We start from the raw sequence: 57,671 nt of genomic DNA, 5'->3' as shown, positions 1-57,671 counted from the left end.
GCCGGGATCATCGGCCAGGTGATCGTCATCAGCGCCCTGTTCGTCGCCTGGAAAGTCGGCATCCACAGTTACGAGCAGGCACTATTGCTGGGCCTGTTCCTCGGCATGGCCGGTGCGTCCTTCGCCGTCGCCCTGCCGCTGGCCTCGCAATGGTATCCGCCGCAGCACCAAGGCAAAGCCATGGGCATCGCCGGTGCCGGTAACTCGGGCACCGTGCTCGCCGCCCTGATCGCCCCGGTACTGGCCGCCATGTTTGGCTGGAGCAACGTGTTCGGCTTCGCCCTGATCCCGCTGATCCTGACCCTGATCGTCTTCGCCTGGTTGGCCAGGAATGCTCCCGAGCGGCCGCAAGCCAAGTCCATGGCCGACTACCTCAAGGCCCTGGGCGACCGCGACAGCTGGTGGTTCATGTTTTTCTACAGCGTGACCTTCGGCGGTTTCATCGGCCTGGCCAGCGCCCTGCCCGGCTACTTCAACGACCAGTACGGCCTGAGCCCGGTGACCGCCGGTTACTACACCGCGGCGTGTGTGTTCGGTGGCAGCCTGATGCGTCCATTGGGTGGCGCGCTGGCGGATCGCTTCGGCGGGATTCGCACCCTGTTGGCGATGTACACCGTGGCCGCGATCTGCATTGCGACCGTGGGCTTCAATCTGCCGAGTTCCTACGCAGCCCTGGCGCTTTTCGTCTGCACTATGCTCGGTTTAGGTGCAGGCAACGGTGCCGTATTCCAGTTGGTGCCGCAGCGTTTTCGTCGGGAGATCGGTGTGATGACCGGTCTGATCGGCATGGCCGGCGGCATTGGCGGTTTCGCACTGGCGGCCGGCATGGGCGCGATCAAGCAAAGCACCGGCAGCTATCAAATGGCCTTGTGGTTGTTCGCCAGCCTCGGCGTACTCGCCTGGTTCGGTCTGCACGGGGTGAAACGTCGCTGGAGAACCACTTGGGGTTCGGCAGCCGTTACCGCGGCTCGCGTGTGAGGGTTGAATGAGCCTGCAACTGAGTTTTGCCGAAGCCAGTGCCATCGGGCCTCGTGAAGAAAACCAGGACGCCCTGCGCCTGGTCACTCCGGCCCCGGCACTGGCGGCGAGCAAAGGTTACCTGTTCGCCATCGCCGATGGCGTCAGCCAATGCGCCGATGGCGGTCTCGCGGCCCGTTCGACCTTGCAGGCCCTGGCACTGGACTACTACGCCACCCCGGAAACCTGGGGTGTCGCCCAGGCACTGGATCGCCTGCTGCTGGCGCAAAACCGCTGGTTGCAGGCCAACGGCGGCGGGCAACCGCTGCTGACCACGGTCAGTGCCTTGGTGATGCGCGGCAGGCGTTTCACTTTGGCGCATGTCGGCGATTGCCGGGTTTACCGCTGGCACGCCGACACGCTGCAACGGGTGAGCGAGGATCACGTCTGGGACCAGCCGGGCATGCAGCATGTGCTCAAGCGGGCCCTGGGACTGGATCAACATCTGGTGCTGGATTTTCTGGACGGCGAACTGCGCCTGAATGAGAGTTTCGTGCTGCTCAGCGACGGCATCTGGGCTGTGCTGGGCGATACCGCCATTGCCGCCATTCTGCGCGACCAACCTGACCTCAACAGTGCCGCGCAGACCTTGGTCAGTGCCGCGCACCTGGCCGGTAGTCAGGACAATGCCAGCGCCCTGCTGGTGCGGGTCGATGCCCTTGGTGAAACCAGCATTGGCGATGCCCTGATTCACCTGCAGCAATGGCCGCTCCCGCCTGTGCTGAAACCGGGCCAGACCTTCGAAGGCTGGCAGGTCGAAGGGATCCTCGGCCAGAGCCAGCAATCGCTGCTCTACCGGGTGCGCGATGCACAACAACAGCCCTGGCTGCTGAAAACCTTGCCCAGCGCGCTGCGTGACGATCACCAGGCCGGGCAGGCCTTGCTGTCGGAGGAATGGTTTCTCAAGCGTGTAGCCGGTCGGCATTTCCCTGAAGTCCATGCCGCCAGTCAGCGTCAGCATTTGTACTACGTGATGCGTGAATATTCCGGGTCGACCCTGGCGGAGCTGCATGAACGCGTCACAACGCTGCCACTGGCGCAATGGCAGGACCTGGCCGAACGCCTGCTGCGGGCTGTCGGCATCCTGCATCGACGGCAGATCCTGCATCGCGATATCAAACCGGAGAACCTGCTGCTGGGGGACGATGGCGAGTTGCGCCTGCTGGATTTCGGCCTCGCCTACTGTCCCGGGCTGTCCGAAGATCAAGCCTTCGCCCTGCCCGGAACGCCCAGTTATATCGCGCCGGAAGCTTTCCGCGGCGATCCGCCGACACCACAACAGGATCTGTATGCCGTCGGCGTGACCTTGTATTACCTGCTCACCGGGCATTATCCCTACGGCGAAATCGAAGCGTTCCAGCGCCCACGGTTCGGGGTGCCGGTCAGCGCCAGTCGCTACCGGCCCGACCTGCCGGAATGGATCGCGCAGAGTCTGGAGCGCGCGGTGGCGGCGGCTCCGGATCAGCGCTTTGAAACGGCGGAAGAATGGTTGTTGCTGCTGGAACAGGGAGAGCGACGCAGTTTGAGCGTACGCCCCAGACCCTTGCTGGAGCGCGAGCCGTTGAAAGTCTGGCGGACGTTGGCGCTGGTGTCGTTGCTGGTGAACCTGGTGTTGCTGTTTTTGTTGTTTCACTGAGTGTTTCACTGCCCCCAAAAGATCAAAAGATCGCAGCCTGCGGCAGCACCTACGGGTGCCCACGATCTCCTGCAGGAGCTGCCGCAGGCTGCGATCCTTTGATTTTTCTGCCTCAAAACCGGGCATCGCGCCTTGAACCGGTGCATGCAAACACCCTCCTCTCACGATGAAAGCCCATAAACCCGGCGCTTGCGAGACTTGGCACAACCACTGCATTACCTTTCCCAACATACATAAAGCCCGGCCTTCAACGTAGAAGGCTGCGCTGCCCGAGAGAACGGGACAAGGACAAAGGCGTCCTCGCTAGTTAGCTAGCGGGACGCCTTTTTTTGTTTGCGCAAAATTTTGTCGAGCAAGGCCTGAATGCCCTGATGAGGCAGGCCCGAGCTCCCCGGAGAACCTGATGAAAAAACTAAAACTGGTGATGATCGGCAACGGCATGGCCGGGGTTCGTACCCTGGAAGAACTGCTCAAGCTGAGTAACGAGCTGTACGACATCACGGTCTTCGGCGCCGAACCCCATACCAACTACAACCGCATCCTGCTGTCGCCCGTACTGGCCGGCGAACAAACGTTCGAAGAGATCGTGCTCAACGATCTGGACTGGTACCTGGAAAACAACATCAAGCTGCTGCTTAACCGCAAAGTGGTGGAGATCGACCGGGTCAAACGCCGGGTCATCGCCGAAGACGGCACAGAGGCCGAATACGACCGCCTGCTGATTGCCACCGGCTCGACCCCGTTCATCCTGCCGATCCCCGGCAATACCTTGGAGGGCGTGATCGGCTACCGCGACATTGCCGACACCCAGGTAATGATCGACACCGCCAAGACCCACAAGCACGCCGTGGTCATCGGCGGCGGCCTGCTGGGCCTTGAAGCCGCCAACGGCCTGATGCTGCGCGGCATGCACGTCACCGTGGTGCACATCGGTGAATGGCTGCTGGAGCGCCAACTGGACAAAACCAGCGGCCAACTCCTGCAAACCGCCCTGGAAGCCCGCGGCCTGCATTTCCGCCTGTGCGAACAGACCCAGGCCCTGCACGACGCCGGCAATGGCCGGGTCGGCTCGGTGCAGTTCAAGAACGGCGACATTATCCCAGCCGACCTGGTGGTGATGGCCGCCGGCATTCGCCCCAACACCGAACTGGCGGAAAAAGCCGGCATCCCTTGCAGCCGCGGGATTCTGGTCAACGACACGATGCAAACCTACGACCCTCGGGTGTACGCCATCGGCGAATGCGCCAGCCACCGCGGCACCGCCTACGGCCTGGTCGCGCCGCTGTTCGAACAAGCCAAGGTGTGCGCCAACCACCTCGCCCAACTGGGCTTCGCCACCTACAAGGGCTCGGTGACGTCGACCAAATTGAAAGTCACGGGTATCGACCTGTTCTCCGCCGGCGACTTCATGGGCGGCGAAGGCACCGAGACCATCACCCTCTCCGACCCGATCGGCGGGGTCTACAAGAAACTGGTGATCAAGGATGACGTGCTGGTCGGCGCCTGTCTGTACGGCGATACGGCAGACGGCGGCTGGTATTTCCGGCAGATCCGTGAGAACCATGCCATCGGCGAGATCCGCGATCATTTGATGTTTGGCGAAAATGCCTTGGGCGATGTAGGACACCAGGGCCAGGACAAAGCCATGAGCATGGCCGACACCGCCGAAGTCTGCGGCTGCAATGGCGTGTGCAAAGGCACCATCGTCAAAGCCATTCAGGAACACGGTCTGTTCAGCGTCGACGACGTGAAGAAACACACCAAGGCCGCCAGCTCCTGCGGCTCCTGCGCCGGCCTCGTCGAACAGATCCTGATCAACACCGTGGGTGGTGCGGCAGACGTCAAACCGAAAAGCGAAAAAGCCATCTGCGGGTGCAGTGACCTCAACCACGGGCAAATCCGCCAGGCCATTCGCGACCAGCACCTGCTGACCATCGCCGGCACCATGAGCTACCTGAACTGGCGCACCCCGAACGGCTGCGCCACCTGCCGCCCGGCGCTCAACTACTACCTGATTTCCACCTGGCCCGGCGAGGCCAAGGACGATCCGCAATCGCGGCTGATCAACGAACGTGCCCACGCCAACATTCAGAAAGACGGCACTTACTCTGTCGTCCCGCGGATGTGGGGCGGTGTGACCAATCCTTCAGAGCTGCGGCGCATTGCCGACGTGGCCGACAAGTACAACGTGCCGATGGTCAAGGTCACCGGCGGCCAGCGCATCGACTTGCTGGGAATCAAAAAGCAAGACCTGCCGGGGGTCTGGAAAGACCTGGACATGCCGTCCGGCCACGCCTACGGCAAATCCATCCGCACCGTGAAAACCTGTGTCGGCAGTGAGTTCTGCCGCTTCGGCACCCAGAATTCCACGCAACTGGGCATCGAGCTCGAACATGACCTGTTCAACATGTGGTCGCCGCACAAAGTGAAACTGGCTGTCTCCGGTTGCCCACGCAACTGCTCGGAAGCGGGGATCAAGGACGTCGGAATTATCGGCGTGGACTCCGGCTGGGAGATGTACATCGGTGGCAACGGCGGGATCAAGACCGAAGTCGCGGAGTTCTTCGTCAAGCTGAAAACCGCCGAAGAAGTGCGCGAATACAACGGCGCTTTCCTACAGCTGTACCGTGAAGAAGCTTTCTACCTCGAGCGCACCGTGCATTACCTGCAACGGGTCGGCATGGAACACATCAAGAAAGCTGTGCTGGAAGACCCGGTACGGCGCAAGGCACTCAACGAACGCCTGCAATTCTCCCTGTCGTTCGAGCAGGACCCGTGGAAGGAACGCCTCGAACAGCCGCTGCTGAAAAAAGAATTCGAGGTCATTCCCGTGAAGAACCTGGAGGTGTCGGTATGAACTGGCTGGATATCTGCGCACTGGAAGAGATCAATGCCCTCGGCTCGCGAATCATCGCCGGCCCGAAAGGCGATATCGCGATTTTTCGTACAAGCGACGATGAGGTTTTCGCCCTCGACGACCGTTGCCCGCACAAGGGCGGGCCGCTGTCCCAGGGTTTGATCTACGGCAAACGGGTGGCCTGCCCGCTGCACAACTGGCAGATCGACCTGGAAACCGGTGAGGCCCAGGCCCCGGATATCGGCTGCGCCCACCATCATTCGGCACGGGTCGAAAATGGCCGGGTGCTGCTGGCCCTGCGGGAAGCAAGCTGATGGACCGCCAAATCACCGCCTCCACCTGCTGCTACTGCGGGGTCGGCTGCGGCGTGCTGATCGAGCACGACGGCGAGCGCATTCTCGGCGTCAGCGGCGATCCGGCGCACCCGGCCAACCTTGGCAAGTTGTGCAGTAAAGGTTCGACCCTGCACCTGACCGGCGACCTGACAGCACGGGCGCTGTACCCGGAACTACGGCTGGGCAAAGGCCTGGCCCGCAGCCGCACCGACTGGGACACGGCCCTCGATCACGCCGCCAGCGTTTTCGCCGAAACCATCGCCGAGCACGGCCCGGACAGCGTCGCGTTCTATATCTCCGGGCAATTGCTGACCGAGGATTACTACGCCTTCAACAAACTGGCGCGGGCGCTGGTGGGCACCAACAACATCGACAGCAATTCACGGCTGTGCATGTCTTCAGCGGTGGTCGGCTACAAGCGCAGCCTCGGCGCCGATGCTCCGCCCTGCAACTACGAAGACCTGGAATTGAGCGACTGCGTGATGATCGTCGGCAGCAACATGGCCTACGCTCACCCGGTACTGTTTCGTCGCCTGGAAGAAGCCAAATCCCGCCGCCCACAGATGAAAGTCATCGTCATCGACCCACGGCGCACCGACACCTGCGATTTGGCGGACCTGCACCTGGCGATTCTGCCCGGTACCGATGTCGCCTTGTTCCATGGCATTTTGCACTTGCTGCTGTGGGAAGACTGGATCGACCGCGACTTCATCAAGGCCCACACAGAAGGCCTGGCCGAGCTGAAAAACCTGGTGCGCGATTACACCCCGACAATGGTTTCGCAACTCTGTGGCATCAGCGTCGAGCAACTGCAGCAATGCGCGGAATGGGTCGGCACGTCACCGAGCTTTCTGTCGCTGTGGTGCATGGGGCTGAATCAGTCCACCGCCGGCAGCGCGAAGAACAGCGCACTGATCAATCTGCACCTGGCCACCGGGCAAATCGGCCGGCCCGGTGCAGGACCTTTCTCGTTGACCGGTCAGCCGAATGCCATGGGCGGCCGGGAAACCGGCAGTTTGTCAAACCTGCTGCCGGGTCATCGCGAAGCGGCCAATGCCGAACACCGGGCGCAAGTGGCCGACTACTGGGGCGTTGATCAACTGCCCGCGAACACCGGGCTAACCGCCATCGAACTGTTCGAGCAGATGCGCAGCGGCAAGATCAAAGCTCTGTGGATCGCCTGCACCAACCCTGCCCAGTCGCTGCCGGACCAGACCGCTGTGCGCGAGGCACTGCAAGCCTGCCCGTTCGTGGTGCTGCAGGAAGCCTTCCACACCACCGAAACCGCCGCGTTCGCCGACCTGTTGCTGCCCGCCGCCAGCTGGGGTGAAAAGGACGGCACAGTTACCAACTCCGAGCGGCGCATTTCCCACGTCCGCCGGGCCATCGGCGCACCCGGTGAAGCACGGCCCGACTGGGCGATCACCGTGGATTTCGCACAGCGTCTGGAAAAACATCTGCGTCCCGAAGCCACCAGCCTGTTTGCCTTTGAAACCCCGGCACAGGTCTTCGACGAATACAAACAACTGACTCGCGGCCGCGACCTCGACCTGTCCGGGATCAGTCATGCGTTGATCGACCAGCTCGGTCCGCAGCAATGGCCCTTCCCCGCCGGTGCCCGCGAAGGCACCGCGCGGTTGTACCTCGACGGAGTTTTCCCCACCGCCAGCGGGCGTGCGCAGTTCGTGACCGACCCGTATCGCGCCGCCAAGGAACAACGCGATGCGCGCTTCCCGCTGACCCTGATCACCGGCCGCCTGCGCGATCAATGGCACGGCATGAGCCGCACCGGCACCGCCGCGCAGCTGTTTGGCCATGTCAGTGAAGCCGTGCTGAGCCTGCATCCGGATGAACTGCGTCGCCATCGCCTGCAACCTGGCGACCTGATCAATCTGAAAAGTCGCCGGGGCGCGGTGATCCTGCCGGTCAGCAGCGACGACAGCGTACGTCCGGGCCAGGCCTTCCTGCCGATGCACTGGGGCGACCGCTTCCTCAAGGGCGGCGTGAACACCCTCACCCTTCCCGCCTTCGATCCGTTGTCGAAGCAACCGGAACTCAAACACAGCGGTGTGCGACTCGAGCCTGTGCACTTGCCCTGGCAGCTTTTCGCCCTGATCGAAGGCGATGTTCAACAGCACCTGGAGACGCTGCGACCACTCTGCGAGGCGTTTTCCTACGCGAGCCTCAGCCTGGCCGGCCGTGAGCGTCCCGCGCTGCTGATACGCGCTGCCAGCGCCACCGCGCCAGAGCCGCAGTTGTTGCGTGATATCGATCAGTGCCTGGGGCTCAACGACGGCCCGGTATTGGCCTACGACGATCCCCGGCGTTCGATCGGTAAACGGGTGCGTATCGAGAACGGCCGGATCACCGCGATTCGCCTGGCCGGTGAAACACTCGCCCAGCACTGGCTGCAAAGCCTGTGGCTCGAAGGTCGCGCCGACGAACAATTGCGCCGTTGGCTGCTGGCACCGTTGAGTGCGCCACCAGGCAACGCCGGCGCCCCGGCATCCGGCAGCAAAACCCTGTGCAACTGCATGAACGTCAGCCAGAACGCGGTCTGTGCCGGCATTGGCCGTGGCCTGGACTTGCAGGGTTTGAAACAAGAATTGGGCTGCGGCACGCAATGCGGCTCCTGCGTCCCGGAAATCAAGCGTTTGCTGGCCGCCACCGCGCAGCCAGTCGCCGTCACCTCGTGAGGAAAACACTATGAGCGCAAAAGTCTGGCTGGTGGGTGCGGGTCCTGGCGATCCGGAATTGCTGACCCTCAAGGCGGTTCGAGCGTTGCGCGAAGCGGACGTGGTGCTGATCGACGATCTGGTCAATGACGCGGTGCTGGAACATTGCCCGAACGCACGAATTATTCCTGTGGGTAAGCGCGGCGGTTGTCGCTCCACGCCTCAAGCCTTCATTCATCGCCTGATGCTGCGTTACACCCGCCACGGTAAATGCGTAGTGCGGCTCAAGGGCGGCGATCCGTGCATCTTCGGGCGTGGCGGTGAAGAGGCGCAGTGGTTGCGTGAGCGTGGCGTCGAGGTTGAGCTGGTCAACGGCATCACCGCCGGTCTTGCCGGCGCGACCCAATGTGATATTCCTCTGACGCTGCGGGGCGTCGCGCGGGGCGTGACACTGGTCACGGCCCATACTCAGGATGACAGCAGCCTGAATTGGCAGGCCCTGGCTCAAGGCGGCACCACGCTGGTGATCTACATGGGCGTGGCGAAACTCAGTGAGATCCGCGAACAACTGCTGGCCGGCGGAATGGCAGCCGATACGCCCGTGGCGATGATCGAAAATGCTTCGCTGCCACATCAACGGGAATGCCGGAGCGACCTGACGGCGATGGAGAAAGATGCCCTTGGTTTCCAGTTGAAAAGCCCGGCGATCCTGGTAATCGGTGCCGTGGCAGCCTGTGCAACGGCATCTTTGTGGGAGCGAGACTTGCCTGCGATGGCGGCCGATCAATCAGCCTGAACCCGACCTATTACTCCCTCTTCACCAAATCGCAGACAAAGAAAAGCCCGGCCTAAGCCGGGCTTTTCTTGAGCTGCGAGCTAATTACTTAGCGTTAGCTTCAACCTTCGCTTCTACGCGACGGTTTACAGCGCGACCAGCTTCAGTGGCGTTGTCAGCAACTGGGCGGGATTCGCCGTAGCCAACAGACTGAACGCGGGACGGCGAAACACCGTACTGGTTGGTCAGAACTTGCTTAACGGCGTTTGCACGACGCTCAGACAGTTTCTGGTTGTAAGCGTCAGGACCGACGGAGTCAGTGTGACCTTCAACAACAGTAGTAGTGGATGGGTACTGCTTCATGAAGTCAGCCAGGTTTTTGATGTCGCCGTAGCTGTTAGGCTTGACTACCGACTTGTTGAAGTCGAATTTCACGTCCAGCTCAACACGAACAACTTCAGCAACTGCTGGGCAGCCATCAGCGTCAACAGTTACGTTGGCTGGGGTGTCCGGGCACTTGTCAACGTTATCGCAAACGCCATCGTTGTCGCTGTCGGAGCAAACTTCAGCCGGTGCTGGAACTGGAGCAGCAGCAGGCTTGGAGCCGCCACCGAAGTTCACACCGATACCGACGCTTGGAGCCCACTCGGTGTCGCCCTGGTCGATGTTGTACTGAGCTTCAACGCCGGCACGGGCGTAGAAGTTCTCGGTGAAGTACAGCTTGGCACCGCCGCCAACGTTGGCGAAAGTGGAGCGGTTACGACCCGAACCGTTCTGGCCAATGCTCTGGTCCGAGAAACCGGCAGAAACGTATGGACGGATCATGTCGCCTGGGTTGTTGAAGTGGTACAGAGCGTCCAGAGCGGTATCAGCGCCCTTTACGTTACGACCATCATCTGCACGTACGTTGTGCACTTCGTCGTAGGCCAGACGCAGTTCCACGTCGTCGGTCAGGAAGTAACCAACCGAACCGCCGAACAGGTTGCCGTTGTTCTTGAAGTTACGATCGCTGTCGTACTGTTCTTTCTTGGCGAAGCCTTCGATTTCAACTGCGCCTTGGCCTTGTGCCAGCGCGCCGAACGAAGTAGCGGCAATAAGAGAACCAATGGCAAAGCCCAAGGTGTTTTTCAGTTTCATCCGTTAAATCCCCATCTGGTGATTGTGAAGCAGTCCCGCAAACCGGGGGACAACTCGGCGGCAAGTCTATCAGAACTTGCCTACACGTAAGAGATATTTGCGCCGAACTAAGTTTCAGCAATGCCTGCAAATTTCTCACGCAATTTGTCTAGAGCGCGTTTGTACCGCATTTTTGTTGCACTCAAACCCATGTGCATGATGTCCGCGATCTCCTGAAATTCCAGCTCTGCGACAAATCGTAGCACCAGAATTTCACGATCAATCGGGTTCACATACACCAGCCAGCGATCAAGTCCACCCTTTTCCTCGGGTTTCGGCGCCTTTTCTTCAGACGCTTCCTCGAGGGGGTCCAGACTCAAAGCGTCCATCAAGCGACGCTTACGCCGTTCCTTCCGATACTGCGTGATGCACTCGTTGTACGTGATGCTGTACAGCCACGTCTTGAACTTCGATTTCCCCTCGAAGTTCTTCAGGCCGTACAGCACCTTCAACATCACTTCCTGACAGACATCATCTGCATCGCGATCGTTCCCAAGATACCGCGCACAAACGTTAAATAATGTTCGCTGGTAACGCCGCATCAGTTCTTCATAGGCGCGGGTTACGTGAAACAGCTCGGTATGCGAGCGCGCGACCAACTCCTCATCAGAGAGCTCGCGGGGGTCGTAGCGCGTGGAGAGCGATTGAGCTTTATTCAAAACAAGTCGGGCCGACAGTCAGGTCAATGTCCGCCGCAGCCCCTCAGGGCATTTTGCGGCGGCATACATTAGCAGGATTTGCCGGGTTAGCGGCTACTCACATGCTGCTCCAGGAGAATCCGATTCGAGAGAGAGACTAGCTCACCCTCGTCGGTCAGCACTGTGGTTTTCACCGTGCCGATCTCTTCGATCTGACCTTCGACCTCGCCAACACGCACTTGTTGCCCAACCTGATACAACTCACGCACATAGATTCCAGCAAGAATCTGGCCGGCAATTTCCCGGCTTCCCAACCCCATGGCCAGCGCAACCGCCAGACCAACGGTAATCAACACGATCACGATCACATGGTTGAGCAGGTCTGTCTTGACCTCCAACTGGCTGATCGCGACCGAAATACTGATGATGATCACCAGGCCCTGGGCAATTCGCCCCAGGCCCGCGGCGTAATCCAGCCCTACGCCTTCTGCCGCGCCCCGCACCAGCCCATTGGCCAGTTGCGCCAGCAAGACCCCCACCAACAGCACCAGCGCGGCGCCAAATACTTTCGGCAAATACAACGCCAGCATGTCCAGCGTAGCCGAAACTCGCTCAAGTCCAAGGGATTCTGCGGCCGACACCAGGAAAATCAGCAGAACGAACCAATAGACGATCTTGCCGATCAGCGTCGAGATAGGCACCTGAAGGCCGGCACGGGACAGCAGTTTAGTCAGCCCGGTACCGCCCATCAGGCGATCGAGGCCCAGTTTGGCGAGCAATTTGGAGAGTAGCGTGTCGAGCAGCTTGGCCACGACAAAACCCAACAGCAGCACAACCAGTGCGCCAAACAGGTTCGGAATGAAGTTTGCAACTTTGGTCCACAACGCAGTCATTGCAGTGACGAGGCTCTGAGTCCAGAGATCAAGTTCCATATTCAATCAGCCTTATCAGCAGTGCGAGCGGTAGGTTTACGCAGACGAGAAACCGGCGAGACATGGGCCGATCCGTTATTCAGGGCAATCATCAACGCGGGCAGCCAACGGCCCAGCAGGCTGAACAGATCACCGGCACCGACCTGGCGGTTGGCGGTTTTAAGCACACGCCCCAGGCAGGCATCGTCGTCACGGCTGGACGGCGATGCCTTGAGCATGTCACGCAAAGACTGTTCAAACGGATCGTGCATACGCACCTCTCGTGATATCTGTCAAAGACGCGGTCAAATTTGGTCGGGTCACATGGCTCATCGTCAGACCCAACGCAAACGTCGGAATAACCACCACTGCCCCAATGCCACCGAGACCATCAACAGGCAAGCAATCAGAAAGCCGTAGGGGCTGGCGGAGAATGGAATACCACCGACGTTGATCCCCAAAAGGCCGGTCAGAAAGCTCATCGGTAAAAAGATCCCGGTAATGATCCCGAAGCGGTACATCGTGCGGTTCATGCGCTCGTTCAGACGCCGGTCTTCGGCCTCCAGGACCAGCCCCACGCGCTCGCGGGTCAATTCCAGCTCCTCGAGATAACGGGTAAGGCTGTTGTTCAATTCGTTCCAGTAGTCGCCATCATCTTCGCAGAACCACGGCAGTTTTATCCGTGTCAGCTGACCGAAAATATCCCGCTGCGGCGCCAGAAAACGCTTCAGTCCGGCGGCCCGGCGGCGGATGTGCAAAATGGCGCCGTGCTCGGGAGTATACCGTTCGTCGGCATCGAGCTTTTCTTCCTCTTCATCGACCACCTCGGAGAGGCAAGCGACCAGATCCTGCACCTTGTTGGTCAGGTATTGCGCCATATAGAGGATCAGTTCGGAAGCGGTTCTCGGCCCTTTGCCTTCGGCCAGTTGCACCAGCAACTCATCGGTGGCGCGCAACGGCCGCAAACGCAAGGAGATCACCCGCTGGGCCGAACCGAAGATCCGTACCGAGACCATGTCTTCCGGCTCGGCACCTGGATTGAGGTTGACCCCGCGCAGAAACAGCAGCAACTCGGAGTCCGGCAGCGGCAAGAGGCGCGGCCGGGTGTTCTCTTCCAGCAACAAGTCGCAACTAAATTCACTCAGACCGCTGAATTTGCGCAGCCATGTCTGGGTTTGCGGGTGACTGCGATCCCAGTGCAGCCACAGGCTTTCATGGGCCTGCAGCTGCAAGTCATCGAGTTCAGTCCGGGCTATCGAACGCGCACCGCCTTTACCGTCCAGCACCAGGGCATGCACCAGCCCCCATTGCGCGTTTTCTTCCTCGAACATCCTCACCCCTTTGTTGGTACGGTGCTTTATTCAGGCATTGCAAGCGGGCTTGGCGAAACGATCACGCCATTGTTGTCCGCGTAGATGTAGTGGCCAGGATGGAACGTCACACCCGCAAAGGTCACAGCGATGTTGAGCTCACCAACACCGCGCCTCTCGGTTTTCATCGGGTGACTGGCCAGGGCCTGGACACCAAGGTCGGTTTGCGCGATGACATCGACGTCGCGGATGCAACCGTAGATAACCAGCCCTTCCCAACCGTTGTTCGCGGCTTTCTCGGCCAGCATGTCGCCCATCAGCGCGCGACGCAGGGAACCGCCACCGTCGACCACCAGCACCTTGCCGTTGCCCTTGAGCTCGACTTGTTCCTTGACCAGCGAGTTATCTTCGAAGCATTTGATGGTCACGATTTCGCCGCCGAAGGAGTCACGGCCACCGAAATTGCTGAACATCGGTTCCAACACCTGCACCAGCTCCGGGTAGGCGTCGCACAGGTCAGGCGTGAGGTAATGGTTCATCGAGAAACTCCTGTAACAAGGAAGACAATCGAGTATGCAGCATACTCGGGCCAGGATTGGGCGGTGTAAATCACTCCGCTCGCACGAACATCACGACCGACTCAGTCACTCAAAGTGACCAGAACCGCTCAACGCGTCACATCTTAGCGGCAAGCCGATCAGAGCGAAATGCCCTCGTTAGAGCATCAGGCTCAAATCGCTGCGGCCAAATCCGGCTTTTCGCCCAATAAAGGCGTCTGTTGATCCACCAGCCAGCGCGCTACCAACGGCCAGACTTCAGTTTGCGCAGCCTTGCTGACCAGCATTTCCACGTGACCGAAATTATCGCCAAAGCCTTGCTCGCGGCCAAGGGTAATGAATTGCTTGTGCTCGGAGCCAACTTGATCGAACAGCTTGCGGCAGGCCCAGGTCGGGTCCTGATGATCGCCCGCGGCGCTAACGGCCAGCACCGGCAATTGCACCTCGGCCAACCCCGCCCACCAGTCTTTGTCGGCATCGCCAAAACGGCCGAACAGCCCGTACCAGCGCATGCTTTCCAGGGCCAGGCCTATCGGCTCGTCCTCCGGGCCGCGCTTGAGCCGTGAACCCGATAGCTGGGAAAACCGCTTGAGGATGAAGCGTCCGCTCCACTCCACCGGTGGAAACTTCAACGGCCAGTAGGTGCGGCTGACCTGCGTACCGAAAAACGCCGCGGAAGCCACGGCGGGCTCGCCCAGGTACTGACCGCCCAATGCCGCGGCCAGGGTAATGCCCCCCAGGGAATGGCCGATCCAGTGCGGGATCTGGCCGCTCTGTTCGCGCACGAACGCACCAATGGCCGGCAAATCGTAACGCGCATAGTCGGCAACGCGGTTCTGGCGATAGTTCTGGTTGCGCTGAGACAGGCCGTGACCGCGCATTTCCGGAATCCACACATCGAATCCCAGACGCGTCAGGTAAGCGCCCAGACCCAAACCTTTGGGAGAGAACCAGAACCGTCGATTGGAAAAGCTGCCGTGCAACAGAATCACCGGCACGCCACGCACCGCCGGCTCATCGGCCAGACCCAGGCGCGTCACAGCCAGTTCGACGGTACCGTCGGGGCTGTTGCCGGGTTTCAAACGATAGACGTCTTCGCTCAGATCGCCGCGCCGCTCGGCGCTGATCAGAGCGACAGGAAATAGGTTGCTGCTACTTTGCATATGCTCTTGCACAAAAAAGGGCGGCATCCAGTTGGAGCCCGCCCAAGTGTCCCATCTCGGCAATGACTGTTCAATTTTGACGGCGGCTTTTGCCGGCATGCTGCGTTGCAGCTCCTCGCCATAGCTAGCTATGACTCGTCGCTGCGCCTTGCCTGCCAACAAAATCCACACGTCAAAATTGAACGCATTGCCGAGATGGGACACAGAATCCTAAAGAGGCCGGTACACACCGGCCTCTTCACTCAACACATCAAGCCGAAGCCTGACCTTCAGCCAGGAAGAACCAGGTTTCCAGTACGGAATCGGGGTTCAGCGAAACGCTTTCGATGCCCTGCTCCATCAGCCATTTGGCCAGATCAGGGTGGTCCGAAGGGCCCTGACCGCAGATGCCGATGTACTTGCCGGCCTTGTTGCACGCGGCAATGGCGTTGCCCAGCAGTTTCTTGACCGCAGGATTTCGCTCGTCAAACAGGTGCGCGATGATCCCGGAGTCACGGTCCAGGCCCAGGGTAAGCTGGGTCAGGTCGTTGGAGCCGATGGAGAAGCCGTCGAAGAACTCGAGGAACTCTTCAGCCAGGATCGCGTTGGACGGCAGTTCGCACATCATGATCACGCGCAGACCGTTGTCGCCACGGGCCAGACCGTTTTCGGCCAACAGATCGACCACCTGGCTCGCTTCACCCAGGGTACGGACGAACGGCACCATGATTTCAACGTTGGTCAGGCCCATCTCGTTACGCACGCGCTTGAGGGCGCGGCATTCGAGCTCGAAGCAGTCACGGAACGATTCGCTGATGTAACGCGAAGCGCCACGGAAGCCCAGCATCGGGTTTTCTTCTTCCGGCTCGTAGAGTTTGCCGCCGATCAGGTTCGCGTATTCGTTGGACTTGAAGTCCGACAGACGCACGATGACCTTTTTCGGCCAGAACGCTGCCGCCAGGGTGCTGATGCCTTCGACCAGCTTGTCGACATAGAAACCCACCGGATCGTTGTAACCGGCAATGCGCTTGTCGACGCTGTCCTTGATTTCCTGCGGCAGGCCGTCGTAGTTCAACAGCGCCTTGGGGTGCACACCGATCATGCGGTTGATGATGAATTCCAGACGGGCCAGGCCCACACCGGCATTCGGCAGTTGCGCGAAGTCGAAGGCGCGGTCCGGGTTGCCGACGTTCATCATGATCTTGAACGGCAGATCCGGCATGGCATCCACGGAGTTTTTCTTGATGTCGAAGCCCAGTTCGCCTTCGAAGATGTAACCGGTGTCGCCTTCAGCGCAGGAAACGGTCACGCCCTGGCCGTCTTTCAACAGCTGGGTGGCGTTGCCGCAGCCAACCACGGCCGGAATGCCCAGCTCGCGAGCGATGATCGCCGCGTGGCAGGTGCGGCCGCCACGGTTGGTGACGATGGCGCTGGCGCGCTTCATGACCGGTTCCCAGTCCGGGTCGGTCATGTCGGAAACCAGAACATCGCCCGGCTGGACTTTGTCCATCTCGGACACGTCCTTGATGATCCGCACCTTGCCGGCGCCGATGCGCTGGCCGATGGCGCGACCTTCCACCAGCACGGTGCCGGTTTCTTTCAACAGGTAACGTTCCATGACGTTGGCCTGGGTACGGCTTTTCACGGTTTCCGGACGGGCCTGCACGATGTAGAGCTTGCCGTCGTCGCCGTCTTTGGCCCATTCGATGTCCATCGGGCACTTGTAGTGCTTCTCGATGATCATCGCCTGCTTGGCCAGCTCGCTGACTTCGGCGTCGGTCAGGCAGAAACGCGCACGATCGGCCTTGTCCACGTCGACGGTCTTGACCGATTTACCGGCCTTGGCTTCGTCGCCGTAGATCATCTTGATGGCTTTGCTGCCCAGGTTGCGACGCAGGATGGCCGGGCGGCCGGCTTCCAGCGTGCCTTTGTGGACGTAGAACTCATCCGGGTTCACCGCGCCTTGTACGACGGTTTCACCCAGGCCGTAGGCGCCGGTGATGAACACCACGTCACGGAAGCCCGATTCGGTATCGAGGGTGAACATCACCCCGGCGGTGCCGGTTTCGGAGCGGACCATGCGCTGCACGCCAGCCGACAGGGCCACCAGCTTGTGGTCGAAGCCCTGGTGGACGCGGTAGGAAATGGCGCGATCGTTGAACAGTGAAGCGAACACCTCTTTGGCGGCGCGAATGACGTTTTCGACACCACGGATGTTCAGGAAGGTTTCCTGCTGGCCGGCGAAGGAAGCGTCCGGCAGGTCTTCGGCGGTAGCGGAAGAGCGCACGGCCACCGCCATGTCAGGGTTGCCGGCCGACAGCGTGGCGAACGCGGTGCGGATCTCGGCGTTGAGCTTCTCGGGGAACTCGGCTTCCATGATCCATTGACGGATCTGGGCGCCGGTCTTGGCCAAGGCGTTTACATCATCGACGTCCAGGGCGTCGAGGGCGGCGTGGATCTGATCGTTCAGGCCGCTCAGTTCCAGAAAATCACGATAAGCCTGAGCTGTCGTGGCAAAGCCACCTGGCACCGATACACCGGCGCCTGCAAGGTTACTGATCATCTCGCCCAGGGATGCGTTCTTGCCCCCCACATGCTCTACATCATGGACGCCGAGCTTATCGAGGGAAACTACGTACTCTACCAAGGTGATCTCTCCACTAACTGTGTTGGAAAAGCTCAGAAGCCGGCGACTCGGGGGAGCCTTTGCCGGCTGTATGGCCTGGACCTGGAAAATAAGTGAGAATGCGGGCCATCGGTGGCCGACAAATCGCGCCTACTATATCCAAGAATCGTCACTAGCTTAAGGCCCAAGGTGCAAATGAAACGATCTGCTTTCTTTATCTCCGATGGCACCGGCATTACCGCCGAAACCCTCGGCCAAAGCCTGCTGGCGCAGTTCGAAAACATTACCTTCAGCAAAATCATACGACCGTATATCGACGACGTAGATAAAGCGCGGGCCATGGTACAACAAATCAACAAAGCCGCCGAAAACGATGGTTTTCGTCCGATTATTTTCGACACCATTGTCAATCAGGACATTCGTGAGATTCTCGCAACGTCGAATGGTTTCATGATCGACATTTTCTCGACCTTCCTGGCGCCCCTCGAACAGGAACTGAGCGAGCATTCGTCCTACACCGTCGGCAAATCCCACTCCATCGGCCACAACTCCAATTACATGGAGCGCATCGAGGCGGTGAACTTCGCCCTCGACAATGACGATGGCGCCCGCACGCACTATTACGACAAAGCTGACCTGATACTAGTAGGCGTGTCGCGATGCGGCAAAACACCGACGTGTTTGTACATGGCCATGCAATTCGGCATCCGCGCAGCCAACTATCCGCTGACCGAAGACGACATGGAGCGCCTGCAACTGCCGACGGCCCTGCGCGCCCATCATCACAAGCTGTTCGGCCTGACCATCGACCCGGACCGCCTCACCGCAATCCGTAACGAACGCAAACCCAACAGCCGTTATTCGAGCTACGCGCAGTGTGAATTCGAAGTGCGCGAGGTGGAGAATCTGTTTCGTCGCGAGAACATTCCCCACATCAACTCCACACATTTCTCGGTGGAAGAGATCTCGGCGAAGATTCTGGTGGAGAAAGGTGTGGAGCGGCGGTTCAAGTAATTTTTTAGCGCCTGTCAGGCCGCCTTCGCGAGCAAGCCCGCTCCCACATTAGATCGCGTCCGCCTGGACAACTCGGTCTAATGTGGGAGCGGGCTTGCTCGCGAAGAACGATAACTCGGTCTCCTAGATCACAAACAAATCCACAAACCGGTTCACAGGCGTCGCCTCCAGCGCAGCCTGGTCTTTGCACAGCGCAAAGATTTCGGCACTCCGCTGCGCCGTAAATCGCGTCGCCAGATTGACCTTGAACTTCTCTTCCAACAACGGAATTCCGTCGGCACGGCGACGGCGATGGCCGATCGGGTATTCCACCACCACGTTTTCGGTGCTGGAACCATCCTTGAAGAACACCTGCAGCCCATTGGCGATGGAGCGCTTGTCCGGCTCCAGGTATTCGCGAGTGAAACGCGGGTCTTCAACGATGACCATTTTGTCGCGCAGCACATCGATAATCGGATGCACGGCGTGGAAGTCGTCTTCGTACTGCTCGGCCACCAGATTGCCGAACACCAGGGGCACGGCGGTCATGTACTGGAGGCAGTGATCGCGGTCCGCGGCGTTGGCCAGCGGGCCGACCTTGGAGATGATGCGGATCGCTGATTCGTGGGTGGTGATAACGATCCTGTCGATTTCATGCAGGCGATTCCTGACCAATGGATGCAGGGTGACGGCTGCCTCGCAGGCCGTTTGCGCGTGGAACTCGGCGGGAAAGCTGATCTTGAACAGCACGTTTTCCATCACATAGCTGCCGAACGGCCGGGAAAAACTGAAAGCGCGTTTGCCTTCAGGCTTGAGCCCCAGGTCGTTGTTGGTGTGGCTGAACAGCACGTCGTAGAACCCCCATTGCTTGGCGGTCAGTACGCCGGGGATGCCCATCTCACCACGCATCGCAATGTCCGCCAGACGCACGCCACGGCTGGACGCATCCCCTGCAGCCCAGGATTTACGCGACCCGGCGTTCGGCGCATGCCGGTACGTGCGCAACGCCTGGCCGTCGGCAAAGGCATGGGACAAGGCCGACAGCAGTTGCTCGCGATTGGCGCCCATGAGCTTGGCGGTGACGGCCGTCGAGGCGACTTTCACCAGAATCACATGATCGAGGCCGACGCGGTTGAACGAGTTTTCCAGGGCAATCACACCTTGAATCTCGTGGGCCATGATCATGGCTTCCAGCACCGCGCGAACGGTCAGCGGCGCCTCGCCATTGGCCAGGTGTTTTTGCGACAGGTGGTCGGCCACCGCGAGAATACCGCCGAGGTTATCGGACGGATGGCCCCATTCAGCGGCGAGCCAGGTGTCGTTGTAATCGAGCCATCGAACGATGCACCCAATGTCCCAAGCAGCCTTGACCGGGTCGAGACGATAACTCGTACCCGGCACGCGCGCACCGAAGGGAACGACAGTACCTTCGACGATGGGGCCCAGGTGTTTGGTGCATTCAGGAAAACGCAGGGCCAGCAAGCCACAGCCGAGGGTGTCCATCAGGCAGTTGCGGGCGGTATCGAGCGCCTCTGGAGACAGGATTTTGAAATTGAGGACGTAGTCGGCGATGTCCTGCAGGACCGTGTCGTAGTCGGGGCGGGTGTTCAGGTCGACGTTGGCGCTCATGTTCGATTCACTCTTGAAGTGGTTCGTTGATGGGACCTCGGTTCAGGATTACTCCGTGCTGCTTTCTTATTGTAGGAACAGGATTAAAAGTGGGAGCGGGCTTGCTCGCGAAGAGGGAGTGTCAGTCGACATCAACATTGCCTGACATCCCGCTTTCGCGAGCAAGCCCGCCCCCACATCGGCTCAGTGCCGGGGTTAGAAACAATCCCCCGGCACACGGACGTAACCTTCCATCAACACCCGTGCACTGCGGCTCATGATGGCCTTTTTCACCGTCCATTCACCGTTGACCTGAGTGGCCTCGGCGCCCACGCGCAAGGTGCCGGAGGGATGACCGAAGCGCACGGCATTACGCTCTATGCCGCCCGCCGCCAGGTTCACCAGCGTGCCGGAAATCGCCGCCGCCGTGCCGATGGCCACCGCCGCCGTGCCCATCATGGCGTGGTGCAGCTTGCCCATGGACAGCGCGCGCACCAGCAGGTCGACGTCGGTGGCTGCGATCTTCTTGCCGCTGGACGCAATGTAATCCGCAGGTGGGGCAACGAACGCGACCTTCGGCGTGTGCTGGCGCCTGGCGGCTTCATCCGGGTGTTGAATCAACCCCATGCGCAGCGCGCCGTAAGCACGGATGGTTTCAAACATCGCCAAAGCCTCCAGGTCACTGTTGATCGCGCCCTGCAGCTCGGTGCCGGTGTAGCCGATGTCTTCGGCGTTGATGAAAATGGTCGGGATGCCAGCGTTGATCAGGGTTGCCTTTAGCGTGCCGACACCCGGCACCTCGAGGTCGTCCACCAGGTTACCGGTGGGGAACATCGAACCACCGCCCCCCTCCTCTTCCGCCGCCGGGTCCATGAATTCGAGCTGCACTTCAGCCGCCGGAAAGGTCACGCCGTCGAGTTCGAAATCGCCGGTTTCCTGGACCTCGCCATTGGTGATCGGCACATGAGCGATGATGGTCTTGCCAATGTTGGCCTGCCACACGCGTACCACTGCTACACCGTTGTACGGAATGCGACTGGCATCCACCAGGCCGTTGCTGACGGCGAACGAACCGACCGCCGCCGACAGGTTGCCGCAGTTGCCGCTCCAGTCGACGAAAGGCTTGTCGATGGCGACCTGGCCGAACAGGTAATCGACGTCGTGATCGGCCTTGATGCTTTTCGACAGGATCACGGTTTTGCTGGTGCTGGATGTCGCGCCGCCCATGCCGTCAATCTGCTTTTCATACGGATCGGGGCTGCCGATCACTCGCAGCAATAACGCATCCCGAGCCGGCCCCGGAATTTGTGCCGCTTCGGGCAAGTCTTGCAGGCTGAAGAACACGCCTTTGCTGGTGCCGCCACGCATGTAGGTGGCGGGGATCTTGATTTGAGGTGTGTGAACCATATTGATCCTTCTCGGCCCGCGCGGGAGCTGACCCCACCGCGCGGCCCATCGTGTTAAACGGCAACCGCCGATTCGAGGAAGTCCTGAGCGAAACGCTGCAACACGCCGCCAGCCTCGTAGATCGACACTTCTTCGGCGGTGTCGAGGCGGCAGGTCACCGGCACTTCGACGCGTTCGCCGTTCTTGCGGTTGATCACCAGCGTCAGCGTCGCACGGGGGGTGCGGTCGCCAATCACGTCGTAGGTTTCGCTGCCGTCGATGGCCAGAGTGTGGCGATCAGTGCCCGGCTGGAATTCCAGCGGCAACACGCCCATGCCCACCAGGTTGGTGCGGTGAATGCGCTCGAAACCTTCGGCGGCAATCGCTTCCACTCCCGCCAGACGCACGCCTTTGGCCGCCCAGTCCCGGGACGAACCCTGGCCGTAGTCGGCGCCTGCGATGATGATCAGCGGTTGCTTGCGCTCCATGTAGGTTTCGATGGCTTCCCACATGCGCATCACTTTGCCTTCCGGCTCGACCCGCGCCAGCGAACCCTGCTTGACCTTGCCGTTTTCCTGGACCATTTCATTGAACAGTTTCGGGTTGGCAAAGGTTGCGCGCTGCGCGGTCAAATGGTCACCGCGGTGCGTGGCGTAGGAGTTGAAGTCCTCTTCCGGCAGGCCCATTTTCGCCAGGTACTCACCCGCTGCGCTGTCGAGCATGATGGCGTTGGAAGGCGACAGGTGATCGGTGGTGATGTTGTCCGGCAGCACCGCCAGCGGGCGCATGCCCTTGAGCGGACGCGCCCCGGCCAGCGCGCCTTCCCAGTACGGCGGACGGCGGATGTAGGTGCTCATCTCGCGCCAGTCGTACAACGGCGTGACTTTCGGGCCGGTGTCTTCGTGGATGGCGAACATCGGGATGTACACCTGGCGGAACTGCTCCGGTTTGACCGAGGCCTTGACCACCGCGTCGATCTCTTCGTCGCTCGGCCAGATGTCTTTCAGGCGGACTTCCTTGCCGTCGACCACGCCAAGCACATCTTTCTCGATGTCGAAACGGATGGTGCCGGCGATGGCATAGGCGACCACCAGCGGCGGCGAGGCGAGGAACGCCTGCTTGGCATACGGGTGAATCCGCCCGTCGAAGTTACGGTTGCCAGAGAGTACAGCGGTGGCATACAGGTCGCGGTCGATGATCTCTTGCTGGATCACCGGGTCCAGCGCGCCGGACATGCCATTGCAGGTGGTGCAGGCGAAGGCCACGACGCCAAAGCCGAGTTGCTCCAGCTCTTTGGTCAGGCCGGCTTCATCCAGATACAGCGCCACGGTTTTCGAACCCGGCGCCAAGGACGACTTGACCCATGGCTTGCGGGTCAGCCCGAGTTTGTTGGCGTTACGCGCCAGCAGGCCGGCGGCGATGACGTTACGCGGGTTGCTGGTGTTGGTGCAGCTGGTGATGGCGGCGATGATCACCGCGCCATCGGGCATTTGCCCCGGTACATCATCCCATTGGCCGGAGATGCCTTTGGCGGCCAGATCCGAGGTCGCGACACGCGCATGCGGATTGCTCGGGCCGGCCATGTTGCGCACCACCGAGGACAGGTCGAAGCTCAGCCCGCGCTCGTATTGCGCGTCTTTGAGGCTGTCGGCCCACAGGCCGGTCTGTTTGGCGTAGTTCTCGACCAACTGCACTTGCTCGTCTTCACGGCCGGTGAGTTTCAGGTAGTCGATAGTTTGCTGGTCGATGTAGAACATCGCCGCCGTGGCGCCGTATTCCGGGGCCATGTTGGAAATGGTCGCGCGGTCGCCGAGGGTCAGGTTTGATGCGCCTTCGCCGAAGAACTCCAGCCACGCGCCGACGACTTTCTGTTTGCGCAGGTATTCGGTCAGCGCCAGCACCATGTCGGTGGCGGTGATGCCCGGTTGCAGCTTGCCGGTGAGTTCGACGCCAACGCTTTCCGGCAGACGCATCCACGAGGCGCGCCCGAGCATCACGCTTTCCGCTTCCAGACCACCAACGCCAATGGCGATCACGCCCAGCGCATCAACGTGCGGGGTATGACTGTCGGTGCCGACGCAGGTATCGGGGAAAGCCACGCCGTCGCGCACCTGGATCACCGGCGACATTTTCTCCAGGTTGATCTGGTGCATGATCCCGTTGCCCGGCGGGATCACATCAACGTTCTTGAACGCCTTTTTGGTCCAGTTGATGAAGTGAAAACGGTCTTCGTTGCGACGATCTTCAATGGCGCGGTTCTTCTCGAACGCCTCGGGATCGAAACCGCCACGCTCGACGGCCAGGGAGTGGTCGACGATCAGTTGCGTCGGCACCACCGGGTTCACTTGCGCCGGGTCGCCGCCCTGCAGGGCGATGGCATCGCGCAGGCCGGCGAGGTCCACCAGGGCGGTCTGGCCGAGAATGTCATGACACACCACGCGGGCCGGGAACCAGGGGAAGTCGAGGTCGCGTTTGCGCTCGATCAGTTGCTTCAGAGAGTCGGTGAGCGTGGCCGGGTCGCAGCGACGCACGAGGTTCTCCGCCAGCACGCGGGAGGTGTACGGCAGGGTGTCGTAGCTGCCGGGCTGGATCGCCTCGACCGCCGCGCGGACGTCGAAAAAATCCAGAGAGCTGCCGGGCAGTTTTTTGCGGAATTCAGTGTTCATCGTCAGGACTCGGGTCACGGTGATTTCAAGAGGTGAGCACTGCACCGGCACTGAAGTGGACTCGCTCCCACATTGGCTCCCGGTTTAACCAGTTATCCGTGCAGCAGCTTCACCATTCAGCGTTGTTCGATTGGCACGAACTTGCGCTGTTCGACGCCGACGTACTCGGCGCTCGGGCGGATGATGCGGTTGTTGGCACGTTGCTCGAACACGTGGGCCGCCCAGCCGGTCAGGCGCGAGCAGACGAAGATCGGTGTGAACAACTTGGTCGGGATGCCCATGAAGTGGTACGTCGAGGCGTGGTAGAAGTCAGCGTTCGGGAACAGTTTCTTCTGTTCCCACATGGTTGCGTCGATGGCTTCTGAAACCGGGAACAACACCGTGTCGCCCACTTCGTCGGCGAGTTTTTTCGACCAGCCCTTGATCACCTCATTGCGCGGATCGTTGTCCTTATAGATCGCGTGGCCGAAGCCCATGATCTTCTCCTTGCGTGCCAGCATGCCGAGGGTGCCCTCGACCGCCTCTTCCGGCGAGCTGAAGCGCTCGATCATTTCCATCGCCGCTTCGTTGGCCCCGCCGTGCAGCGGGCCGCGCAGGGAACCGATGGCAGCCGTGATGCAGGAATACAAATCCGACAGCGTCGAGGCACACACCCGGGCGGTGAAGGTCGAGGCGTTGAATTCGTGCTCCGCGTAGAGGATCAGCGAAACGTTCATCACCTTGACGTGCAATTCGCTCGGCTTCTTGTCGTGCAACAGGTGCAGGAAATGGCCGCCGATGCAGGCTTCGTCGGTCACGCAATTGATGCGTTTGCCGTCGTGGCTGAAGCGATACCAGTAGCACATGATCGCCGGGAACGCGGCCAGCAGGCGGTCGGTTTTGTCGTGCTGCTCGGAGAAATCTTTCTCCGGCTCGATGTTGCCCAAAAACGAGCAACCGGTGCGCATCACGTCCATCGGATGGGCGTCGGCGGGGATGCGCTCCAGCACTTCCTTCAACGTCTGCGGCAGGTCGCGCAACTTGCTCAGCTTCTGGGTGTAGGCCGCGAGCTGTGCCTTGGTCGGCAGTTCGCCGTACAGCAGCAGGTAAGCCACTTCTTCGAACTGTGCGTCAGCCGCCAGTTCGCGCACGTCGTAGCCGCGATAGGTCAGGCCGGCACCCGACTGGCCCACGGTGGACAGTGCGGTTTGCCCGGCCACCTGGCCACGGAGCCCGGCGCCACTGAGTACTTTTGCTTCGGCCATTGCTGTCTCCAGTTTTTGAATTTGTTAGGGAATCTGCAACTTCTATACGGTTATCTTATTTTCGTAGCAGCTGCCGAGCCTGCGAGGCTGCGTTCGGCTGCGCAGCAGTCGTAAACCCTGCATACGCGATGTATCTGAAAGACCGAATTGCCTGGCTTGGCGAGCCCTTCGGTCTCGAACGCTGCCTCGCAGGCTCGGCAGCTGCTACAGGGCTTTCATTACTTCTTCGCCGCGAACAACGCATCGAGCTTCTGCTCGAAGGTGTGGTAATCGATTCGATCGTAAAGCTCCATGCGTGTCTGCATGGTGTCGATGACGTTCTGTTGCGTGCCGTCGCGGCGGATCGCGGTGTAGACGTTTTCCGCAGCCTTGTTCATCGCGCGGAACGCCGACAGCGGGTACAACACCAACGACACGTCGGCGCCGGCGAGCTGCTCGGTGGTGTACAGCGGCGTCGCGCCGAATTCGGTGATGTTGGCCAGAATCGGCGCTTTCACGCGGCTGGCGAACAGTTTGTACATCTCAAGCTCAGTGATGGCCTCCGGAAAGATCATGTCGGCACCGGCCTCGATGCACGCGGCGGCGCGATCCAGTGCAGACTCCAGACCTTCCACCGCCAGGGCATCGGTGCGGGCCATGATCACGAAGCTGTCGTCGGTGCGGGCATCGACGGCCGCCTTGATGCGGTCGACCATTTCCTGCTGCGAGACGATCTCTTTATTAGGGCGGTGACCGCAGCGCTTGGCGCCGACCTGGTCTTCGATGTGAATCGCCGCCGCGCCGAACTTGATCATCGACTTGACGGTACGGGCGACGTTGAACGCCGAGGAACCGAAACCGGTGTCCACGTCCACCAGCAGCGGCAGGTCGCAGACGTCGGTGATGCGGCGCACATCGGTCAGCACGTCATCCAGGCCGGTAATGCCCAGGTCCGGCACGCCGAGGGAGCCGGCAGCCACCCCGCCCCCCGACAGGTAAATAGCCTTGAAACCGGCGCGCTTGGCCAGCAGTGCATGGTTGGCATTGATCGTGCCGACCACTTGCAGCGGATGCTCGCTGGCGACCGCATCGCGGAAACGCTGGCCTGGAGTGCTCTTGTTGGAACTCATGACTCACCTCGTTCAGTGGCTGTCGGGTTAGCGCCGTCCTGGTAGTGACGGGCGATGTTGCGTTTGGAGGCGCCTATGTGACGGCGCATCAACAACTCGGCCAACTCACCGTCACGGTCGGCGATGGCATCGAGAATTCGGTGGTGCTCGGCAAACGCCTGGCGGGGCCGATTGGGCGTGGTGGAAAACTGGATGCGGTACATGCGCACCAGTTGGTACAGCTCGCCGCAGAGCATCTGGGTCAGGGTGCGGTTGCCGCTGCCCTGAATGATCCGGTAATGAAAGTCGAAATCGCCTTCCTGCTGGTAGTAGCCGACACCCGCCTGAAACGCTGCATCGCGCTCGTGGGTTTCCAGCACCCGGCGCAGCTCGTCGATTTCTTCGACGGTCATGCGCTCGGCCGCCAGACGGCAGGCCATGCCTTCCAGGGATTCGCGGATTTCGTAGAGTTCCAGCAATTCGGCGTGGCTCAGCGACACCACCCGCGCCCCGACGTGCGGCACGCGAACCAGCAGGCGCTGGCCTTCCAGGCGGTGGATCGCCTCGCGCAACGGCCCGCGGCTGATACCGTAGGTGCGCGCCAGCTCCGGCTCGGAGATCTTGCTGCCCGGGGCGATCTCGCCCTTGACGATAGCCGCCTGAATGCGTCGGAAGACATTTTCGGAAAGTGTTTCCGAGTCGTCCTGAACCGTGACCGGGGGATCGAGTTGATCCAGCATATTGTCGACACCTTTAAAAGCAATGCCGCAAAAACTAGCGAATAAGGCCAGTTACGTCAAAGGATAAATAGACATTGTCGACAATCGTCTAATAACCGCTTGCACCATAACGAAGCAGCGCCTCCAGTTACAGCCGTCCGTGAACGCTGGCGCCATAAACCCACCGTGCTAGAATGCCGCCCGCATTTGCTTGTCATCTGCATTGCCTGTCATGAAAAAAGGATAGGCATACGAGGGAGCTTGTGCAGCAATGCCAGGGCCTTGAATTGAAGAACGGACCGCTGCGCATCAGGATTTATGAGACTCAAGCTCTTCACCACACTCCTTTGTCTTCTTGGCTTGTCAGGTTTCGCCGGGGCAGGGGAAAAGACTGTATACGGCCTCAATGAGTACGCTTCGCTGGACGGCATCAATCTGCAAGTCGCCGCCAAACTCGACACCGGGGCGAAAACCGCCTCGCTGAGCGCCCGCGACATCAAACGTTTCAAACGCAATGGCGAATCCTGGGTGCGTTTCTATCTGGCCATCGACGCCGCGCATTCGCACCCGATCGAACGACCGCTGGCCCGTGTCAGCAAGATCAAGCGCCGGGCCGGTGACTACGACCCGGAAGAAGGCAAGAAGTACACCGCCCGTCCGGTCATCGAGCTGGATATCTGCATGGGTTCGGCCTTACGCAGTATCGAAGTGAACTTGACCGACCGCAGTGCCTTCCAATACCCGCTCCTGATCGGCTCCGAGGCGCTCAAGCGTTTCGATGCGCTGGTCGATCCAAGTCTTAAATACGCTGCTGGCAAACCTGCCTGCGCCACCGACGCACATACCGCAGAGTAATTCCAATGCGCTCTCTTACCCTCCATCTGAAATTGCTCATCGCCATCCTGGTGGTGCTGGGCATTTCAGTTACGGCCTATCAGATTTTCGTGCTCGGCATTCCGGTGACTGAAGACGCCACCGACGACTTGTGGAACATCGACGCCAAGGTCGAGTTCGTCGCCAACGCCAAAGACCCGATCAAGATCCAGATGTTCGTGCCGCCTCTGAGCCGCGACTATGTGAGCCTCAACGAGAGTTTCATTTCCAATAACTATGGCGTGGCGGTGAACCGTGTCGATGGCAACCGCAAGGTCACCTGGTCGGCGCGTCGGGCCAAGGGCAACCAGACCCTTTATTACCGCCTGGTGCTGACCAAGCGCTACAGCGGCGAAAAATCCAAGGTCAAAGGGGCGACCTTCCGCGACAGCATCGCCGTCGAAGGGCCGGAAAAAATCGCCGCCGAAGCCCTGCTCGCGCCGATCCGCCAGCATTCGGCCGACGTCGAAACCTTCATCGGCGAAGCCATCAAGCGTGTCAACAATCTCAACGACGACAACGTGAAACTGCTGCTGGCCGGCGACCCGTCCACCGCGAACAAAGCCAAAATCGTCGAACTGGTACTGTCCATCGCCCACGTCCCGGTGGAAAAGGTCCACACCATCCGCCTGGTGGCCGATCAGCCGCAAATGCCTGAACTCTGGCTGCGCAGCTTCAACGGTACCGACTGGCTGTACTTCAACCCGGAAACCGGCGAACAGGGCCTGCCCACCGACCGCTTGCTGTGGTGGACCGGCGATGAAAACCTGATCACCGTCGATGGCGGCAAGAAAGCCAACGTCACTTTCAGCCTGAACAACAGCGAAATGAACGCCATTCGCCTGGCCAAGCTCACCGACGAAAACTCCGACGCCAACTTCCTCGATTACTCGCTGTACGGCCTGCCGCTGCAAACCCAGCAGACCTTCATGATCATGGTGATGATCCCGATCGGCGTGCTGGTGATCCTGATCCTGCGCAACCTGATCGGCATCCAGACACTCGGCACCTTTACCCCGGTGCTGATCGCCCTCGCCTTCCGGGAAACCCAGCTCGGCTTCGGCATCGTGCTGTTTACCATCATCACGGCGCTGGGGCTGTCGCTGCGTTCCTACCTCGAGCACTTGAAACTGCAAATGCTGCCGAGGCTATCGGTGGTGCTGACCTTCGTGGTGGTGCTGATCGCCGCGATCAGCCTGTTCAGCCACAAACTCGGCCTGGAACGCGGATTGTCGGTAGCACTGTTCCCGATGGTGATTCTGACCATGACCATCGAACGCCTGTCGATCACCTGGGAAGAGCGCGGTGGCGGCCATGCCATGAAAGTGGCGATCGGCACGCTGTTCGCCGCCTCCCTGGCGCACCTGATCATGAGCGTGCCGGAGCTGGTGTACTTCGTGTTCACCTTCCCGGCGGTCCTGCTGATCCTGGTGGGGTTCATGCTGGCCATGGGTCGCTATCGCGGCTACCGCCTGACCGAACTGGTGCGTTTCAAGGCTTTCCTGAAGGAGGCTGACGCCTGATGTTCGGCCTCTGGAAGACCTGGAAAGCCCTGGAGGCCCGGGGCATCATGGGGATCAATCGGCGTAACGCCGACTACGTGCTCAAGTACAACAAGCGCAGCCTGTACCCGATCGTCGATGACAAGATCATCACCAAGGAACGCGCCATCGCCGCCGGCATCCACGTGCCGGAACTGTACGGCGTGATCTCCACCGAGAAGGAAATCGATAACCTCAAGGAGATCATCGGCGGGCGCACCGACTTCGTGATCAAACCGGCCCAGGGTGCCGGCGGCGACGGCATCATTGTGGTTGCCGACCGGTTCGAGGGGCGCTATCGCACAGTGTCCGGCAAGATCATCGACCATGAGGAACTCGAGCACCATATTTCGAGCATCCTCACCGGCCTGTATTCCCTGGGCGGTCACCGCGACCGTGCGCTGATCGAATACCGCGTGACCCCGGACCAGATATTCAAAAGCATCAGCTACGAAGGCGTGCCGGACATCCGCATCATCGTGCTGATGGGCTATCCGGTGATGGCCATGTTGCGCCTGCCGACGCGCCAGTCCGGCGGCAAGGCCAACCTGCACCAGGGCGCCATTGGCGTCGGTGTCGACCTGGCCACCGGCCTGACATTGCGCGGCACCTGGCTGAACAACATCATCAACAAACACCCGGACACCACCAACGCGGTAGACGGTGTGCAACTGCCCTACTGGGACGGCTTCATGAAACTGGCCGCCGGCTGTTATGAGCTGTGCGGGCTGGGTTACATCGGCGTCGACATGGTGCTCGACCAGGAAAAAGGACCGCTGATTCTCGAGCTCAACGCCCGGCCTGGGTTGAACATTCAGATCGCCAACGATTGCGGGCTGACGTCCCGTACCCACGCGGTCGAGGCGCGACTCGAAGAGTTGAAGGCCCGCGGGATCACTGAAACGGCGCAGGAGCGTGTGGAGTTCGTTCAGGAATTATTCGGGCATATTCCAGCGGTCGAGGGCTGATCCAGGACTGCGGCGACCCATTCGCGGGCAAGCCCGCTCCCACAGGATTCGCGCAGTCCTTGTGGGAACGGGCTTGCCCGCGAAGGCTGACACCAAATCACCACACCTCTCAACCTTGCCGCCAATCTGCCAATCCCCGACATGCCTCTAGGAGCAAATCCTGCAGAGGACTACAATCGCTCCCCCGCCTCGATGGCTGATCTACCCCGCCCATGTTGACCTGTTCCGTACACCCGCTGCCCTATCGCGCCAACCCCGCCGAGTACTTCGCGGCGATTCGTCATGCCCCCGGTGCCGTGCTGCTCGACAGCGGCCGGCCGAGCGCCGAGCGTGGGCGTTTTGACCTGCTCAGCGCCTGGCCGCTGGAGCAATTGGCGGTGTTGCCGGATGAAAGCGGCAGCCATTTCCTGCAACGCCTTCGCGACCATCTGACACGTCTCGGTAACGCAGCCCTGCCTGCGTCCTGCGACCTGCCCTTCGCTGGCGGCCTGATCGGCTACCTGAGCTATGACTTCGGCCGGCATCTGGAAAACCTGCCGAGCCAGGCGCAGGACGACCTGCAATTGCCCGACGCACGTTTCGGGCTCTACGACTGGGCACTGATCAGCGATCACCACCAGGCCACCAGCCAACTGGTGTTCCACCCGGCGTTGATCGACAGCGAACGACAGCGGCTGATCGAACTGTTCACGCAACCCGTCCCTCAGCAGATCGAGCCTTTCAAACTGGACGGCCCGATGAACGCCGACCTGAGCGCCGACGACTATCGGCAAGCCTTCGAGCGCATTCAGCAATACATCCAGGCTGGCGACTGCTATCAGGTCAACTTCGCCCAGCGCTTTCGCGCCCAATGCCAGGGCGATCCGTGGGCGGCCTATTGCGCGCTGCGGGCGGCGTGCCCGACACCGTTTTCCGGCTTCCAGAACCTGCCCGACGGCGGCGCCGTGCTTAGTCTGTCGCCGGAGCGCTTCGTCAAAGTCAGCGAACGCCACGTCGAAACCCGCCCGATCAAAGGCACCCGCCCCCGCGGCCTGACTGCCGTCGAAGATGCGGCGAACGCCGCCGAACTGCTGGCCAGTCCCAAGGATCGCGCGGAAAACCTGATGATCGTCGACTTGCTGCGCAACGATCTGGGTCGTACCTGCCGCATTGGTTCGGTACGTGTGCCGGAGTTGTTCAGCCTGGAAAGCTATCCGAACGTGCATCACCTGGTGAGCAGCGTTACCGGCGAACTGGCGGATGACAAGGATGCGCTGGATCTGATCGCCGGCAGCTTCCCCGGCGGCTCGATTACCGGCGCGCCAAAGATTCGCGCGATGCAGATCATCGACGAACTGGAGCCGACCCGTCGCGGGTTGTATTGCGGTTCATTGCTGTATCTGGACGTACGCGGGGAGATGGACAGTTCCATCGCCATTCGCAGCTTGCTGGTCAAGGACGGGCAGGTGTGCTGCTGGGGGGGTGGCGGAATCGTCGCGGATTCGGATTGGCAGGCGGAATATCAGGAATCGATCACCAAGGTGAAGGTGTTGCTCGATACGTTGCAGGGCCTTTAAAAGCTTCGCGGGCAAGCCCGCCCCCACAGGTCATGTGTCGAACCACACAAATCCTGTGGGAGCGGGCTTGCCCGCGATGGGGCCATCCCGGACGACTACAAACTCAACGCCCGATTCGAAGCCTTGATGAACTCCTGTTTCAACTCGGCAAAGCTGTGCACCGCCGGGAACTGCGGGAACTCACGAATCACATTGTCCGGCGCATGGAACAGGATCCCGGCATCCGCCTCGCCCAGCATCGTGGTGTCGTTGTAGGAATCGCCCGCGGCGATCACCCGGTAGTAAAGGCTCTTGAGCGCCAATACCGACTGACGCTTGGGATCTTTCTGACGCAACTGATAACCCGTCACTCGACCGGCATCGTCAGTAATCAGACGATGGCAAAGTAACGTCGGGAAGCCCAGTTGACGCATCAGCGGCTGGGAAAATTCGTAAAAGGTGTCCGACAGAATCACCACCTGAAAGCGCTCCCGCAGCCAGTCGACAAATTCGCTGGCGCCTTCCAGAGGCTTGAGCGTGGCGATCACTTCCTGGATATCGGAGAGCTTCAGGCCATGCTCGTCGAGAATTCGCAGGCGCTGTTTCATCAACACGTCGTAGTCGGGAATGTCCCGAGTGGTGGCCCTGAGGGACTCGATCCCGGTTTTTTCGGCAAAGGCGATCCAGATTTCCGGGACCAGCACACCTTCAAGATCCAGACAGGCAATTTCCACAAGACACTCCCATTGGTATTGTTTATGAGTCTAGCGAGCAAAAGCACTGCCGAACTCTAGCGACTCGCCCCCCTCTGTGCAACGCAGAGGACGCGCCAGCCGCCGCAGGATTTTGTTACCATCGACGCATATAGAGCGCCCAGCGCCACCGACCTGTAGGAAGCCGCCCTGATGAGCCCATCGTTCGATGTCGTGGAACTCGCCACGACCTATGCCAACAAATCCGCCCAGGACATCCTGAAACTCGCGTTCGCCGAGTTCGGCGACGACCTGTGGATATCTTTCAGCGGCGCCGAAGATGTGGTGCTGGTGGACATGGCCTGGAAGCTGAACAAGAACGTCAAAGTGTTCAGCCTCGACACCGGCCGCTTGCATCCCGAGACCTACCGCTTCATCGAGCAGGTGCGCGAGCACTACAAGATCGATATCGAAGTGGTATCGCCGGACTACAGCAAACTCGAACCTTTCGTGAAGGAAAAAGGCCTGTTCAGCTTCTACAAGGACGGCCATGGCGAGTGCTGCGGCATTCGCAAGATCGAGCCGCTGCGTCGCAAGCTGTCTGGCGTGACCGCCTGGGCCACCGGCCAGCGTCGGGACCAGAGCCCGGGCACTCGCAGCGCGGTCGCGGTGCTGGAAATCGACACCGCGTTCTCCACCCCGGAACGTACCCTGTACAAATTCAACCCGCTGGCGCAGATGACCAGCGAAGAGATCTGGGGTTACATCCGCATGCTGGAGCTTCCATACAACAGCCTGCATGAGCGCGGGTTCATCAGCATTGGTTGCGAACCTTGCACCCGGCCGGTGCTGCCGAACCAGCATGAGCGCGAAGGTCGTTGGTGGTGGGAAGAAGCCACGCAGAAAGAATGTGGGTTGCATGCGGGCAATATCATCAGCAAATCCAAGGCGTAATCTCACGCCCGATGCAAGCCCTCGCGGGAACGGGCTTGCTCGCGAAAGCGGACTGTCAGTCAATATCAGCATTGAATGTGACGGCCTCTTCGCGAGCAAGCCCGCTCCCACGCTGACGTGAGTCAGCTCGAATAAATGTGTACACAGAAATGTCACCATAAGTGCCATATCTGTGTGCACTTTTAGTTTTAGCGCCCCAAAAAGTTACATTCCCCGGCCCTGATTTTCTCAGTCGATCACTCGCACAAAACCCCACCCAAAATAAATACCTGTTCAATCGGTCAATTTATATTGTCTTTTTTTCAACTAGTTATCTTCAATCAATAACAAAACGAAATTAGCGCTAAATTTTATAGATCACCGACTGGCACACATCTGGCTTAAGTGAACACATGTTTTGTATACAATAAATACAAAAACATACACACACTTTAGATCCGCAAGCCTGAAGCGCCCTATCCCGTACAGGCTGCAGATGCCCCGTAACCAATGATGCTCTCCCGCCCGCGACGAAGATTTGTCGAGCCCACGCTCATGCACAGTCATCGCGGCAATGAGCTTCAGGAGCCTGCCGGAATGCGTACTAGCCTCCCCAATAACAATATTGTGCTGGATCTGCCCTCCTCCCTTTCCACCTCTGTGATTCACGATCAAACGTTTCAACCACCCGTGGTGCTCAGCCCCCGCTTGCACAATAAGGATCTTGCGCCGACCAAGGCCGAAGGTCGGCGCTGGGGTCGTTACAGCATCTTTGCCCTGTGGACAAACGATGTGCACAACATTGCCAACTACTCTTTCGCCATTGGCTTGTACGCGTTGGGCCTGGGCGGCTGGCAGATTCTGTTGTCCCTGGGGATCGGTGCAGCGATGGTGTATTGCTTCATGAACCTTTCCGGTTACATGGGCCAGAAAACCGGTGTGCCGTTTCCGGTGATCAGCCGCATCAGTTTCGGCATCCACGGGGCGCAGATTCCCGCATTGATTCGCGCCGTTATCGCCATTGCCTGGTTCGGGATTCAGACGTACCTGGCGTCAGTGGTCTTTCGCGTATTGCTGACGGCGGTGCATCCCGGATTCGCCGATTACGACCACAACTCAATCCTCGGGCTATCGAGCCTGGGTTGGGTGTGTTTCGTGGCGATCTGGTTCGTGCAGTTGGCGATCCTGGCCTATGGCATGGAAATGGTGCGGCGCTACGAGGCGTTTGCCGGCCCGGTGATTTTGCTGACCGTCGCCACCCTTGCCGGGTGGATGTACTTCCAGGCCAACGCCACCATCGCCTGGTCGATTCGCGAACCGCTGAGTGGCGGTGAGATGTGGCGCAATATCTTTGCCGGCGGCGCCTTGTGGCTGTCGATCTACGGCACGCTGATCCTCAATTTCTGCGACTTCGCCCGCTCCTCCCCCTGCCGCAAGACCATCCGGGTCGGAAATTTCTGGGGCCTGCCCGTCAACATTCTGGTATTTGCCGCAATCACGGTCCTGCTGTGCGGCGCGCAATTTCAGATCAATGGCCGGATCATCGAAAGCCCGACCGAGATCATCGCGTCGATTCCCAACACCTTCTTTCTGGTGCTCGGTTGCCTGGCGTTCCTGATTGTCACCGTGGCGGTGAACATCATGGCCAACTTCGTCGCCCCGGCCTTTGTCCTGAGCAACCTGGCGCCCAAATACCTGACCTTCCGCCGCGCCGGGCTGATCAGCGCGACCATCGCGGTGCTGATCCTGCCGTGGAACCTCTACAACAGCCCGCTGGTGATCGTGTATTTCCTGTCCGGCCTCGGCGCCCTGCTCGGCCCGTTGTACGGGGTGATCATGGTCGACTACTGGCAGGTACGGAAAGGTCGGATCAACGTACCGCAGTTGTACAGCGAAGATCCCGATGGCGATTATTACTACAGCCACGGAGTCAATTTGCGCGCCGTGGCGGCGTTCATTCCGGCAGCCTTGATCGCCATTGTCCTGGCCCTGGTGCCAGGTTTCGACAGTGTCTCGCCATTCTCCTGGCTGATTGGCGCCGGGATTGCAGGGATGCTCTACCTGATCATCGCCAAACGTCAGCCTTACTACGCCGATGTCAGCGGCGAAGCCATCGCGGTCGATAATGTCAGCCATTAATCCCCTGGCGGCCCGGCAACGCCGGGCCGCAGAACCACTCGCTATAAAAGGACCTCCCATGCGAATTCTCGTGGTCAACGTCAACACCACCGAATCCATTACCCAGACCATCGCACGTCAAGCGCAATCCGTGGCCGCACCCGGCACGGAAATCATCGGCTTGACCCCGCATTTCGGCGCCGACTCCATTGAAGGCAATTTCGAAAGCTACCTGGCCGCCATCGCCGTGATGGACCGGGTCATGTCCTACGATCAGCCCTTCGATGCGGTGATCCAGGCCGGTTATGGCGAGCACGGTCGCGAAGGTTTGCAAGAGTTGCTCAACGTTCCAGTGGTGGACATCACCGATGCCGGCGCCAGCACCGCGATGTTCCTCGGCCATGCCTACTCGGTGGTCACTACCCTGGACCGCACCGTGCCGCTGATCGAGGATCGCCTCAAATTGTCCGGGCTCTGGGATCGTTGTGCATCGGTGCGGGCCAGTGGGTTGGCGGTGCTGGAGCTGGAGTCCGATCCAGAGCGTGCGCTGGAGGCGATTGTCCGCCAGGCGGAACTGGCGGTGAGCGAGGACAAGGCCGAGGTGATTTGCCTGGGTTGTGGCGGCATGGCCGGGCTGGATGAACAGATTCGTCGGCGCACCGGCGTACCGGTGGTGGATGGCGTGACGGCGGCGGTGACCATTGCCGAATCGCTGGTACGGTTGGGGTTGTCGACGTCGAAAGTGCGGACGTATGCGACGCCTCGGCCGAAGAACATTATGGGTTGGCCGGGGCGGTTTGGGCGCTAGACCGCGTTATCGTTCATCGCGGGCATGCCCGCTTCCACAGGTTCTGCGTCGTTCACATCACCCTGGCACAACACAAAACCCTGTGGGAGCGTGGCTTGCCCGCGAAGGCCACACCTCGGTCCCAAGCCGAGCTCAAACTGCACTAAATCTCTGCCCCAACCCCTGTTCGGCAAACTGCTCAATGATGAAATCGACAAACGCCCGGGTCTTGCCCGGCAGCAGTTTGTGCTCGGCGTAATAGATGGAGATGTTGCCATCGTCGACGTACCAGTCGGGCAACACCCGCTGCAAGGTCCCGGCGTCCAGATAGCCCACGGCGAATGGCATGCTCACCAACGCAATGCCTAAACCCTGAGTGGCGATTGCGCAGGCGGCTTCCGAATCGCTCATGGTCATCCGCGCCTTGAGCGTCAGCGGGTTGTGTTGCCGGTTGCGACTGGTCAACTGCCAGGAACGCACGCGCCCTGTCTGCGGCGACCGTATCAAGATGCCGTCGTGGTGCTGGAGGTCATCGGGCTCGATGATCGCCTCGTGTCCCGCCAGGTACTCGGCTGAAGCCACCAACACTCGATGGGCGGGCGTCAGCTTGCGCGCCACTACGCCCTGAGGCAGTTCGAATCCACCGCCAATCGCCGCATCGAAACCCTGGCCGATCAGGTCGACCTGACGGTTGTCGAAATGCCAGTCGGGATTGATCGCCGGAAAGCGCCGCAAAAACTCTCCGAGCAATGGCACGATGTACAAACGCCCGAACACCGTGCCCATGCTGACCTTCAGCGTTCCCGCCGGACGTCCTTCGGCGCTGGCCAGGTTGGCCACGGCATTCTGGATCGTGTGCAGGCTGGCGCTGACTTCGCCGAGAAACAGCTGGCCGGCCTCGGTCAGCGTCAGGCTACGCGTACTGCGCTGGAACAGCCGCACACCCAGTCGCGCCTCCAGCTTGGCGACGCTCTTGCCCACCGCCGCCGGTGTCAGACTCAAGCGCCGCGCGGCTTCGGCGAAGCTACCGACCTCGGCGCTGCGCACGAAGCATTCGATACTGCTGAAGGTTTCCATAGGCGCCACTATAAACTTCTGGTTTACACAGACTATAGCAATCACGGTCTACCCCGAGGGTAATGCGAAGCCGATACTCGACTCCAACAACAAGGCAGCCCGCCTTGCACTTCTGGAGATCGACATGACCACTCAACACCTCAGCGGCAAAGTAGCTCTGATTCAAGGCGGTTCACGGGGCATCGGTGCCGCCATCGTCAAACGCCTGGCCGCCGAAGGCGCAGCCGTTGCCTTCACCTATGTCAGCTCTACCGCCAAAGCCGAAGACCTGCAAAACAGCATCATCTCCGCCGGCGGCAAAGCCCTGGCCATCAAGGCCGATAGCGCCGATGCCGTTGCCATTCGCGGTGCCGTCAACGCCACCGTCGAAGCCTTCGGTCGCCTGGACATCCTGGTCAACAACGCAGGTGTCCTGGCCATCGCACCGCTGGAAGACTTCAAACTCGAAGACTTCGACCAGACCTTGGCCATCAACGTACGCAGTGTGTTCATCGCCACCCAGGAAGCCGCCCGCCACATGACCGAAGGCGGTCGCATCATCAACATCGGCAGCACCAATGCCGAGCGCATGCCCTTCGCCGGTGGTGGCCCGTATGCCATGAGCAAATCGGCGCTGGTCGGCCTGACCAAAGGCCTGGCTCGCGACCTCGGCCCACGGGGCATCACCATCAACAACGTGCAACCGGGCCCGGTCGACACCGACATGAACCCGGCCGATAGTGACTTCGCCGAAAGCCTGATCCCGCTGATGGCCGTGGGTCGTTACGGCAAAGCGGAAGAAATCGCCAGCTTCGTCGCCTACCTTGTCGGTCCCGAAGCCGGCTACATCACCGGTGCCAGCCTGACCATCGACGGTGGTTTCGGCGCCTGATATATCGCTCGATTGAAACAAAAACGCCGGCACTCGATTGCCGGCGTTTTTTTGTGTCTGGGATTATCGAATGGTCAGGCCCATTCAAGCGCCGGCAAGCCACATGCGCTGGGCTTGAATGCCTTCAACGTACGAAGAATGCCATCGGCGTGTGCGTATTTTTCGTCGGCCATCGCCGCATCCGGTACCGCAATCGCCGTCATCCCCGCCGCTTTGGCTGCAGTGACGCCGAACGGTGAATCCTCGAACACCAGACAATCCCGGGGCGCGATACCCAGGCGCCGTGCCGCTGTCAGGAAAATATCCGGCGCCGGTTTCGCCGCGCCCACTTCCGGGTCGTCAGCCGTGACGATGAAGTCGAACAGCGCGAACCAGTCGCGGTGCAAGGTGGTTTTCTGGCCGAACGACTGACGCGAAGAACTGGTGCCCACCGCGATAGGAATGTTGTTGGCTTTCAAGTGCCGAACCAGCTCCTCTGCGCCGGGCATCGCCAGTGCTGTCGGAAAACGCTCGCGCATCAGCGGCTCGCGGATCACCAGAAACTCTTCGGCGGTGATCGGCAGGTCCAGCGCCTCGACTACATAGCGCGCCAGATCACCCGCGCCACGGCCAATGATGTTCTGTTTGACGCTCCAGTCGAAGGTGCGCCCATAACGCTCGGCAATGATGGACGTGACTTCGGTGTATATGCCCTCGGTGTCCAGCAGCAAACCGTCCATATCGAAAATCACGGCCTTGATCGGACCGAACTCATCCAAGGGTGCACTCATCGCATCTGATCCGTTTTCTCATGACATCCCCGGGCGACTCAGGCACAGCCGGATCCGTGATGAATTAAAGGGTTCAGCAGCATAGCCAGCGCGGCCGGTCGGGAGCAACGGGCAATGCCCGGCGGATACAAAAAACCTGTGTCGAGGCGCCCGCGATGATTTAGCGATTTCCCCTACACCAAACACCTCCTTTCCCGACTTCTTTCCTTGCAGATCCCACGCAAAGTCTCTCGCTCCAAATTGATCAGCGCGAGGGAGTGCGAATGTTCGAACCTGACAAGGTCCTGGCCTTGAACAATGCCATCGGCTTGCTGGTGGTCGCCGCCATGAACCCCGAACAGCCGGACATCGAAGCGCTGCTCGGTGATTTCCGACTCTGCCTCAACGACTACGAGGCCTGGGCGGAAAAGTTCTGGACCGGTGGGGCGCTGAACGTCGAGCAAGTGTTCAAGGTCGGTAACGAAGTCCGGCTCAGCGCGCCGAAAGAGTCCACCGCCCCTGTCAGTTCGACACTCGCCATGTGCCCGGCCAGCGGTCCGTTGACCCTGGTGCATATGTTTGAAGCCGCCCGTTTCGTGCCCATTGGCGATACGCCTGTAATGCTCGAGCCGGTTATCTCGCAGCGTAATGGTGAACTCACATTCGGCGAGCCCGTCCACAAAACCATCGGCCCCAGCGGCATCCTCGAAATCCCCGAATGCTGGCGCGGCCAGCGCTATCGCATCACCTTCTTCCCCGATGTTTCCACTGAACACGTCAAAGCACTCTACGCCTCCTATCAAGGCGTGATCGGCGAGCTGGAAGGCTGGTTGCGCAACGAATGGAAAAGCGAATTCCAGGCGTTGTGGGCAGAGTTTTCCGAAGCAGGGTTCACCCGGCGCTACGGCCTGTTGCAGCAGGCCGACTGGCGCGCCTTCGAACATTCGCTGCACGGATTATGGGATGACGTGAAACAGGTCTACGCGCTGATGGCGGACCTGCAAGGCAACAGCGAAAAACTCCTTGAGTACCTGACCCAAGGCGAGCTTGAGACGCTGCTGAACGCTTCGGCTGACACCATCGCCAACGTGCTGCTGATGTTGAGCGATGAGCCATTGATGTTCATCCATCTCGCAGCCTTCAGCAGTTGGCTGAGAATGTTGCCGCCGCAGTACATCGCCGAAGTCGTGGCACAAATTCGTACGGAAATACTGATCAGCTTCCTGCTGATGTGCCTCACCGGTCCTACGGGGCTGAAGCTCGGCATGAGCGCCAGAGTTCTGGACAAAATCAAGTCCCAAAGGGCTCGGCAGTGGTTGGCGGCGGCCAGTTTGCGACTGGCTGAACTGACAGCCAACTCCAACCTGACAGCCCACGCTGGCGCGCTCAAACCGCTCATGGTCAACGCGCGCAATGCACCGCTGAAACCTGCACCGACGGTTCCGCTAAAAATCAGTCCCGGCGACGCACCCGTTGTGCGGGTGGACAATCCGGTCGCCATTGCTCGCGACAAGTCCACAGCCATGACCCGGCTAGGCCGTCACGAACCTCACGACGACGTACCGAATCAAGCGAAAAACCCCAACGGCGACAGCGCCACGTGCGTGCCGTCTACCTGCAAAAACGGCTGCCCGGTGTCGATGGTCACCGGCGAAGAACTGCTGACCCTCACCGACGGCTCGCTGGACGGCCTCCTGCCGTTCGACTTCACCCGCCTCTATCGCACCAGCGCCGCCGAGATCGACTGCGGCCTCGGTTTTGGCTGGAGTCATTCGCTCGCCCATCGACTGGAGATCGAGGGTGATCAGGTCATCTGGATCGACCACGAAAACCGCCGTACCCCCTTCCCGCTGCCCAGTGCCCAACGCCCGGCGATCCATAACAGCCTCTCGCGCGCGGCGATTTATCTGGGCAATGCACCCGAAGAACTGATCCTCGCCCAGGCTGGCGACGACACGCGTTTCTACCACTTTCACAATGGCTGTCTGACGGCGATCAGCGATGCCTACGACAACCGCCTGCGCATCACCCGCGACCGCCAGGAGCGCATCCAGCGCCTCGATAATGGTGCCGGGCGTTCATTGTTGTTTTGCTACGAGCGCAGGCACCTTGTGGCCGTCGAATACCAGTCGTTTCACTCCGGCGATGTCCCGGGTGAAGCCTGGCGTACAGAGCAGACACTGGTTTCCTATCGCTACGACGCCCGCCAACGCTTGATCGCGGCGACCAATGCCGCCGGGGAAAGCGAGCGCTACGACTACGACGACCACCACGTAATTTTGCAGCGGCAACTGGCCGGCGGCGCGAGTTTCTACTGGGAATGGCAACGGTCCGGCAAGGCGGCCAGATGTATTCGCCACTGGGCGTCGTTTTCACAGATGGACACGCGCTATGTCTGGGATGACCAGGGCAGCGTCACGGTCCAGAACATCGACGGCAGCGAAGAAGTTTACGTCCACGACGACCGGGCGCGACTGGTGCGCCGGGTCGGGCTGGATGGCGGCGAACAGCTCAAGGCCTACGACGAGCAGGGCCGGTTGGTGGCCGAGCAGGATCCGCTCGGAGCCGTCACCGAATACCGCTACGACGACGTCGGTCGGCTGGTGGCGCTGATTCCACCGGAAGACGAGCCGACGGCCTACGAGTATCGCCACGGTTTCCTGCATGCGCGCTATCGCGGCCAAGCGGTGTGGAAATACCAGCGCAATGCTCAGGGTGACGTCACCGAGGCGACCGATCCGAACGGTCAGGTCACCCATTACCACTACGACCCTCAGGGCCGGCTGTTGTCGGTCCGCTACCCGGACACCAGTCGGCATGTCTTTGTCTGGAATGCCTTGGGGCAGTTGCTTGAGGAAACACTGCCGGACGGCGGGCAACGACGTTTTTCCTACGATGCGCTGGGGCGGCAGATTACCCGTCAGGACGAACACGGTGCAGTCACCCAGTACCAATGGGATGCCGTCGGCCGACTGATCCAGACGACGTTGCCTACCGGGGCCACCCGCGGGTTCAGTTACAACGCCTACGGCAAGATAACCGCTGAACGGGATGAACTGGGCCGCGTCACCCGCTACGAATACGCCGACGACCTGCACCTGGTCAGCCGCCGGATCAACCCCGACGGCACCCAGCTCCAGTACCGCTACGACAACGCGCAGCTGCTGCTCACGGAAATCGAGAACGAATCCGGCGAAAAATATCGGCTGGACTACACGCCCAACGGCTTGATCCGACAGGAAACCGGTTTCGACGGCCGGCGTACCGCGTATGCCTACGACCTCAACGGCCACCTGCTGGAGAAAACCGAGTTCGGCGACGACGGCTCGCAGCTGGTCACGGGCTATCAACGGGATTCGGCCGGACGCCTGTTGGTCAAGACCCTGCCCGACAGGACTCAGGTCGCGTACCGCTACGACTCGCTGGGCCGACTGACCAGCGTCGACGACGGCCACGATCATCCGCTGGAATTCGAATACGACCAACAGGACCGCCTGATCACCGAACACCAGGGCTGGGGCACCTTGCGTTATGGCTACGACGCCTGCGGCCAGCTCAACCGCCTACGCCTGCCGGACGGCAGCAAACTCGATTATCACCACGCCAAGGGCGGCGCGCTGACGGCCATTGACCTTAACGGCGCACGCCTCACCAGCCACCAATTTGCCTTCGGCCGCGAACAGCAGCGTCAACAGGGTCTGTTGCTCAGTGAATATGCCTACGACGAACAGGGTCGCCTGAAGGCCCACGCCGTCGGCCAACACCAATATCCGCTGTATCGCCGCGACTATGCCTACAGCCTCAATGGCAATCTCGACCACATCGCCGACACCCGCCATGGCCAACGTAGCTACCAGTACGACGCGTTGAATCGGCTGATCCGCGTGCGCCACTCTCGCGACCAGCCACCGGAAAGCTTCGCCCACGACCCGGCCGGCAACCTGCTGATGCAGGACCGCCCGGGCCCGGCCACCGTCAAAGGCAACCGCCTGTTGATGCATGGCGACTGCCACTTCGACTACGACGCCTTCGGCAACCTGATCCGCGAACGCCGTGGCACCGCGCAGAAACTGGTCACCGAGTACCGTTATGACTGCCAGCACCGGTTGGTCGGTGTCACCACCCCGGACGGTCGTTGCTCAACTTATCGCTATGACGCTTTCGGCCGTCGCATTGCCAAAACCGTCGACGGCAAAACCACCGAGTTTTTCTGGCAGGGCGACAACCTTGTCGCTGAAAGCAGCCGCGAGCATTACCGCAGCTACGTCTACGAGCCGGGCAGCTTCCGCCCGCTGGCCATGCTCGACGGAAAAGGCCCGCGCAAGGCCTGCCCGTTTTATTACCAACTCGACCACCTCGGCACCCCGCAAGAACTCACCGACTACAGCGGCGACATCATCTGGGCCGCCCGATACACCGCCTATGGCCGCCTCACCCGCCTCAACCGCGACACCCATCAGGTGCTCGATCAGCCGTTGCGATTTCAAGGGCAGTATTTCGACGCGGAAACCGGCCTGCATTACAACCGGCATCGCTACTACAATCCGGATGTCGGGCGGTATTTGACCCCGGATCCGAGCAAGTTGGCGGGCGGGTTAAACGGGTATCAGTACACGCGCAATCCGGCGGGTTGGGTTGATCCGTTGGGGTTGAGTGAATGCCCTGGGGGGGATGGGTGTAAGAAGCCGTCGTTTGGGGATGAGGATCCGACGGGGAAGGTGGGGGTTGATCAGGGAGATGCTGAACTTCCCTCACATACGGAGGAAAAGTATTTATATCGTGGAGATAGTCGCCATCCAGATGAAGTCTTTTACCAGGGCTTTAAAACCAAGGGCGATAGCAATAATTTGCTGCTTCACTCACTGGACAGCAATAATCCGCCGAGCAATTTTGTTAGCACTTCTCCAAAAAGAGAAGTTGGTATTGATTTCGCGACAAAATTCAATACGAGAAGTGGTTTTTTGTACACAATGCGAATGATTCCAGGTAGAGACTTAATAAAGGAACTGGGTAAAAAATATAAATTTAGCAATGAAAGGGAGATAGCAATTCAAGGTGGAATCAAAAGAGAAGATATTCTCGGTGTTACGCCTATTGGTGCTGACGGTCGCCCCACTAGCTACACCACCTTAAATCCGAACAGGAAATAGAAAGTGGACTGCGTAGAAATTGTGATAATCAAAAACGGTAGGCGCCAGATCGCGAAGCTTTTCTGCGACTCGGAAGCGCTGACTATTAATTTCATGATGGAGGATGGATATAGCAAAACCTATGCAGGTGGAGATTTTTACGAGTGCCTTGGCAATATCAGAAAAGAGCACTGCAGTGTAATTTTTCTGTGCAAAGGAGCAAAAATAAACGTACACCCTTCCAGCATGTCCTCACAGATGTCGCTCGGAGTAAAAGCATATGAACTCACACTAGGTAAGTATGCAACAAGGAATGATCTGGTAAATATTTTTGACTATGAAGAAAACAATCTTACAAACGATCCAGAGGTTCAGAGAGACTTCTTTATGCGCTGGTTTGAATCAGAGATTGAAGAGGATTAACGAGTCAAAAAAAGAGATCAGTGCTAAACACCGAAGCCCAGCTCGACGCTGGGCTCAGTTGAACAGTAAAGAGTCTGACTTAGCCGCCCGAACTACCGGTTTTACCTGCACCGCCTCCACTCCCCCCAGAACCACCTGATTCTCCAGACCCATTTCCAGAACCACTCCCCATCGAACCTCCCCCACTCACCGACCCGCTTCCCTCCCCCGGGTTGATGCTACTCCCTTTCGCACCACCGCCATTTCCACTACCAATGCTGTCCGCTGGCAGCACCTTTCCATCCGAGGTACCCGCATTCATTTCCGAATAAGGCGGCATCCCGCCCTTGTCGACCGGCGCATCGCGACCGGTAGATTCAGCAAGCGCCGTCATTGAACTGATCGACAATAAGCCGACCATCGTCAGCACCTTCCATTTTGACCTGATCATGGTGCGTCTCCTTTAAAGAGTGCGTTACCTGATCTCTGGCAGTGATCGCTTTTAAAAGGTGTCGCTCAATCGACAATCTGCGATGAACCACCGCACAGGTTTCAGCTCGGTTCGCCCGAAGCGTCATCACCGGCAATGTCCGGGTCGTCCGGATCGGCTTCCACATCACCGCGCTTTACATCATCGTCCGGCACTTGCTCCACAGCGGTATCGTCATCGTCGGGTGGGCGCTGATCGCGACTCAGGGGGTTCGTGGGCGAAGGCAGCGGGTATTCGGGGGTATCGTCGATATCGGAGTCTTTCGGATCAGCTTTCATAACGCACCTCTCAATGGACCTGAAAAGCAGATCCTGATATTTCGAGGACAACTCAATAGACGCGGTTCGATCAGAAGGACGATTGGTCGTCCCGCCCCCGAAGCCCGATCACTCGTCGTCTTCCTCGTCATACTCATCATTCTCCAGGTTGCCCACGTCGCCTGCGTCATCGGCATCGTTGAGCGGTACCGTGGCGTCGTCCATCAGAGAACCCGGATCTTCGTTGCCGGGATCGTTGATCGGGCCTTCTTCTTCCTTGTCTTCGGTATCTGGAGTCATGGCATGTCTCACAACGTTCAGGGTGTATATAAAGTTCGAGACGTCCTACGGCGAAACGTTCCAGAGTCCTAACGACAGAAACGAAAAACCCGGCGCTGGGCCGGGTTTTTACTGTCACTCGATCACGAGTTAGCGATGCTTGTACTTATTTTTATGCTTGTGTTTGTAATAGCCGCCACCGGAATGCGAACCGCCGCGGTCATCACCCATGCTGCTGCCCACCGCGCCACCGGCTGCGCCGCCCACACCTGCGCCAATGGCCGAACCAGTGGAGCCGCCCAGGCTGTTGCCGATCACCGAACCGCCCGCCGCGCCGAGACCACCGCCAACGGCCGCTTCTGTGCGGCTACCCTTGCGTGCACCGACCGCACTGCCTGCCGCACCGCCGACGCCTGCGCCCACCGCAGCCCCGGTGCTGCCGCCCAACTGCCCGCCGACTACGTTGCCCAATACACCGCCAAGACCACCGCCGACTGCAGCGTCGCCGTTGCCGGCCGCCATTGCGCCCTGAGCGACCAAAAGCCCTAAAAACACCGTGGACAATGTCAAACGCATGATATGCACCTCTAATTTCCGCCTTGGAGAAAAGAACATGCCGCGGATGGCTTCAGCCTGGCATCTGCATCTGTTGTACAGCAAACCAAATACCGACTGTATGAGATTTGAGTCATATGCCGGAGAAACGTTCCAAAACGAAAAAGCCCGGCAGGTAAGCCGGGCTTTTTCAGCGGATCATTAAGGATCAGTGACCCTTTTTGGACAGGTTGCTGCCCACGCCACCGCCCAATGCACCGCCCAAGCCTGCGCCGATGGTGGAGCCGTTCTTGCCGCCCAGGCTGTTACCGATTATCGAACCGCCCGCCGCGCCAACACCGCCGCCAATGGCCGCTTTGGTGCGGCTGCCTTTACGTGCGGCAACAGCGCTGCCGGCTGCACCCGCTACACCAGCACCAATCGCCGCACCCGTGCTGCCGCCCATTTTCTGGCCGACCACATTACCCAACGCGCCACCCAGACCACCACCGAGCGCGGCCGTGCCATCACCGGCAGCCATCGCACCTTGAGCGACCAAAAGGCCCAGAACCAGAGCAGGCAGTGTCAAACGCATAACAAGAACCTCAAAAAAAGGGGAACCGAAAGGCCGGAGATTGAATGCTGTAGCGAAGGTAAAGTCCAGACGCAAAACCGGAACAACCTCGCCATTGGCGACGGTTGGACAGCATTTATGCAAAAGGTTTTATAACAGGCAAAAAAAAGCCCGCTGGGGAGACGGGCCAGGGTACTGCTTTCTAACGGATGAGCTGAGACTACGTAGGCCGGTGTGAAAAGTTTGTGAAAAAAAACACCAACGCCTGCAAAGTTGTAGGACGTTTCTTGGCATGGCCGTCGAACGACGCTTTCACCCCTTCAGAAACAAGAAACCCCGCTCTGAGTTGGCGGGGTTTGTGCTGTTTACTATTTACTTCCTGGAGGGCGCCCCCAGCTTGGGCATAAATTTCGATTTCGGTCCCCGGGTTCGAGGCACTGCAGATTTGATTTTATTGATTTTGATACGGTCTTCGCCGAAGCTCGGCACATAGTCCGTCTGACCACACTGCACGCAATTATTGATCGGAAACTCTGCCCCGTCGTCTTCGATATACGGCTCAGCCATATCTTCGCTCCTCTCAAAACGGGTCGATACCGGCAAGCCCTTTTTGCCTGGAAATATCGACCACCCTGGTTTTTGAGACTAGCCGGTCATTCCCAGACTTGTGATTCAGATCGTTACATGCCCGACGAATGGCCAGTACTGCCCGGCCTACCTCAGCTTGACCGCCGTCCCGGTGACAAACACCACCACCATCCCACCCTTGCCGGCCGGCATGCTGATCTCATAATCGAGCCCCACCACCGCATCCGCCTGAAGCGCCCGCGCCCGCTCCTTGATCTCGTCGGTCGCCTGAATCCGCGCATCCTTCAACGCCCGCTCCAACGTCTGAGAACGCCCACCAAAAAAATCCCGCATCCCGGCGAACATGTCGCGGATCACGTTAACGCCCTGCACCGACTCGGCGCTGACAATGTCCAGGTAAGCGGTGATTTGCCGGCCTTCGATGGTGTGGGTAGTGGTGGTGATCATGGGATGTCCTTGTTCAGAGCTGTCATCAATGGCTGAAACAACGAAACTGACGCGAGGGTTTGGGCACCCAGGTCGATTCCGCTCGAGGAGTTTGGCAGTCTAATGCATGAAATCCAGACGCCAGAAACCACAAAACCCCTGACTTCTCTCGAAATCAGGGGTTTTATGTATATCGAATTTGGCGGTGAAGGAGAGATTCGAACTCTCGATACAGTTTCCTGTATACACACTTTCCAGGCGTGCTCCTTAAGCCACTCGGACACTTCACCGTATCTCGTCAAACTTATTCAGTCTGTCGAGGCGCGCTAATGTAGTCGAAAGCTTTTCTGATGGCAAATATTTTTTTCAGAATTTTCATGCGCTTAACGCGATTAGTGCTTTGGGCGCGTTCAAGGGCATGGCAAACCTGCCAATCTCCGGCTTCGCCTCCCCTTCTATATAGAGGCTAATGCGCGGTGGGCGGGGCGGGCGGTGCCTGGCGGGCGGGAAAAGGGTGACTGGCGGGTCAGTCACGGCGCTTTACCTGGCCTACAGCGGTGGGTAACGTCTGCCTTACTTTATTAGAAGGATTGGCGTCATGAGTGAGTTGATTTCCTACCATCTCGAAGACGGTATCGCGACCCTGACCTTGAGCAATGGCAAGGTCAATGCCATCTCTCCGGACGTGATTGTGGCGTTTAACGCTGCGCTGGATCGGGCGGTAGCGGATCGGGCGGTGGTGATCATTACCGGTCAGCCGGGGATTCTGTCGGGTGGTTATGACTTGAAGGTGATGACGGCCGGCCCTAACGAGGCCATGGCGTTGGTGGCTGCCGGATCGACCCTGGCTCGTCGCCTGCTGTCGCACCCCTTCCCGGTGGTCGTGGCGTGTCCTGGGCATGCGGTGGCCAAGGGTGCGTTTATTCTGTTGTCGGTTGACTACCGCATCGGTGTCGATGGCCCGTTCAGCATTGGCCTGAACGAAGTGCAGATCGGCATGACCATGCACCACGCCGGTATCGAACTGGCCCGCGATCGTCTGCGCAAGTCGGCGTTTCATCGCGCGGTGATCAACGCCGAGATGTTCAACCCGCAGAGTGCCGTGGATGCCGGTTTCCTCGACATGGTGGTGTCGGCCGAAGAGCTCCAAGGCGCGGCGCTGGCGGCGGCTCGTCAGTTGAAGAAGCTCAACATGATCGCCCACAAAAACACCAAGTTGAAAACGCGCAAGGCGCTGCTGGAGACGCTGGACAACGCGATCATCCTGGATCAGGAGCACATGGGTTAAGCCCAAATGCGCTGCACCGAAAAGCCCGACCGTCGTGTCGGGCTTTTTCTTGGGCGTCTGGTTTAAAACCTTACAACCGCTCTAGGCCGCATCTGACTCACAAGTCGGAAACATGCGCTCAAACATCGGCTATCTCCCACCTCTATAGCGGCAATTGCCGAAAACAGTGCACATCCGTACACTGCGCCACCTTTTGTCCCGGTGGGCCCTTTAAATGCTGTTTGTGTTTCGTATGTTATTGATGGGCTTGCACTTTATTCTGGCCGGCGTGCTTGGAGTGATCCTCGGTCTATGCCGGCCGTTTAATCCGGACAACAGCCGTTTATGCGCGCGTCTGTATGCGTGGCCCGCGATGTGTATTTTACGTTTACGGGTGAAGGCCGATGTCGGGCCGTTGATGGATAAACCCGACAGCTGCGTGATCATCGCCAACCACCAGTCCAACTACGATCTGTTTGTGTTCGGCAACGTGGTGCCCCGTCGCACCGTGTGCATCGGCAAGAAGAGCCTGAAGTGGGTGCCGTTGTTCGGGCAGTTGTTCTGGCTGGCCGGCAATGTGTTGATCGATCGCGGCAATGCGCACAAGGCACGCCAGTCGATGCTGACCACCACTCACACCTTGCAAAATGAAGATACCTCGATCTGGGTCTTCCCCGAAGGCACCCGCAATCTCGGTGAAGAGCTGCTGCCGTTCAAGAAAGGCGCATTCCAGATGGCGATTGCCGCCGGCGTGCCAATCGTGCCGGTGTGTGTCAGCAGTTACGTCAAACACATGCGATTGAACCGCTGGCGCAGTGGGAAGATTCTGATCCGTTCGCTGCCGGCGATTCCTACGGCCGGATTGAGTCTGGATGACATGCCGATGTTGATCGCCCAGTGCCGCGAGCAGATGCGCGAGTGCATCGACTCGATGGATCGGCAGCTGCAAGCCGCCTGATGGAAACCCGCCCTGTGCGGGTTTTCTTTTGCCCGCGAACTCTGCAGATTTTGCTGACTCTCAAGCAGTAGACAAGGTTAAGCTGAATCCTGCCTGGCACCGCCAGTCTTTACCAATAGAAAGCGACCAATAAGAAGTGAATCACCATCATGGGTAGAGTCGTTGCTGCTGCGGTTTACAGCGCTGGTAAGAAAGTCACCAATATCACGCTTGACGAAGGTGCGGCCTGGGCGGCCAAGCCTGGCCACTTTGTGTGGATCGGCCTCGAAGAGCCCAATGCGCAGGAGCTGTTCAACCTGCAACGCCAGTTCAACCTGCACGAACTGGCCATCGAAGACGCCCTGGAAAAACACAGTCGACCGAAGCTGGAAACGTTCGGCGATGCGCTGTTCATCGTCACGTATTCGCCGATCCGCAGCGAAGGCAAACTGCAGTTCATCGAGACGCATATCTTCGCCGGCAAGGGCTACATCATTACCGCACGTAACGGTCATTCGGCGTCCTACGCCCATGTCCGACAGCGCTGTGAGGCACGGCCGCTGTTGCTGGAGCATGGGGAAGATTTCGTACTCTATGCCATCCTCGATTTCGTGATTGAAAACTACCAGCCGATGGGCGAAGCGATCCATGCCGAGATCGATGAGCTGGAACGCAACGTCATGTGCAGCTCCCTGAATGAACGCGACATCCAGAAACTCCATAGTCTGCGTCGCGATGTGTTGCGCTTGCGCCGGTTTGCGGCACCGATGGTGGAGATCGGTGAAGAACTCCAAAAACTGAGCTTTCCGTTCATCGACAAGAATATGCGTCCGTATTTCCGCGACGTGCAGATTCATGTCACGCGGCAGATGGAAGACCTGACGACCCTGGCGGACATTGCCAGCCAGACCATCGAGGTCGGGGTGTTGCTGGAAGCGTCACGCCAGAGCGTGGTGCAGCGCAAGTTTGCGGCATGGGCGGCGATTCTGGCGTTTCCGACGGCGATCGCGGGGATTTACGGGATGAACTTCCAGGACATGCCAGAGTTGACTTGGCATTACGGGTATTTCGCGGTGTTGGGGTTTATTACCGTTGGGTGCGTCGGTTTGTGGGCGAGCTTCAAGCGGTCGGGGTGGTTGTAGAGCCGCTAGTTTCAGTGAGAGCCGGTTGCCCCCATTCGCGAGCAAGCCCGCTCCCACAGGGAATCTCAGTGTGTCACCCATCGTGCGCACACCGAGGATCTACTGTGGGAGCGGGCTTGCTCGTGAAGCTTTTAGCTTTTAACTTCAACCGGTCCAGCATCAGGCTTGTGCGCCACAAACCGCATCATCCACTCTGCGACGGTAGTGCCGTGATGCTCGTGTTCAAGACTCGCCATACCTTTGGAATAAATCTGCTCGCCCAGCGCTTCCTGACGAATATCCAGCAACGCCCGTGAGTAATCGTGAATGAACTCCGGATGCCCCTGGAAGCACAGCACCTGATCGTTGATGTGGTACGCGGCGAACGGGCAGAAATCGCTCGAGGCAATCACCGTAGCGTTTTCCGGGAGCGCGGTGACCTGATCCTGGTGACTGATCAGCAGCGTCAGCTCTTCCCTCACCGGGCTCATCCACGGCGCCTTGGCCGCGAGTTTGTATTTGTGGGTGCCGACGCCCCAGCCCTGGGTCGCCCGCTCGCTCTTGCCGCCCAATAGCAGCGCCAACAGTTGGTGACCGAAGCACACGCCCAGCAGTTTGTCGCCACGCTCGTAGCGCTTGAGCAGATACGTCTTGAGGGTTTGAATCCATGGGTCGGTGCCGAAGGAATCGGCCTTGCTGCCGGTGACCAGATACGCATCGAAGGTCAGCTCATCGCTGGGATAATCGCCCTGCATCACGTTGTACACGGTGAATTCGGCCGCGATGGGTTGCTGCGAGAACAGACGCTGGAACATCTGCCCGTAACCCTGATATTGATCGACCAGTTCCGGACGCAGGATGTCGGTTTCCAGAATGCAGATGCGTAACGACATAAAAAATACCTGACACGTGATGGGAATAATGCACACCCCAGAGCCTGCCTTGAAACACGGTGGCAAGGCAAGCCCTGGTAAGCGTCATCGGTCCCTTAGAACGTCCCCTTAGAACAGCGCGTCCTTGGCGGCTTTCTCCAGCAACAGTGCGGGCGGTGTGAAGCGCTCGCCGTATTGCTCGGCCAGGTACTGGGCGCGGGCGACGAAGTCTTTCACGCCGTACTGGTTGATGAATTGCAGCGCACCGCCGGTCCAGGCCGCGAAGCCGATGCCGAAGATCGAGCCGACGTTGGCATCCGCCGTCGAGGTCAGCACGCCCTCCTCCACACAACGCACGGTTTCGATGGCCTGGATGAACAGCAAGCGATCGCGCACGTCCTTCGGCGAAATCTGCCCGTCGGCTTTCTCGAAGCGGGTTTTCAGTTCCGGCCACAAATGTTTTTGGCCGGCGGCCGGGTAATCGTAGAAACCACCTCCAGCGGCCTTGCCAGGACGCTTGAATTCCTTGAGCAGCAAGTCAATCACGGCGAACGCCGGGTGCTCAATCAGCGGTTTCCCTTCCGCTTGCAGGTCTTTGGCGGTTTGCTGGCGGATATGGCTCATGAGGCTGAGGGAAACTTCGTCGGAAATCGCCAGCGGCCCGACGGGCATGCCGGCCTTGCGCGCTTCGGTCTCGATCATCGGCGCGCTCACCCCTTCGCCGAGCATGGCGATGCCTTCGTTGGTGAAGGTGCCGAACACCCGCGAGGTAAAGAAGCCGCGACTGTCGTTGACCACAATCGGCGTTTTCTTGATTTGCAGGACGAAATCGAAACCGCGAGCCAGGGTTTCGTCGCTGGTATGGACGCCTTTGATGATTTCCACCAACGGCATTTTCTCCACGGGACTGAAGAAATGCAGGCCGATGAATTTGCCCTGGTCTGGCACGGCGGTGGCCAGGCCACTGATTGGCAACGTCGAGGTGTTAGAGGCGATCACCGCATCCGGGCCGACAACGGCTTGTGCCGCCGATGAGACCCTGGCCTTCAGTTCGCGATCTTCAAACACCGCTTCAATGATCAAATCGCAACCGGCCAGATCCGCATCATTTTCAGTGGTATGGATCCGCGCCAGAATCGCTTCGCGCTGTTCCCGGCTCAACTGACCCCGAGCAACCTTCTTGTCCAGCAGCGCCGCCGAGTGAGCCTTGCCCTTCTCTGCCGCGGCGAGGTTGATGTCTTTGAGCACCACATCGATACCGGCCGAGGCGCTGACAAACGCGATGCCCGCGCCCATCATCCCGGCGCCGAGCACGCCGACTTTCTTCGTCACGTAAGGCGCTATGCCCTGAGGTCGCGAGCCGCCGGCATTGATCTCATTGAGCTGGAACCAGAAGGTGCCAATGAGGTTTTTCGACACCTGGCCCGTAGTCAGTTCGGTGAAGTAACGGGTTTCGATCAGGTGCGCGGTGTCGAAATCCACCTGAGCGCCCTCCACTGCGGCGCAGAGGATTTTCTCCGGCGCGGGCAGGCAGCCCTGGGTTTTACTACGCAGGATCGAGGGCGTGATGGCCAGCATCTGCATGACTTTCGGATCCGACGGCGTGCCGCCGGGAATCTGATAACCCTTCATGTCCCAGCGCTGCACAGCGATCGGATGAGCAGCGATCCATGCCCGCGCCTTGGCCATCAGCTCATCGTGATCGACGGCCAACTCATCGATCAACCGCGCTTGCAGCGCCTGTTGTGGGCGGATTTTCTTGCCTTCCAGCAGATACGGCAGAGCTTTTTCGATGCCCACCATGCGCACCATGCGCACCACCCCGCCACCGCCCGGCAACAGGCCGAGGGTGACTTCCGGCAGGCCAAGCAGCACCGACGGATTGTCCAGCGCCACACGGTGATGACACGCCAGACAGATTTCCCAACCGCCACCGAGCGCCGCGCCGTTAATGGCAGCGACCACCGGTTTGCCGAGGGTTTCCAGGGTGCGCAACTGGCCCTTGAGGGTCAGCACCGTGTCGTAAAAGGCTTTGGCTTCGGGTTTGCCGACCTTGATCAGTTCATTGAGGTCGCCACCGGCGAAGAAGGTTTTCTTGGCCGAGGTGATGATCACGCCGGCGATGGCGTCCTTGTCGGCGACCAGGCGCTCGACGCAGATGGCCATGGCCTCGCGGTAGACCGCGTTCATGGTGTTGGCGCTCTGGCCCGGCATGTCGATGGTCAGGACGACGATCCGGTCCTGGCCCTTTTCGTAACGAATGGCTTGGGTCATGGCAATTTTCCTTGAGTCGGATTTTCTTAAAGGCAGGCTCAGAGGCGTTCGATGATGGTGGCAATGCCCATGCCGCCGCCGACACACAATGTCGCCAGGCCATAGCGCAGGCGCCGGGTTTCCAGTTCATCGAGCAGCGTGCCGAGAATCGCGCAACCGGTGGCGCCGAGCGGGTGGCCCATGGCGATGGAGCCGCCGTTGACGTTGACCTTGTCCGGGTCGATGGCCATGTCCTTGATGAACTTCAACACGACCGAGGCGAACGCTTCATTGACTTCGAACAGGTCGATGTCTTCGACCCGCAGCCCGGCCTTGGCCAGCGCCTTGCGGGTGGCCGGCGCCGGGCCGGTGAGCATGATGGTCGGGTCGGTGCTGGTGACCGCCGTGGCGACGACCTGCGCCCGTGGCTGCAAACCCAGTGCCCGGCCCTTCGCTTCGGAGCCGATCAGCATCAGCGCCGCGCCATCGACGATCCCGGAACTGTTGCCCGGCGTGTGAACATGGTTGATCCGCTCGACCTGGCTGTACACCCGCAATGCCGTGGCGTCGAAGCCCATTTGCCCGATCATCTCGAAACTCGGCTTGAGCTTGCCCAGGCCTTCCATGGTCGAATCGGCGCGAATGAACTCATCATGATCGAGCAGGATGATGCCGTTCTGGTCCTGCACCGGCACCAGCGACTTGTTGAAGGAACCATTCGCCCGCGCCCGCGCCGCCTTCTGCTGGGAGTGCAACGCGAAGGCATCGACGTCCTGACGACTGAAACCTTCGATTGTCGCGATCAGGTCGGCGCCCACGCCCTGGGGTGTGAAATGGCTGTGCAAGTTGGTTTCCGGGTCCAGCGCCCAGGCCCCGCCGTCGCTGCCCATGGCCACGCGGGACATCGACTCGACGCCACCGACCACCACCAGGTCTTCGAAGCCGGAACGCACTTTCATCGCGCCCAGGTTCACTGCTTCCAGCCCCGACGCGCAGAAGCGATTGAGTTGCACACCCGCCACGCTGACGTCCCAGTCGGCCACTTGTGTGGCGGTCTTGGCGATGTCGGCGCCCTGATCACCGATAGGCGTCACGCAGCCAAGCACCACGTCGTCGACCTGACTGGTGTCCAGGGAGGTGCGCTGCTGCAACGCCGTCAGCAGCCCGGCCACCAGGTTCACTGGCTTGACGCTGTGCAAGGCGCCATTGGCCTTGCCTTTGCCACGGGGCGTGCGTAACGCGTCGAATATCAAAGCTTGGGTCATGGCGTTCTCGAACCTGAGGGTGATCTCTATACCCTCACCTTATGCCGAGCAGCCGTGGATTCAATGACCACAGCGCTCATTGACGTTGACGGTCACGCTCAGACGAACGGTAGTCAGCTATCGGATTAATCGATTCGTGTCACCAAGCTGTCTAGCCAACGGGCGCCCAAGAAGCTGGCCATAGGCCTCATGTCTTTTTAGCAGCGATCAGCGCTAAGTCCATACGAAATGGATCTAAGCCAAGCGTGACGCGGGCCCTAATGTAAACCTGTACGAAGTTGTCGTCGGGTTTTGCCGAGGCTCTCGTCCTACAGGAAGTGCAGCGCTCTGCCGTCATGGAGATATGCAGGCAGGCAACCAGGAAATAACAAAAAAGGCGGTCAAGCCATGTTCAAACATTCGAAAGTACGTCAAGCCGGGCTCATTCTATTTGCTACTACGCTGTTGTTGATTTTGCCGAACCTGACCAAGGTGCTTGGCTGATCGAGCAGCGGGGGTTTTCATTTCGCCTGATAAAAATGTGACTGGCTCGCTATCCGGGCCGGCGTGGCTGTGCCAACCTTTGCGGCACTTCCACGACATGGACGACGATCACTTGAAAGCGCTCATTCTGTTTGGGGCCTTGCTGCTCAGCACGCCTCTGTCCGCCGCGCAGCTGAATCTTGAGTTGGGCGCGAGCCCTCGCACCTGGCAGACCGAGGAATTGCTCAAGCATCCTCAGGCTCAGACCATCACGATCACCAACGACGTTTCCTACAAGCGGGACATGAGCTATCGCGCCGTGCCGATGGCGGCGTTGTTGACCGGCATCAAGCCTGACGATCACCTGCAAGCAGTAGCTTTGGACGGTTTTGCCGCCGAACTGGCCGCCGCGCCGCTGCTCAAGACCCAGGGCGCGCGGGCCTGGCTGGCGATTGAAGACCCGGCCAAGCCGTGGCCGCCGCTGTCCGAGGGCAAGCCCAGTGCCGGGCCGTTCTATCTGGTCTGGACCGATCCACAGGCGGGCAATATCAGCCCCGAGCAATGGCCATTCGAAGTGGCGAGCATCAAGCGCATGGCCCCGGTGGCCGAACGCTTCCCTGCCCTGTTACCCGACCCTGCACTGAAGTCGGACCATCCGGTGAACAAGGGCTTCGCGCTGTTTCAGAAGAACTGCCTGGCTTGCCATCGACTCAATGGCGCGGGGGACGCGCAGTTCGGGCCGGACCTGAATATTCCGTTCAACCCGACCGAGTATTTCGGCGCGGACTTCCTCAAGCGTTACATCCGTGACCCGCAGAGCTTGCGCCAGTGGCCGCAGGCGAAGATGCCCGCGTTCTCGACGACGGTGTTGCCGGAGGGGGACCTGGAGTTGTTGGTGGGGTATTTGAAGCATATGGCTGGGCGCAAAGTGAAGCCGGAATGACAACACCCCTCCCTGTGGGAGCGGGCTTGCCCGCGATAGCGTTACTCCAGACATAAATGCGGTGACTGGAAGGCCGCCATCGCGGGCAAGCCCGCTCCCACAGGGACTACTTACTGCTGTTGGACGGTAATCACCGGTGTCGGCGAGACCAACACCTTCGCATGCATCTGCTCACCCCCACCGCCCCGACGCATACCACGCACCGGGCAGGCGTCGAGGTAATCCAGGCCCACGGCCAGCTTCAGATGACGTTCAGGCCGGGCCAGTTCGTTGGTCACGTCGAAGCTGTACCAGGCGTCATCCAGCCAGGCTTCAGCCCAGGCGTGACTGGCCAGGTGCTCGCTATTATCGCTGTACAAATACCCCGAC

Annotated in this window: 49 protein-coding genes and 1 tRNA gene (2 of these 50 cut by a window edge); 21 read left to right on the top strand and 29 right to left on the bottom strand. The window is 59.8% G+C overall.

Annotated elements, in window-relative coordinates; genetic code table 11:
• The 6 genes from PSH64_RS09090 to cobA form a co-directional block, all read left to right on the top strand.
• On the top strand, nt 1–978 hold the 3' portion of the coding sequence (locus tag PSH64_RS09090) for a NarK/NasA family nitrate transporter (protein ID WP_105339610.1). Its footprint begins 234 nt before the window's first position; 978 of the gene's 1,212 nt are visible here — the last part of the coding sequence; the start codon falls outside the window, past its left edge; its stop codon occupies nt 976–978.
• 7 nt (nt 979–985) lie between these two features.
• Entirely contained in the window at nt 986–2,653 is a 1,668-nt protein-coding gene (locus PSH64_RS09085) for a bifunctional protein-serine/threonine kinase/phosphatase (RefSeq protein WP_305480488.1), read from the top strand.
• 403 nt (nt 2,654–3,056) lie between these two features.
• Nucleotides 3,057–5,510: a nitrite reductase large subunit NirB gene (gene nirB, locus PSH64_RS09080; protein ID WP_305480487.1), complete on the top strand. Its 2,454-nt coding sequence runs from the start codon at nt 3,057–3,059 to the stop codon at nt 5,508–5,510.
• Complete coding sequence (nirD, locus tag PSH64_RS09075) at nt 5,507–5,824, top strand: nitrite reductase small subunit NirD (protein WP_008146292.1); 318 nt, start codon at nt 5,507–5,509, stop codon at nt 5,822–5,824. Before nirB ends, nirD begins: the two co-directional genes overlap by 4 nt.
• Complete coding sequence (locus tag PSH64_RS09070) at nt 5,824–8,541, top strand: nitrate reductase (protein WP_305480486.1); 2,718 nt, start codon at nt 5,824–5,826, stop codon at nt 8,539–8,541. The genes nirD and PSH64_RS09070 overlap by 1 nt, the downstream gene beginning before the upstream one ends.
• A gap of 10 nt (nt 8,542–8,551) precedes the next feature.
• Nucleotides 8,552–9,316, top strand: coding sequence for a uroporphyrinogen-III C-methyltransferase (cobA, locus tag PSH64_RS09065; RefSeq protein ID WP_105339614.1), 765 nt, complete (start codon nt 8,552–8,554; stop codon nt 9,314–9,316).
• A gap of 84 nt (nt 9,317–9,400) precedes the next feature.
• Here cobA and PSH64_RS09060 read toward each other — a convergent pair whose 3' ends face one another.
• The 8 genes from PSH64_RS09060 to ppsA form a co-directional block, all read right to left on the bottom strand.
• On the bottom strand, nt 9,401–10,432 hold the full coding sequence (locus PSH64_RS09060; protein ID WP_105339615.1) for an OmpA family protein: 1,032 nt from the start codon (nt 10,430–10,432) through the stop codon (nt 9,401–9,403).
• Between the two features lie 107 nt (nt 10,433–10,539).
• Nucleotides 10,540–11,130, bottom strand: a complete 591-nt coding sequence (sigX, locus tag PSH64_RS09055; RefSeq protein ID WP_017337463.1) for an RNA polymerase sigma factor SigX — start codon at nt 11,128–11,130, stop codon at nt 10,540–10,542.
• Nucleotides 11,131–11,216: 86 nt separating this feature from the next.
• On the bottom strand, nt 11,217–12,041 hold the full coding sequence (locus PSH64_RS09050; protein ID WP_007902078.1) for a mechanosensitive ion channel domain-containing protein: 825 nt from the start codon (nt 12,039–12,041) through the stop codon (nt 11,217–11,219).
• 2 nt (nt 12,042–12,043) lie between these two features.
• Entirely contained in the window at nt 12,044–12,292 is a 249-nt protein-coding gene (locus PSH64_RS09045) for a hypothetical protein (protein ID WP_008006975.1), read from the bottom strand.
• Between the two features lie 63 nt (nt 12,293–12,355).
• Complete coding sequence (locus PSH64_RS09040) at nt 12,356–13,351, bottom strand: zinc transporter ZntB (protein ID WP_105339616.1); 996 nt, start codon at nt 13,349–13,351, stop codon at nt 12,356–12,358.
• Between the two features lie 26 nt (nt 13,352–13,377).
• Nucleotides 13,378–13,869 carry a ribonuclease E activity regulator RraA gene (rraA, locus tag PSH64_RS09035; protein WP_305480485.1) on the bottom strand — a complete coding sequence of 164 codons (492 nt, stop codon included), beginning with the start codon at nt 13,867–13,869 and terminating at the stop codon, nt 13,378–13,380.
• Nucleotides 13,870–14,060: 191 nt separating this feature from the next.
• The gene (locus tag PSH64_RS09030; RefSeq protein WP_305480484.1) at nt 14,061–15,050 is read right to left on the bottom strand and encodes an alpha/beta fold hydrolase; all 990 of its coding nucleotides are present in this window, start codon (nt 15,048–15,050) and stop codon (nt 14,061–14,063) included.
• Between the two features lie 250 nt (nt 15,051–15,300).
• The gene (gene ppsA, locus PSH64_RS09025; protein WP_305480483.1) at nt 15,301–17,676 is read right to left on the bottom strand and encodes a phosphoenolpyruvate synthase; all 2,376 of its coding nucleotides are present in this window, start codon (nt 17,674–17,676) and stop codon (nt 15,301–15,303) included.
• Nucleotides 17,677–17,850: 174 nt separating this feature from the next.
• On the opposite strand from ppsA, the gene PSH64_RS09020 reads away from it, so the two are divergent.
• Entirely contained in the window at nt 17,851–18,669 is an 819-nt protein-coding gene (locus PSH64_RS09020) for a pyruvate, water dikinase regulatory protein (RefSeq protein ID WP_105339619.1), read from the top strand.
• A 123-nt stretch (nt 18,670–18,792) separates the two neighbouring features.
• Here PSH64_RS09020 and prpD read toward each other — a convergent pair whose 3' ends face one another.
• The 6 genes from prpD to PSH64_RS08990 form a co-directional block, all read right to left on the bottom strand.
• On the bottom strand, nt 18,793–20,277 hold the full coding sequence (prpD, locus tag PSH64_RS09015) for a 2-methylcitrate dehydratase (protein ID WP_305480482.1): 1,485 nt from the start codon (nt 20,275–20,277) through the stop codon (nt 18,793–18,795).
• A 195-nt stretch (nt 20,278–20,472) separates the two neighbouring features.
• Nucleotides 20,473–21,663 carry a 2-methylaconitate cis-trans isomerase PrpF gene (gene prpF, locus PSH64_RS09010; RefSeq protein WP_305480481.1) on the bottom strand — a complete coding sequence of 397 codons (1,191 nt, stop codon included), beginning with the start codon at nt 21,661–21,663 and terminating at the stop codon, nt 20,473–20,475.
• Nucleotides 21,664–21,716: 53 nt separating this feature from the next.
• Nucleotides 21,717–24,308, bottom strand: coding sequence for a Fe/S-dependent 2-methylisocitrate dehydratase AcnD (gene acnD, locus PSH64_RS09005; RefSeq protein ID WP_305480480.1), 2,592 nt, complete (start codon nt 24,306–24,308; stop codon nt 21,717–21,719).
• A gap of 116 nt (nt 24,309–24,424) precedes the next feature.
• Nucleotides 24,425–25,552: a 2-methylcitrate synthase gene (prpC, locus tag PSH64_RS09000; protein ID WP_105339623.1), complete on the bottom strand. Its 1,128-nt coding sequence runs from the start codon at nt 25,550–25,552 to the stop codon at nt 24,425–24,427.
• A 218-nt stretch (nt 25,553–25,770) separates the two neighbouring features.
• On the bottom strand, nt 25,771–26,661 hold the full coding sequence (prpB, locus tag PSH64_RS08995; protein ID WP_018925250.1) for a methylisocitrate lyase: 891 nt from the start codon (nt 26,659–26,661) through the stop codon (nt 25,771–25,773).
• Complete coding sequence (locus tag PSH64_RS08990) at nt 26,658–27,380, bottom strand: GntR family transcriptional regulator (protein ID WP_007902102.1); 723 nt, start codon at nt 27,378–27,380, stop codon at nt 26,658–26,660. Before PSH64_RS08990 ends, prpB begins: the two co-directional genes overlap by 4 nt.
• A 297-nt stretch (nt 27,381–27,677) precedes the next feature.
• Here PSH64_RS08990 and PSH64_RS08985 point away from each other — a divergent pair, with 297 nt between their 5' ends.
• From PSH64_RS08985 to pabB, 4 genes are all read left to right on the top strand, one after another.
• The gene (locus tag PSH64_RS08985; RefSeq protein WP_105339624.1) at nt 27,678–28,214 is read left to right on the top strand and encodes an ATP-dependent zinc protease; all 537 of its coding nucleotides are present in this window, start codon (nt 27,678–27,680) and stop codon (nt 28,212–28,214) included.
• A 5-nt stretch (nt 28,215–28,219) separates the two neighbouring features.
• Nucleotides 28,220–29,755, top strand: a complete 1,536-nt coding sequence (locus tag PSH64_RS08980) for an inactive transglutaminase family protein (protein WP_105339625.1) — start codon at nt 28,220–28,222, stop codon at nt 29,753–29,755.
• Entirely contained in the window at nt 29,755–30,741 is a 987-nt protein-coding gene (locus PSH64_RS08975; protein WP_305480479.1) for an alpha-L-glutamate ligase-like protein, read from the top strand. Before PSH64_RS08980 ends, PSH64_RS08975 begins: the two co-directional genes overlap by 1 nt.
• A gap of 212 nt (nt 30,742–30,953) precedes the next feature.
• Nucleotides 30,954–32,297: an aminodeoxychorismate synthase component I gene (gene pabB, locus PSH64_RS08970; protein ID WP_305480478.1), complete on the top strand. Its 1,344-nt coding sequence runs from the start codon at nt 30,954–30,956 to the stop codon at nt 32,295–32,297.
• 95 nt (nt 32,298–32,392) lie between these two features.
• Here pabB and thrH read toward each other — a convergent pair whose 3' ends face one another.
• A complete protein-coding gene (thrH, locus tag PSH64_RS08965; protein WP_105339628.1) occupies nt 32,393–33,010 on the bottom strand; it encodes a bifunctional phosphoserine phosphatase/homoserine phosphotransferase ThrH in 618 nt (205 codons plus the stop codon).
• Between the two features lie 171 nt (nt 33,011–33,181).
• On the opposite strand from thrH, the gene PSH64_RS08960 reads away from it, so the two are divergent.
• From PSH64_RS08960 to PSH64_RS08950, 3 genes are all read left to right on the top strand, one after another.
• On the top strand, nt 33,182–33,922 hold the full coding sequence (locus PSH64_RS08960) for a phosphoadenylyl-sulfate reductase (protein WP_007942164.1): 741 nt from the start codon (nt 33,182–33,184) through the stop codon (nt 33,920–33,922).
• A gap of 576 nt (nt 33,923–34,498) precedes the next feature.
• The gene (locus PSH64_RS08955) at nt 34,499–36,040 is read left to right on the top strand and encodes an NCS1 family nucleobase:cation symporter-1 (RefSeq protein ID WP_105339629.1); all 1,542 of its coding nucleotides are present in this window, start codon (nt 34,499–34,501) and stop codon (nt 36,038–36,040) included.
• Nucleotides 36,041–36,098: 58 nt separating this feature from the next.
• Nucleotides 36,099–36,827, top strand: a complete 729-nt coding sequence (locus PSH64_RS08950) for an aspartate/glutamate racemase family protein (RefSeq protein ID WP_305480477.1) — start codon at nt 36,099–36,101, stop codon at nt 36,825–36,827.
• A gap of 132 nt (nt 36,828–36,959) precedes the next feature.
• On the opposite strand, the gene PSH64_RS08945 is transcribed toward PSH64_RS08950, so the two are convergent.
• On the bottom strand, nt 36,960–37,883 hold the full coding sequence (locus PSH64_RS08945) for a LysR family transcriptional regulator (RefSeq protein ID WP_105339631.1): 924 nt from the start codon (nt 37,881–37,883) through the stop codon (nt 36,960–36,962).
• A 124-nt stretch (nt 37,884–38,007) separates the two neighbouring features.
• Here PSH64_RS08945 and PSH64_RS08940 point away from each other — a divergent pair, with 124 nt between their 5' ends.
• The gene (locus tag PSH64_RS08940; RefSeq protein WP_105339632.1) at nt 38,008–38,754 is read left to right on the top strand and encodes a 3-oxoacyl-ACP reductase family protein; all 747 of its coding nucleotides are present in this window, start codon (nt 38,008–38,010) and stop codon (nt 38,752–38,754) included.
• Nucleotides 38,755–38,828: 74 nt separating this feature from the next.
• Here PSH64_RS08940 and PSH64_RS08935 read toward each other — a convergent pair whose 3' ends face one another.
• Nucleotides 38,829–39,524, bottom strand: coding sequence for an HAD-IA family hydrolase (locus PSH64_RS08935; RefSeq protein ID WP_305480476.1), 696 nt, complete (start codon nt 39,522–39,524; stop codon nt 38,829–38,831).
• A gap of 263 nt (nt 39,525–39,787) precedes the next feature.
• Between PSH64_RS08935 and PSH64_RS08930 the strand changes: the two genes are divergently transcribed.
• Nucleotides 39,788–44,653: an RHS repeat-associated core domain-containing protein gene (locus tag PSH64_RS08930; RefSeq protein ID WP_305480475.1), complete on the top strand. Its 4,866-nt coding sequence runs from the start codon at nt 39,788–39,790 to the stop codon at nt 44,651–44,653.
• Nucleotides 44,654–44,656: 3 nt separating this feature from the next.
• Nucleotides 44,657–45,055, top strand: coding sequence for a hypothetical protein (locus PSH64_RS08925; protein WP_305480474.1), 399 nt, complete (start codon nt 44,657–44,659; stop codon nt 45,053–45,055).
• A gap of 79 nt (nt 45,056–45,134) precedes the next feature.
• On the opposite strand, the gene PSH64_RS08920 is transcribed toward PSH64_RS08925, so the two are convergent.
• From PSH64_RS08920 to PSH64_RS08885, 8 genes are all read right to left on the bottom strand, one after another.
• On the bottom strand, nt 45,135–45,485 hold the full coding sequence (locus PSH64_RS08920) for a hypothetical protein (RefSeq protein WP_305480473.1): 351 nt from the start codon (nt 45,483–45,485) through the stop codon (nt 45,135–45,137).
• A 101-nt stretch (nt 45,486–45,586) separates the two neighbouring features.
• Nucleotides 45,587–45,802: a hypothetical protein gene (locus PSH64_RS08915; RefSeq protein ID WP_105339639.1), complete on the bottom strand. Its 216-nt coding sequence runs from the start codon at nt 45,800–45,802 to the stop codon at nt 45,587–45,589.
• 108 nt (nt 45,803–45,910) lie between these two features.
• On the bottom strand, nt 45,911–46,081 hold the full coding sequence (locus tag PSH64_RS08910; RefSeq protein ID WP_181150605.1) for a hypothetical protein: 171 nt from the start codon (nt 46,079–46,081) through the stop codon (nt 45,911–45,913).
• 129 nt (nt 46,082–46,210) lie between these two features.
• Nucleotides 46,211–46,636, bottom strand: coding sequence for a glycine zipper domain-containing protein (locus tag PSH64_RS08905; RefSeq protein ID WP_105339640.1), 426 nt, complete (start codon nt 46,634–46,636; stop codon nt 46,211–46,213).
• A 187-nt stretch (nt 46,637–46,823) separates the two neighbouring features.
• On the bottom strand, nt 46,824–47,189 hold the full coding sequence (locus tag PSH64_RS08900) for a bacteriocin (RefSeq protein WP_105339641.1): 366 nt from the start codon (nt 47,187–47,189) through the stop codon (nt 46,824–46,826).
• Between the two features lie 351 nt (nt 47,190–47,540).
• On the bottom strand, nt 47,541–47,735 hold the full coding sequence (locus tag PSH64_RS08895; protein ID WP_105339642.1) for a hypothetical protein: 195 nt from the start codon (nt 47,733–47,735) through the stop codon (nt 47,541–47,543).
• Between the two features lie 147 nt (nt 47,736–47,882).
• Nucleotides 47,883–48,203: a YbjQ family protein gene (locus PSH64_RS08890; RefSeq protein ID WP_105339643.1), complete on the bottom strand. Its 321-nt coding sequence runs from the start codon at nt 48,201–48,203 to the stop codon at nt 47,883–47,885.
• Between the two features lie 179 nt (nt 48,204–48,382).
• Nucleotides 48,383–48,472 (bottom strand) — tRNA-Ser (locus tag PSH64_RS08885).
• Nucleotides 48,473–48,780: 308 nt separating this feature from the next.
• Here PSH64_RS08885 and PSH64_RS08880 point away from each other — a divergent pair.
• The 3 genes from PSH64_RS08880 to PSH64_RS08870 all read left to right on the top strand — a co-directional run bounded on the left by PSH64_RS08880 (nt 48,781) and on the right by PSH64_RS08870 (nt 51,528).
• A complete protein-coding gene (locus PSH64_RS08880) occupies nt 48,781–49,470 on the top strand; it encodes a crotonase/enoyl-CoA hydratase family protein (RefSeq protein WP_105339682.1) in 690 nt (229 codons plus the stop codon).
• A gap of 214 nt (nt 49,471–49,684) precedes the next feature.
• Complete coding sequence (locus PSH64_RS08875; RefSeq protein WP_018925219.1) at nt 49,685–50,407, top strand: 1-acylglycerol-3-phosphate O-acyltransferase; 723 nt, start codon at nt 49,685–49,687, stop codon at nt 50,405–50,407.
• Between the two features lie 149 nt (nt 50,408–50,556).
• On the top strand, nt 50,557–51,528 hold the full coding sequence (locus tag PSH64_RS08870) for a magnesium and cobalt transport protein CorA (protein ID WP_305480472.1): 972 nt from the start codon (nt 50,557–50,559) through the stop codon (nt 51,526–51,528).
• Nucleotides 51,529–51,659: 131 nt separating this feature from the next.
• Here the strand turns inward: PSH64_RS08870 and PSH64_RS08865 are convergent, their stop codons facing one another.
• The 3 genes from PSH64_RS08865 to PSH64_RS08855 all read right to left on the bottom strand — a co-directional run bounded on the left by PSH64_RS08865 (nt 51,660) and on the right by PSH64_RS08855 (nt 55,897).
• A complete protein-coding gene (locus PSH64_RS08865; protein WP_305480471.1) occupies nt 51,660–52,400 on the bottom strand; it encodes an amidotransferase in 741 nt (246 codons plus the stop codon).
• Nucleotides 52,401–52,508: 108 nt separating this feature from the next.
• The gene (locus tag PSH64_RS08860) at nt 52,509–54,653 is read right to left on the bottom strand and encodes a 3-hydroxyacyl-CoA dehydrogenase NAD-binding domain-containing protein (RefSeq protein ID WP_305480470.1); all 2,145 of its coding nucleotides are present in this window, start codon (nt 54,651–54,653) and stop codon (nt 52,509–52,511) included.
• Nucleotides 54,654–54,691: 38 nt separating this feature from the next.
• Entirely contained in the window at nt 54,692–55,897 is a 1,206-nt protein-coding gene (locus PSH64_RS08855) for an acetyl-CoA C-acetyltransferase (RefSeq protein ID WP_305480469.1), read from the bottom strand.
• 580 nt (nt 55,898–56,477) lie between these two features.
• On the opposite strand from PSH64_RS08855, the gene PSH64_RS08850 reads away from it, so the two are divergent.
• A complete protein-coding gene (locus PSH64_RS08850) occupies nt 56,478–57,302 on the top strand; it encodes a cytochrome c (protein WP_305481125.1) in 825 nt (274 codons plus the stop codon).
• A 110-nt stretch (nt 57,303–57,412) separates the two neighbouring features.
• On the opposite strand, the gene PSH64_RS08845 is transcribed toward PSH64_RS08850, so the two are convergent.
• Nucleotides 57,413–57,671, bottom strand: the 3' portion of a protein-coding gene (locus PSH64_RS08845) for a transglutaminase family protein (RefSeq protein WP_305480468.1). 545 nt of this gene lie beyond the right edge of the window; the window shows 259 of its 804 coding nt (coding positions 546–804); its start codon lies beyond the right edge, outside the window; it ends in the stop codon at nt 57,413–57,415.

The organism is Pseudomonas sp. FP1742, assembly GCF_030687145.1.
Classification (GTDB): domain Bacteria; phylum Pseudomonadota; class Gammaproteobacteria; order Pseudomonadales; family Pseudomonadaceae; genus Aquipseudomonas; species Aquipseudomonas frederiksbergensis_D.
Note: the sequence above shows the minus strand (reverse complement) of the source record. Positions and strands in the feature narration are given on the sequence as shown.

Bases quoted from the DNA above. Each gene is read 5' to 3' on its own strand.
- PSH64_RS08960 (WP_007942164.1), top strand. From the start codon at position 33,182: ATGAGCCCATCGTTCGATGTCGTGGAACTCGCCACGACCTATGCCAAC.
- PSH64_RS09060 (WP_105339615.1), bottom strand. From the start codon at position 10,432: ATGAAACTGAAAAACACCTTGGGCTTTGCCATTGGTTCTCTTATTGCC.
- PSH64_RS09020 (WP_105339619.1), top strand. From the start codon at position 17,851: ATGAAACGATCTGCTTTCTTTATCTCCGATGGCACCGGCATTACCGCC.
- PSH64_RS08980 (WP_105339625.1), top strand. From the start codon at position 28,220: ATGCGCTCTCTTACCCTCCATCTGAAATTGCTCATCGCCATCCTGGTG.
- PSH64_RS08930 (WP_305480475.1), top strand. From the start codon at position 39,788: ATGTTCGAACCTGACAAGGTCCTGGCCTTGAACAATGCCATCGGCTTG.
- nirB (WP_305480487.1), top strand. From the start codon at position 3,057: ATGAAAAAACTAAAACTGGTGATGATCGGCAACGGCATGGCCGGGGTT.
- PSH64_RS08915 (WP_105339639.1), bottom strand. From the start codon at position 45,802: ATGAAAGCTGATCCGAAAGACTCCGATATCGACGATACCCCCGAATAC.
- PSH64_RS08895 (WP_105339642.1), bottom strand. From the start codon at position 47,735: ATGGCTGAGCCGTATATCGAAGACGACGGGGCAGAGTTTCCGATCAAT.
- PSH64_RS08990 (WP_007902102.1), bottom strand. From the start codon at position 27,380: ATGCTGGATCAACTCGATCCCCCGGTCACGGTTCAGGACGACTCGGAA.
- PSH64_RS09070 (WP_305480486.1), top strand. From the start codon at position 5,824: ATGGACCGCCAAATCACCGCCTCCACCTGCTGCTACTGCGGGGTCGGC.
- prpB (WP_018925250.1), bottom strand. From the start codon at position 26,661: ATGAGTTCCAACAAGAGCACTCCAGGCCAGCGTTTCCGCGATGCGGTC.
- prpF (WP_305480481.1), bottom strand. From the start codon at position 21,663: ATGGTTCACACACCTCAAATCAAGATCCCCGCCACCTACATGCGTGGC.
- PSH64_RS08975 (WP_305480479.1), top strand. From the start codon at position 29,755: ATGTTCGGCCTCTGGAAGACCTGGAAAGCCCTGGAGGCCCGGGGCATC.
- PSH64_RS08860 (WP_305480470.1), bottom strand. From the start codon at position 54,653: ATGACCCAAGCCATTCGTTACGAAAAGGGCCAGGACCGGATCGTCGTC.
- PSH64_RS08910 (WP_181150605.1), bottom strand. From the start codon at position 46,081: ATGACTCCAGATACCGAAGACAAGGAAGAAGAAGGCCCGATCAACGAT.
- PSH64_RS08945 (WP_105339631.1), bottom strand. From the start codon at position 37,883: ATGGAAACCTTCAGCAGTATCGAATGCTTCGTGCGCAGCGCCGAGGTC.
- nirD (WP_008146292.1), top strand. From the start codon at position 5,507: ATGAACTGGCTGGATATCTGCGCACTGGAAGAGATCAATGCCCTCGGC.
- prpD (WP_305480482.1), bottom strand. From the start codon at position 20,277: ATGAGCGCCAACGTCGACCTGAACACCCGCCCCGACTACGACACGGTC.
- PSH64_RS08870 (WP_305480472.1), top strand. From the start codon at position 50,557: ATGGGTAGAGTCGTTGCTGCTGCGGTTTACAGCGCTGGTAAGAAAGTC.
- PSH64_RS08865 (WP_305480471.1), bottom strand. From the start codon at position 52,400: ATGTCGTTACGCATCTGCATTCTGGAAACCGACATCCTGCGTCCGGAA.
- prpC (WP_105339623.1), bottom strand. From the start codon at position 25,552: ATGGCCGAAGCAAAAGTACTCAGTGGCGCCGGGCTCCGTGGCCAGGTG.
- PSH64_RS08880 (WP_105339682.1), top strand. From the start codon at position 48,781: ATGAGTGAGTTGATTTCCTACCATCTCGAAGACGGTATCGCGACCCTG.
- PSH64_RS08875 (WP_018925219.1), top strand. From the start codon at position 49,685: ATGCTGTTTGTGTTTCGTATGTTATTGATGGGCTTGCACTTTATTCTG.
- PSH64_RS08985 (WP_105339624.1), top strand. From the start codon at position 27,678: ATGAGACTCAAGCTCTTCACCACACTCCTTTGTCTTCTTGGCTTGTCA.
- PSH64_RS09030 (WP_305480484.1), bottom strand. From the start codon at position 15,050: ATGCAAAGTAGCAGCAACCTATTTCCTGTCGCTCTGATCAGCGCCGAG.
- PSH64_RS08905 (WP_105339640.1), bottom strand. From the start codon at position 46,636: ATGCGTTTGACATTGTCCACGGTGTTTTTAGGGCTTTTGGTCGCTCAG.
- acnD (WP_305480480.1), bottom strand. From the start codon at position 24,308: ATGAACACTGAATTCCGCAAAAAACTGCCCGGCAGCTCTCTGGATTTT.
- PSH64_RS09045 (WP_008006975.1), bottom strand. From the start codon at position 12,292: ATGCACGATCCGTTTGAACAGTCTTTGCGTGACATGCTCAAGGCATCG.
- PSH64_RS09050 (WP_007902078.1), bottom strand. From the start codon at position 12,041: ATGGAACTTGATCTCTGGACTCAGAGCCTCGTCACTGCAATGACTGCG.
- PSH64_RS08890 (WP_105339643.1), bottom strand. From the start codon at position 48,203: ATGATCACCACCACTACCCACACCATCGAAGGCCGGCAAATCACCGCT.
- PSH64_RS08955 (WP_105339629.1), top strand. From the start codon at position 34,499: ATGCGTACTAGCCTCCCCAATAACAATATTGTGCTGGATCTGCCCTCC.
- rraA (WP_305480485.1), bottom strand. From the start codon at position 13,869: ATGAACCATTACCTCACGCCTGACCTGTGCGACGCCTACCCGGAGCTG.
- PSH64_RS08850 (WP_305481125.1), top strand. From the start codon at position 56,478: ATGGACGACGATCACTTGAAAGCGCTCATTCTGTTTGGGGCCTTGCTG.
- PSH64_RS08935 (WP_305480476.1), bottom strand. From the start codon at position 39,524: ATGAGTGCACCCTTGGATGAGTTCGGTCCGATCAAGGCCGTGATTTTC.
- PSH64_RS08920 (WP_305480473.1), bottom strand. From the start codon at position 45,485: ATGATCAGGTCAAAATGGAAGGTGCTGACGATGGTCGGCTTATTGTCG.
- PSH64_RS09085 (WP_305480488.1), top strand. From the start codon at position 986: ATGAGCCTGCAACTGAGTTTTGCCGAAGCCAGTGCCATCGGGCCTCGT.
- pabB (WP_305480478.1), top strand. From the start codon at position 30,954: ATGTTGACCTGTTCCGTACACCCGCTGCCCTATCGCGCCAACCCCGCC.
- PSH64_RS09040 (WP_105339616.1), bottom strand. From the start codon at position 13,351: ATGTTCGAGGAAGAAAACGCGCAATGGGGGCTGGTGCATGCCCTGGTG.
- PSH64_RS08940 (WP_105339632.1), top strand. From the start codon at position 38,008: ATGACCACTCAACACCTCAGCGGCAAAGTAGCTCTGATTCAAGGCGGT.
- PSH64_RS08950 (WP_305480477.1), top strand. From the start codon at position 36,099: ATGCGAATTCTCGTGGTCAACGTCAACACCACCGAATCCATTACCCAG.
- cobA (WP_105339614.1), top strand. From the start codon at position 8,552: ATGAGCGCAAAAGTCTGGCTGGTGGGTGCGGGTCCTGGCGATCCGGAA.
- PSH64_RS08855 (WP_305480469.1), bottom strand. From the start codon at position 55,897: ATGACCCAAGCTTTGATATTCGACGCGTTACGCACGCCCCGTGGCAAA.
- PSH64_RS08900 (WP_105339641.1), bottom strand. From the start codon at position 47,189: ATGCGTTTGACACTGCCTGCTCTGGTTCTGGGCCTTTTGGTCGCTCAA.